This window comes from Mucilaginibacter flavidus, from assembly GCF_024055575.1.
GTDB lineage: Bacteria > Bacteroidota > Bacteroidia > Sphingobacteriales > Sphingobacteriaceae > Mucilaginibacter > Mucilaginibacter flavidus.
On record NZ_JAMXOE010000021.1, the window covers coordinates 1 to 57,671 of the forward strand.

The window sequence follows — 57,671 nt, forward strand, 5'->3', positions numbered from 1 at the left end:
CTTTTAAATAACTACTTTTAACACAACGCTTTTACAGCTCTCGCTGAACCCGTTCGCCAGGGAATTGCCTGGTCAGTTTGCCACGGAATGGAGTGGTCAGTTTCCCCGGAATAGTCAGCGATTGGTATAGAATCTTTAATTACCAGGCTACCCGTTAAGTTCCAAAAAAAGGCAGGGCTTTATTTCAATAATGATTACCAGCAATTTTCGCCAAAACTCGCTCAGCATATTTTCGAGGCTTTAAAAGCCTTAAAACCTGATCTGGCTTCGGAGATCGATGGCCTTTATGATTTGATGGTGCGGTCTGCACAACGGCTGGCGGGCAACCGGGAACAAGATGCAGCGGTCGAAAAGGATGCGCTGGGCTTAACATTAGATATATTCGGTGTAGACCGGGCGGCTGTTTTTCGCAGCTGGCAAGCTGGTGATGACGGCATTGGCCAATCGTTTTTAAGCGGCTTAAAGGAATTTGCTGTGTATGAAGATGATGTGATCAGCCATGACCTGCATGCTTTTCCCGGCTTCGAGCAAGTAAAAGGCAATCATATCACCGGCGTAGTAGAATTCGAGAGCCAAGACGGTGACAAACTGACCGTGATCAATGCTAACCGGAAACCGCTTGAAAAAGCGATGGGTGTTGACCTGATCTATTTTCACCGCAGGTATAAATCATTCGTGATGGTACAATATAAAATGATGGACCAGCGAAGCGAAGAAAATAATGACCTGTATTACAATCCTAACCAGGTTTCGCATAACGAAGAACTGAAAAGGCTGAAAGCGCTCCAAAAAACGATAGCAGCGCTTGGCAAAGGAACCGGGCTAAATGCCTATCGTTTTGCCGACTGCCCGCTGTTCTTCAAGCTTTGCAAGAAATTTGAAATGAAGTGGGACGATGATTCGGTGGCACCGGGCATGTATATTCCGCTAAATCAATGGGAACTTTTATTAAACGATGAATCGACTTTAGGAAGCAGAGGGGGCAGGCAATTGGGCTATCGTACCGTCAGAAAGCGGTTCCTGCACAAGGATACTTTTATAGATCTTGTTCAATCAGGCTTCATCGGCACCTGCGATGAGGCCACCGAAAAGATCGGGTTATTTATTGAAGATGCTTTAGCTATGGGGCATTCGGTGATGTATGCTGTTGATGAGCGCCTTGGGGATCGACTGTCAAGGAAACAGCAGCTCAGGAGAAAAAGAAATATAGCGGATGGCCTCCTCGGAGATGACTACTCCGATGATGATGAACCACCATTTTAATTTACGATGCCCGCTACTAAAACAGGCTTAATTGCACCATACCGATCAGTGCTTTATCAATATCCCGCAGGGTAGCCAGGATAACCGGCTGTTTATCGTTGGTGGTATCAGTGCTGCCGATCTTTTTTGTCATCATAAGTTTAAGTTCATTCAATGCGACAGCCAGCGCATCCTCGCGGCACCTGAATTGTTTGCCATATACCGATAAGCCGTAACAACCACCGGCCACCCCGTAGCTATAATTCATGCCATACGTCCAGATATGGTTTTTGCCCCGGCCAAGATAGATCAGGCTGTGGTTACCATAGCGGCTTGTATCGCCAAATGTTAATTCCTCCCTGTCTAAAAATACTGGTCTTGTAAACCAGCCATTTTTGTCAAAGCTAATTTCGGTGAACCCGAATTCCTGCCCTTTGCGATAGGCATGTATATTCATGGTTATTGACCGGAACGAGTCGCCAAAACTGCGGAACCAGTCCAATTGCGTTTGATCTCCCGTTTCAACGGCATTCAGCATTTCTTTAAAAATACCGGCTTCGTAGGGCATCAGGTGGTTGTTGGCGATATAATCGGTGATTTGATGTTTTGATTGAAGATTTAATACCAGGCTTTCCATTACAATACATTTTAGTTTTTTAATGCAAGGGTTAAAAAAGCACGGTGCGCTGTTGTCAAGGGCCCGGCCGGTGTGGGGTTTCATAAACCCTTGACGGCGGCGCAGCGGGCTTTACCTTTGCGGTTAAAAAACTGAAATGCTTGGAAGGCCTGTTCAATCGAATAATAAACCAACCGCTTATGAAGGGAGAAAAGCAACGGCCAGCCTGCCGGCGGGCGCGTAAAATCGGCTGGTATAGCGCAGCGGTACGGGCCGATTTGGCCAGTGTGGGCTCAACGGCAGGCTGGCGCTTGCTGAGCTGCCTGCGGTTTGGTCAGCGATAGCAGACCTGACCACGGGCGTGGCCGCATTAGCGATGGCAGCGGCATCCTTTTTTAGGAAAAAAAGATAGAGCGGACAGCGCGGGCCGGAGGCAATGCCCTGACCTGAATATTATGGAATGATGCCCAACTCAGCCAGGACATCCTTTTTTAATTTGCTTAGGGGCCTCTTATTCAATTGATCATCATCCAGGTACACGCCAAAAGCCAGTCGGTAGATCTCGTCTGTTGAAAGGGTTAATTTTAAGATAGAATTCAGGGAGGTGATATAGGACGCTGAATAAGCTTTTTTCAGATAGATCAATTCCCGGATCTCATTGAGGTGACCGGCATAGATCTCCTTCAGCTTCATAGCCCTGATACTGTTAGTTGTAAAATCATTACCGGAAACTATTTTGCTTTTTGCCTCCAGGTGATCTTCCAGTGTGTAGGAAAATTTAAAAGACATCAATTTAGCGGCTTCAGCATGTTTCAAATAGGGATGAAAGATATCCTTTAAGGCGTAAGAAGAAGCGCCTTTAACGCTGCTGTTACAGACATTACAGCTTGGAACTAAATTATAAAATGATAAAGCCAATAACGGATAGCTGCTTTTCGGGAACCAATGATCAAAGGTCGGCCGCGCTATAAATTCCCTGTTCTCTGTAATGATCGTATGGGTATATAAGCGGTTGCAATAGATACAAGTTTGAATCCCTAAATTTTCTGCGAGGTGGTAGCCGTTATAAAACCCAAAGGTTTTGTCAATGCTTTTATCGATAAATGCATCATACCTGATCAATGCCTTGATGCTGGCAACAGCTTTTTTGCCGGTAAACCTTCTTTTGAACTGATTGAGTATATCCGGCGTACCGATAAGCAGGTCTTTTAAATTTGTTTCATCATTTAAAAATGCAGCAATAGTGGAATGAATGCCGGTTACCTGATCTATTCTTTTATCAAGTCCTTTCGGATGGGCCTCAATAAACCTTTTACCCAAAAGCTTCTTTTTGATCACATACCGGATATTGGTATAGTGTTCATCCCTGGCCTGCAAAAACGATGGAGTTGTTTGATCGATATAAAACATCAGATAAGCCTCCTTCTTTCCTGGAGCCTTTGGATCTCATCATCGATCAGGCGTGCCTCAAAACTTTGGTCACCCAATGCCTCTGATAACATCTCGGCCAGCTTAAATTTCAGGATGGGTTCGTCAATACAATAGATGATCCTTTCTATGGCGATCTGTCTTTGTCCGGTTAAGTGACCGGCAGAGATATCCTCGATAATAAAATCGATCACCTGTGCAATATAAGCGCCGATCTGGCCGTCCTGCATAAAAAAAGAATCCTTCAATAAATCGGCGATATTGGCACCTAAAGTCCGTTTAAAGGCGGAATTGCCAATTTTCGTCACCTGGTCCATTTTCTCCAAAAACACTACGTTGTTTTTAGGCAGATCAGATAAAGTCAGCGGATCGTGGGAGGTAATGATGATCTGTAGCTGGTACCCTACAAATATAACGGGTATGATCTCCCGCAAATATTTTACATATTCCTTTTTCCACTGCGGGTGAAAGGCATTGTCCCCCTCGTCGAGTAATAACAGGATGTCCTTTCCAATACCTTCCAGCGAATTCGAAGAATATCTATCGATATCGACGCCGGCTTTAATGTTATCCGCATGATCGTAAAGGATACTGAATAAATTTAAAAAGGACTGTTCACCGGAACTGACATTAATTTCGGGCCTGAAGATAAACATCGGCTTGGTGTCGAAATTGAACCACTCATTTATAAAAGAAACATTGAATGCGTCGTATAATTGGATCACCCGTAATGCCTGTGTTTCGTTGATCAGGATACTTCTCCAATTGTCCGTTAAGGTATTTTCAAGTACGAGTGACCGCACATAATCTACCAGTTCAAGTAAATTCAAATGCTGCACGAACAGGTATTGTTCTTTGTCCGCATATACCCCGGTATTTTCAAGAAACCACTGCAAAGCTTCCCTGACGGTCAGTGTTGCAAGCACGTCTTCAAAGTCTTCGGGAATGATACCCTCATCCAGGTAGTCGTTACCGGCCCGTTCCAAAAGAGAAACAAATTTCCCCAAAGCCGTTTCATAAAGGTCATATTCAAACCGTATGAGAAATGATAAGCTCTTAGCTTCTTCGCCCCGGATATCGCCGGTGAAATTCTCGCCCATTTGCCTTTCCCGTTCCGATGCTTCCTGTTTGATCTTATCATAGATCAGGGTAATGGCTGGCCTTAGCTGATAGGAGGTATCGTGAAACTTGTCCGGCTTATGAATGCTGGTATCAAAATATCCCAGGCTTAAGGTTACTTCGTTAAAGACAGGCAAAGTTATCTTTGTAAACTCTCGGTTCTTGTAAAAGTGGTTGAATTTGATCCAGCGTTTGGTGTTTTCAGAATTATGGGCCGCTAAAAAATCATCCAGCAGGCCGCTGTCGCCGTGGTTATCCAGTTTCAGCAGCGTCAGTTTGGTCAGATCCTTATAGTTGTTCCGGGCCGCATCCAATGAACCGTAATTGAGGTAAGGCGTAAAATAAATGCGGTGTATCTTTTCGATATTCCGGGTCAGCTCATAAGTGCCATCTTGTTCTTCCAGCACATAGGTGCAGTAATATGCGTTAGCAATATATTGCAGCAAGGTAGTTTTTCCGCCGCCATTGTTGCCTACCACGCAGCTGAGCAGGGGAATGTCGCTGCTAAGCAGGTCGTCAATATAATACCGATTCAATTCAACAGTATCCAGTTTCCCGTCTTTGAATTGATACAGGTTGCGTCCACCAAGGTTAATAGTGAGTTCCTTATGTCCCTCGCCAAAGATTATCGGTAAATTGCCCTGCGGAATATAAATTGCTGCGATCTTCATTTTAATTTAGAAATTTAAAGATAGGAAAACCTTACGTACTGATATGACCGATGCCGCCAGCATTATAAACCATTATTTTACAGCCAGGCATGGGCTCGGCTACCTACAGTTATTTGCCGAAGAAAGGCTAAAAGACCCTGAACTGCAAGGCCCGGAACGGGAATTATTTGCTTGCCTGGAAGCTGTACTTAAATTGGGTTTATTAAACGGGAACAGCAAAGTTAAGGAGATCAATGAACACCGTCCGGGACAGGAAACGCTGGCCGAGTTAGCTGACACTACCCCCAAAATCATTAACCCTTATATCCAGGCCTATTTTTACGACATCTTACAGGTCAACAAGAAAGACAAATTTGTCAACGCGCAAAAGGCCATCGACACCTACTTATCGCTTATCGAAGAAGATAACACGCTCAGTACAAAAAGAGACCGGTACATCCGCATCTTTCGCATATTAGTTGGTTTAGGTAAAGGAAGACATGCCCTACTGGATAAATACGTGCTGCCTGTCCAACAGGAAATACTTGCCGCCGATATGCAGCATGATTGTTATTCGGTCACCAAACTAGTCGAAGAATTGATCCCCCTGCAACTGGAACCGACAACCTATCAGCTTTTCATTCAAAAGATAAATGGAGCGGTGCCACTATTCCTGGCTTCGCGTGAATTTGAACATTACCGGCAATGTAACCATGTGCTGGCCTTGCTGGTCCCGGCGGATGCCGTCGCCTATGGAACCGAAGTTGCCAGGGCCTATATTCTGGAAGCAGATGATTATGATCACCGCACAAATGCCCTTCAATATATGGTGGCTGACCTGTACAAAAAAGGTATCCGTCATTTTCAGCAGCTCGAAATTAAGAATGCCGAAACGGAAGCACTCAGAAAAAAGCTGGTTGAAATCCTGAAAAAGGCCGCTGTACAGCATCAGTTGATCGGCGCCTTACCCGCTATCCCATTGAAAAAGCCGGAATTTGATATGCCGGATTTTAACCACTTATTCCAGGCTGTCTACTGGCTGATCGACCGAGAATTCCCTTCAAAGCAGGAGTTTACCGATGAATTGAGGGGTAAGTCCGACGAATTCCTGCACCTGAAATTTATGGGCTCAAGCATGACCGATGAGGAAGGAAATACCGTAGCCATCAGTGCCGATAATGCCGACCTGATCTATAAAGACGCGGCAATGACCAGGGATATCCACTGCAAAATGTTGCTTCGCCCCGCCTATGATAAATTTTCCGATAAATATGCCATCAGCGAAGCCGAGGTATTCTGGCTGATTGAACACAGTAAATTCATACCACCGGGCCGACTGGACATTTATACCCATGGACTTTATCATGGCTTCTGCGGAAATTTCGCGGTGGCGGTTCACTTGCTGGTTCCGCAAATCGAGAACGGGCTTCGCCATGTGCTGCAAACCTACGGGGTCATCACGATAAAGCTAACTGAGGAAATCCAAACCGAAAACAGCCTGGCATTTTATTTCAATCACCTCAAAGGAATTTTACACGAGGACTTACTATTCGACCTGGAAGGCTTATTAAATGAATCTTTTGGCAATAATATCCGGAACCTGGTCGCCCATGGAAAATACGCCACCGGACAATTCTTTGCACCTGTAGGGTTTTACACCTGGTGGCTGGCCCTTAAGTTGGGCCTGCACCTTGACAGGTATCTTTTAAAAGAGATAAACCCGCTTTCCTAAAATTCGCTAATTTTACTATAACCAACAATTACACTTATGGGTTTCGGGCATTTATAAACAAGCCGCCCGGACTGGAACGAACCGGAGCTGTGGAAATACCGTAAGCCCTGAGCCTCAACCGGGCTCGTTTTTTACTCCCCGCTTTATTCACTTTAAGCTATCTTTGATACGAGACACCAGTTATGCCAGAAGAACCAAAACGATTAGCGCCAGCAAAAGAAACCCTTAACCGCTTGTTTGCAATTTCTGGTAATGAATGCGCATTTCAAGGGTGTACCCATTCGCTTTTTGACGAAGAATATGAGTTTATAGCAGAAATATGCCATATCGAAGCAGCCATGCCTGACGGGGAGCGTTTTAATCCGCTGCAAACGAACGAGGAGCGCCGTGCTTTGGCCAACCTCGTAGGCTTGTGCCACCAGCATCATGTAAAAACTGATAACGTAACGAAATATCCTGTTCCGGTTTTTCAGCAGTTAAAGCGTGACCACGAGGCCAGGTTCCTGGACCCAGCCCAAAGGTTCTCTGTGCCTGAAGAAGCTTTAAATGCTGCTTATGATAAGATCGAGCGCATTTATGAAGATGTCCAGGTCATTAAAAAGCGGACAGAAGATATCCTGGTAACAGTCGACGCCAGTAAAGTGCTGCTGGAGACCATGTCATCGATGATGAGCGTGAACTTCGATGGTTCAGAAAAACTGGAAAAGGAGTATCAAAGCCAGCTGGAAGAAATTACCAAACTGATCGATACGGGATTTGCCCGGAGGGCGGTCGATCAATTACTGACGCTAAAAAACCGGATCTGGAACAATATCAAAGCCCCTTTAAAATTTAAGATCCTGACCAATATTGGCGTAAGCTATCATTTATTGCAGGATCATGAAAAAACAGCGGAGGCATTAATAGCCGCGTACTCCCTAAATCCGGAAACTGAAATTTCACTCGGCAATATTATTAACGCTTACACAGCGATAAACGATCAAGCCAACGCCTTAAAATACCTGGCGATCTATAAAGAGAAGTTCCCGGAGTCCGTTCCGGCATACGGGCTGGAAATCAAATTAAAATCAGCCGGCCAGCAACTGGAGGCTATCGAAGCAGGATTGCCGGCGGAAATCCGGGAACTGCCGGAAATCATTGCTAACTTGGGAATGGCGGCCAAACGGCAGCAAAATCTGCCTGTCGCACTCAATTATTTTAAAAGAGCCGTCGCCCTGAAGCCGAAAGATCATTTTAATGGGCAGTTGTTGCTGCAAACCTATCTTGAAATATTTAGCAATGACTTCAAGTTGATCAATGTAAAAGTAATCAGCAATGAGGCAGAGGCGCAGATCAGTTATGCGCTTGGGCTGGCACGCCAGTTATTCGGTGATATAAAGGACAGTGAATTCGATAAGGAAAAAATCGCACTGTACATAGCCCAGGGATACCTGCTTGGCCTGTTAAAACAAGTGCCCGACGCATTGGCTGCCTATGATAAAGGCCTGGAAATTGAACCGGAAAATGTTTTCCTGAAAAAGAACAAGGCCATGTTACTATCCACGACCGGCAATAAGCCGGCTGCCCTGGAAGTACTGCTGAGTATCACCGATTATGATATATTTCCTGACCTTCCCGCTGTTATTGCAGAAACATTGCAGAGTACCGGGGAGGGAAAAAGGGGAATCCGGATCCTGGAGGACTTTTTAGCGGTAGCACCCGAATCCTATTACCAGGAGCAATCGAAGCACATCCTGCTTGACCTGAGTATCAATGAAGCACTGACCGAAAAAGTTAAATTATTGCGGGAACGCTATTTTCAGACGGATACCGTTGTGAACCATTTGAGCTTGTCAAGGGCGGCCAGGTTCCTTGGAGAAACCGATAATGCCAATGAACACCTGCAAAAAGCGTTTGACCTTATTACCGATGAATCGACGTTTAAAGAGAAATTCTTTTTAGCTGAAGAATTGTGCCGTTATAAATTTTATCCGGGGGCTATTCGTCTATACGAACAAATTGCAGTTACTGATAGTGATTCAGAACCCACAGTTAAGCTCTACCGGCTCTACCACCTTACCGGCGAAAATGGCAAAGCGCTGGCTATCCTGAAAAAACTCAGGGGAAAATACGGGCCAACAAGACCTGCCACCAACCTGGAGATCGACATTTATCAAATGCTGGGTGACTACAAAGAAGCGCAAATGGTCAGCGAGGAATATATCAACAAATTCCCTGAACATTGGGAGGCTGTGTTGGGGCTGAGCGGCATTTACCTCCGGAAAGGCCTGGAAGAAAAAAGCGCAGAATTAATTAAAAATGTTCCTTACCTGGATTTCAATGAAGTGCTGATGAAAATGTTCCTGGCGCAGTTAAATGCATTAAAACAGCGGAACATGTCCTATCTGGCTTTATATGAATACCGGCGGATAAAAGATGACCAGGTCGCCCATAACCTTTATTACCAGCACTTTTTCCAGTTTCCATTAAATAGAGACGCCCGGGAAAAGCCTGAAGAGATAACGCTTGATTGCGTAGTCACGCTTGCTGATGAATTCGATACGCCATTTTTGCTTTTCGCTGAGAACCGTAATGCTGCTGACGCCCGGGAAAACGAGATATTTCCTTCCCATCCATGGTTTATTACGCTTAATGGCAGCAAAGTAGGTGACATTATAAAATTAGCCGGTAAAGAGTGGACGGTGAAAGCAATTGAAGATAAATATTTTTACGCCTTCAAGGAAAGCCAGATCAAGTGTGAAACAATCTACAATGAAAGCAATCTTTTAAAGAGGTTTAAAATCAAAGACTTTACCGACATCATCGGCCAGCTTTCAACCGGGCAGGCCGATTGGTATAAACAGTTTTTGCTTGGCCTGGATGCCTATCAGGCCGGTATGTTATCCTTCGGTGCGCTGGCAATTACCTTTGACAAGGAACCAATAGCGTTTTGGCACGAAATGCGGGCACACCAAAAGGGGTTTTTTGCAGCCATCGGCTGCCGAAAGCCGGAAGTGATGGGAAAAATAAAGCCGTCGCTGCAGGACAAAGTGCTGTGTGCAGATATTACTGCGTTACTGACAATTTTTGAACTCGGGATTGGTAAAATAATCTGCAAGCGTTTTGGAAAACTGCAGATCGCAAGTTCAACCTATGATCTGGTGTACGATTTTCGTGAATCCACCCGGCGGTTCCGCGCTGATGGTAAAGCCAGCGAAAAGGCAGAAGCGCTCTTAGCCTTTATTGACGTTTATACTGAAAGTGTTTTACCCCAAAAAATACTAACGGTGAATGCCCTGGAAAAGGAAAGTTCGGACATGATCCTGGGCAAATCATTTACGGATACCTTACTGCTCATTCAAGAAGGCGGTAAGATGCTTTTTTCAGAGGACTACTGCTTCCGGGCGCCGGTTGAGGAAGTGCACCAGGTGAGCGGGATATGGACACAGGCCATCCTGATGATCCTGGAGGACGATGGTTTGGTAACTTCCGAATTGTACCAGGAAAAGGTGCTCCTGTTGATCGATATGTACACCGTTCATACCTCTATCGATTCTCATATTCTTCTTAAGGCCTTAAACGGGTTTACCGGTATGCCCGTTGATGTATTTCAAAAGGCAATGCAGGTTCTATCAGGGAAAAGAAGTACCGTAATCAGTGCAACCAATGTAGCTTATTGGTTCTGGGTGATGATGTGGGACAGTGAAAGCGTTACTGTTAAGCAAAAAAAGGGAATTATTTACGATATGCTTTTAATGCTGACCAGGGACCGGATAGTCAACGAATGTTTTGATCACATGCTTGCCTATTTGCAAAACCGGGAGCGTTCAACCATCGCGCCCGCGATCAGGCAAGTGCATGAGCAAATCCGTCTACAAATTGCCGAAATCAAGCGTTCCTTTGACCTTGACTGAACTTTTTTCTGTCACTCTGAAAAGTCGTTCAACTGTCAACCGGTGGACATTATAATTCTATTCCCATCGGCCTTGCCATCAATTATCTGCTTAAAGGCAGATAAGCTGATAATAAAAAAATCCCTAATTTTACATTAACCAATATTTACGCTTACGGGCTTCTTAACCTGGATAGCAAAACTGCTTGGCCTCGGTAGGCGCTGGGGCGGTACGCCGGAGCAATACCTGGCTATGGTGCAATACATGGCAAAAAAGAATAACCCGGAATACGGCAAGGAGGAACTGCTGCAATGGGGTGAAGTCATGCAAAAAGTGATGAACGTAGATCTTAAACCTCACCAGGATTTTAAAGACCTGGTAGAACATGGTACGGCTGATTATTCCATGGTGGAAAAGGTGGACGGCAAGGTGAAAGAGATGGAGCAGCAGCGTGACCTGAAGCAAGCTATCTATGGGCCCGATGCCGATCTTAGGGACGATGATGTGCTGAAAAGTAATGACCCCGGTGCGGTCTTTGCCCGCAAGATTGTGAAGGATTTATCGCAGCATGTCCAGTTTTCGGAAGAAGAACAGTGAAAATTGAATGATTTATAGCAAAATGCAAACGGTGACCCAATTTAAGACATCTTTAAATGATAGCGAACCTGATGCCGGGCTAACTGTGCAATTGAAAAGCCTTTGGTATGATGCTAAAGGCAACTGGGATCTGGCCCATGCGCAGGTCGATCACTTAAGTGACCCGGAATCAGCCTGGGTGCATGCTTACTTGCACCGTAAGGAGGGTGACACCGGCAATGCCGATTACTGGTACCGGAGGGCGGCCCAGCGGCGTCCGGCGGTTTCGCTACAGGAAGAATGGACAGCGCTTGTTGATCATTTTTTACATGGCTAACCATCATTACCTGCCGCAGTTTTACCTGAAGGGTTTTACCGGCGGGCGGGGGCAATTTTTGATCTGGTCGGTCAGGCAAAAGGCATTCAAAAAGAACGGTCAGTTCTTTTCACCCGCCAGCCATTTCTTTTTGCCGGATGACAACACGATCAACAACGACGGGGAACCGGATGACTATCTAGAGGAGCTTTACAGCGGGATGGAAAGTCGTTATGCCCGGATACTGGAGAAGATCAAGGCGGTCGACCAAGGTTTCGGACTGGACCAACAGGAGGTGGTCTTGCTGAATTACTTTGCGGGAGAATTGTTCTGGCGGGTACCTTCACAGCGGCCGGTGATTAACGCTGCTACCGATATCCATCAACTGAACCAGCTTGGCGTCGCCGTCATTGATAAAAAAACCATGCGGCCGCTCGATCCAGAGAAATTTGCAGACGCGGTCAAGGCCGATCCATCCTATTTCCAGCGGCTGCGGAATGTTTTACCGGCAACGACTTACTGGAACCTGGTGGATTGCACCTGGCCGGCTACGGTTAAAACTTTTCCGGGAACCTTTCCGCCTATCTGCGGGGACAACCCGGTAATTTTGCGCTACCCGGAAAAGGCCGACCCTTTCCTGGATAACCTTATCTTCCCACTGGCTCCGAACAAAGTGCTATTCCGCATCCGGGACATGACGGAAAAATTTGCGCCGAATATCAAATTCTATATTGATATGCTCCAGTTGATGCAGGCCAGGGAATATGTTTGCTGCGTGGATCAGGAATATCTGCTGGGACTAAAAGAGGCTTTTCAGCAAAACTTTAGTTCTGTAGCGGAACTCAGGAAATTTATTTTTGATCACCTGGACGCAGACAAGCCTTAAAGCCCGCTGGCGCAAATGGCGCTATAATTTATTCATTTGGCGCTACCCGCGCTTTGCCGGTTAGATGCCCGTCAGCTGTTGCAACAGGTGATGGACCTTCGTGCAGGGATTCATCTCATGGTACGGCACATCGGCCCCGAACGCGTTTTCGAGGGCCAAAGCCCGTTGTGCAGCGATGGCTGAGCGGCTTGGCAGCAAAGGCAGTACCTGCGTGATAAAACGTTCCCGCCTTTTCATGTTCTCTTTATAATTAAACAGGGGATGCACCGTGACCGCGTCGAGGTCCGCGTTGCGCGGAACAACGTGCTTAAAGATATGGGTTAACCGGTCGTAAACATAGCTCCGGTTTAAAGGCGTGCCAGTCGGCACGTCTTCAAAATGCAATAGCAGCCAAAGCTCGAAAACATCGTTGCTCCAGGCGACCTTGATGCCCGCGTTCTCGGCCACAATGATAGCCGTGTCGAAGTCGATATTGTCCTGCGGTAAATTATCGGCCCAGACCTCACTTTTCTGATCGCGGTCATACACACACCAGATATTCTCCGTCGTGCCCGGAATCACCTGGTAAGCGCCGCCAACGAATTCGATCAGGCCTTTTTCACGGCAGTTGCCGATCGTGGCGTTCAGGTTCAGTTTTTTGGACCGCTGGTTCGGTATCGCATTGACCTTCAGGTCTGCATAGACCGTCTCAAAGGACTTGAAATATAAGGGTTCGTGGTGCTCATCTTCACAAAAAATGATAAAGGTCCTGAGGGTATCGGGTACCCGCTTGTCATCTTTGTCCAGTTCCCATGGCTCATGATGGAGGTCATGCGTCATCCTGCGCGTCCTCCGTACGCTGTTCCAGGTAATCGCCGAGTATCGGCAATGCGCCGTACAAACCGGCCAGGTATTGCCTGGCGAAATCGGCATTATTACGGATACCCTTCAGATCGGCCAGCGAATATAAGCGGGTCGCATCGTACATCGTCTTTTCAGTGAAGTAGAATTGGTCCCTGCGCATGATCGCCGGATCCATCAGGTTCGTATCGTGGCTGGTGAACAGTAGCTGGGCATTGGCCGTATTGATCTCGGGGTTTTGAAAAAGCCTAATGATCTTTTGCAATAAAGCGGGGTGGAAATTACTGTCGATCTCATCGACGATATACAGTCCGCCGTCCTTGAACTTACGGTATAACCGTCCGATATAGTTGTAGAATTTCTGGGTGCCGTCGGATTCGTCCTGACTAAGGTCCATGCCGGCCAGGCCGGTAACCCGGCCCTCCTTGTCATAAATATGCTTAAAAAGAATGACCGCATTGCCGGGCCGTTCTTTCTCCGGCAATTCAATGCCATGATAGACCAGCCCGACCTCTTTCAGCCAGGTCAGCACCAGCTCGGTCTCGCCTGCTTCGACCAAACGGTTTGTCGGGTGATTTATGATCCCGAATACCCCGGAGCGCCTGCTCCCCCGGCGGTGTTTAATGTCCACCGTGATCTTGTTGGCGAGGTAACCACGGATCGCACGGGCAACTGGCCCATTATAGGAGGAACCAAAACTCAGGAACAGCGCATTGTCGCGCAGGTTTTCCAGCGGCAATTCCGCCGCTTCGGTAAACCATTCCCGGTTGATCTGGACTTCCGCTGCCGAGCGTTTAAAATAATAAGTCTCATTCTTACCCGCCGGCCCGAAAAGCCATTCCGACTCGATCTTGCCTTCGCCGGTCAACGTGAATCCATAGCGGTATTTTTTTTCTTCGAGCAGCAGGACGATCTGGAAATACGACGGCTGCATAAAGCCCTCGTCCGATTGACGGAAAGGATTGACGCCGCTCTGCGAAAGTTCTTCCGAAGCCATCGAATGAGCGACCAGCTCCCTGAAAAAGGATAACGAGCGCATCAGGTTCGATTTTCCGCTGGCGTTCGCGCCATAGATCCCGATCAACTTCAAGTAATTTTGGTCGCCGACGCTGATCAGGTTTCTTTGATCGACCTCGGGGCTGCAGGATTCCAGGGTCGTTGCTCGAAAATTGAGCTTTTGGATCTCATCGAAAGAGCCGTAATTGCCGACGCTGAATTGTATGATCATATACAAACTTAGTCATTTAATCGAACTTTTTCAAAATTCGTTAATTTTAAACATATAAGCGAAAACTTATCCGATGTCCTCATCTCGCAGCCATTGTTCGAGGCGTTCGAAAGCTATGAACTTTCCCCAGAGCATATCGCAGCTCGTCGAAAACGAAGGATCGAGGCCCATGCCCTCAGGTACACGGACATCCATTGGTTTTGCACCACGGACAAACAAGAAATGGTCGAGTTCTTTGAGGTCGAACTGGAAGCACGAATAAAAGAATTTATTTTGTTCGAGAAAAAGGTGTATGTATTTCAGCTCCTGTTCGTAAAATGTGTTTAAAGTCGCCGTATCATCGAGTGGGCGCGCCGTTTCGATGGTAAATATTTCAATGGCAAAGAAATGCTCGGCGGTAAACTTCGGCTTTTCGTATTTAAAGAATGCAATCTCATCGCCCTGGCTTTTGAATGGCGTATCTGCGATATGACGTTTCAATTTATCAAAAGTGGTTTGTATGCTGTAGATGGCACCGGTTACTTTCGCATTCAGTATTTAGTTCAATTTGAGTATCGGAAAATTATAGATATAGAGTAACAGCTTAGTAACAACTCGAAGCCGACGCTGTAGGGAATCAAACCCTGAAATCTTTCATCTTTTTGGACAATTACACTTTTTTTTATAGCTCGGACCTGTTAAGTAACGTGAACATTCTTTATATTTGTTCATCAGATTTAGCTGAATTTAATCGAATTTGAAAGGGTCTTAAAAGAGACCTATAAAATAAAAACTATCGTAGGAGCGAATAAAGGGTTTTTTTTAGCTTAAGTACAAATCCCTCCCTCTTACGTACCACAAAGTCATTTTACGTTAAAATAACTCAGATATTATTTTACTCAAAACATACATTTTGCTATATTTGAATATCAAACAAGCGGAGTACCAATCTGAGTACCAGCATTGAAGAGTCGCGATTATTGCATTGATAATCAACTAATTGATATACAAGGTTCGGGGACAGTAACTCCCACAAAATGGAAGATCACAACCTTCCGAAACCCTGTAAATTAGCTGATTTACAGGGTTTTTTGTTTTACTCCTATATCAATTCAAACCAATTCTTTTCAATGTTTATGGTACCAAAGTGAGTACCAAATTTTGGTTTGTACTTTTGTGGCACTCTAAAACGCTGCATATATTTGATTTACAATGGAATAACATCATAAAAGTCACTAAAACAGATAGGTTTTAGCAATGTTTGATACGGTATTTGGAGTACCCAAAATGCTTTAAATCCAACTGATAACAAGCCGCAATCAAAAAACAATAGAAGAAATGAAAGCCACAAACAACTTTAAAATCTTTTTCAAAATCAGAAGTGAGCGTATTAAGGACGGCCAATTACCTGTTTTAATGGGGATCGTAATTGATAGCAGGACTGTGTAAAAACAATTTTAACCAATTCAGGATCTGCCGGGCTAGAATAATAATCGCCGTTAATTTTAGACCTTATTTTGATCTGCAAAGCTTTTCAGGTCAGCTTTGGTCATAATAGTTTTCTTTTCGTAATGCTCCAGGTGGAAGGTTTCGAGCTTTTGTAAAAGGTATTGTAAGGTAAATTTTTCGGCGACTGTTAATTTACCGGTAATCATTTTACCCACATTGTTCATATCTACAAAAACCTTATAAAGTAATTCTTTGCCTTTTTCGGTAATGGCGATGTGTTTGCTCCTTTTATCTTTTATATCGTCCCATTGTGTAACCAACCCGGCTGCAATCAACCTCCTGATTACCTCGGTGCCAGAAGTTTTTTCCTGCAAATTATGGCTGATAAGTTCACTCTTGGATAAATGGTTATGCGTAAGTAAAATTGCCAGGGCTGTAAAGTCTTCCCCGGTTTGTAAAGGTGTCCCCTCCAAAGCCTTTTTGATGTAATGTTTTGCATAGCGGCTCATAAAGACAAATAGCCGTCCGATGTTGTTATCCAGTTGATAAGCTATTTCAAGCGCATTATTGTCACTATTTCCAAACCTTACTTCACTATTAACCAAATTAATAGCGGGGTCACCAACATTATTCAGCAGGAACCCCATGAAATCCTGGATAGATACCTCACGATCCTGGTTTTCTTCTTCCAATTGCGCTACTAGGTCAATCAATTGGTGAATAAGTTGGTATGATTTCATTTTTTTTAATTATACAGTCCTGAAAAATCTTGTAAATTTAGTTTCTTTTATTGAGTTCCGGGTTTTGCAATTTGAAAGCGGCGTATGCCTCGCGGTAATTTTGTTTACTATCCCCTTGCGGTTTAAATCCCTTTAAAAAATTAATTGTCCTGATCAGGCTAAGTTTATACGCTGGCAGTTCGGGGGCATTGATCGAAAGCATATCTGCTATTTCCGTTCCAAGCAGGTACCTCATGAGGCCTAATATATCATTAGCAGTAGCTTTACTTTTATTAACCTCCAAAATATGCCCAATTAAGGATGCTGTTAATTCTCTGCCGTGCGCCGAAACACGGAATTGGCGCTGTTTTATCGCGCTGTCAAGTTGTTGCGCCATTTTCATATTTGCCGGGATGAGGTCTTCATTTAAACCGCTTAAATAGCCAACCACCGCCCAGGTATGCAAAAAAGCTTCCTTGTCGGCCTGGCTTATGCTATAACCAAGCATGCGCAGTCCGCGCAATACGATGAATGAAAAAGACAAATTAGTCCCGGCCATATCTTCCTGGTTAATCGGGCTTCCCCACGAACTGTCCCATTTGTTGCTTTGAAGGGTATAATAACGTACCGCCGCATGCATAAGGCGAATTTTCAATATCTCTTCGTAAGCATTTCCTTCTTTGCCAAATGCGTCGGGGCCCATAACTTCCCATACAAATAGAGCCGTGTCAAAAAGCCTTTTCGTCGTCTGCTTCCGTATCAGTTCGGATAAATACAAAACCATAGCACCATTTGCCGCCGTATAGCAGTAGGGTAGCGATAACAGCCCAAGCAAGCTCATTATTATTTCGGAATGCCTGGCAAAAAAACTGGCACCTGTTTTAATCAGGCGTGGCTTGGCCCACAACGGTAAATCGCCGGAATGGTTGATGAAAGCAAAATCATGGTATGTATCTTTTAATAAGCCAAAATGCTTTTCCCCCGATTTACCGCTCATCCATTGCTGTAGTTGCTGCTTCCTGCCATTATCTGCAAAAACATGCTGTATAAATTCATCAGCAGCAGGATCGCCCGACAGCCTTTTAGCGTCCAAAAAAACGTCATTATAAACCTGGTGGCCGTTCATGGTCGCATCGTGTTTATAATAGCCTCGGCGGCCAGTCTTCCACTTTTCATAGCCGCATTAATTGAGCCATTCATCAAATGGTCTCCACACACAAAACATTGGGCATTTAGTCTCATCTTCTTATAGTCTTGTTCATTGTTCACATGGTCATCATCGGGTAAGGCGTAATTGATGTGATAAGTCTTCAAATGCTTCCAATCAACGGCCTCCGGAAACCAGAATTTTAATTCCGCTATAACCGATGCCTGAAGTTCTGTTTCATCTGCTTTGGAATGCTCACCAATTAGCGATAAAGATATCAAAGCCTTGCCGCTTTCGGAATAAGATGAAGAAATCCTGTCCATAACAGCAATGTTGTTAACAAGTCTTCCAGGTGAAGGGTTTAAAGCGATCAAAGGCATTTCAAACGGCTTCTTTCCCGATGCAAAATACATGTTGGTTACAGAATGGTATTTGCCCGGCGCTTTGTTACTGGGAATAGGTGAATTTAATTGGTCTGTGGCGATAAGTACAATATTGGCTCTGTAGGTCGATCCTTCTGTGGTTATTACAGAATCACCCTCTATTGCCAATACCTTTTGTTTAAACACTATTTCGCTGGAAGAAAGGGATGAAGCAAGCTGTAACGGGATCATTCCCATCCCTTTAGCCGGGATAGCCGCGTCGCCTTCACTAAACATTTTAAATACAAACTCAAACATCCGGCTTGAGGTGGTCAAGTGGTCTTCCAAAAATATACCTGTCATGAAGGGTTTGAAAAAATTATTCATGATGGTTTCGCTAAATCCTTCCTTTTCCAGGTAGCTTATGGTGGTTATTTCTTTTTCCGAAAAAATAGCATCAATGCTTTTCCGCGCCAGCTTAATTTTCAACCTCAGCATCCGTAATTTATCGGCCAATGTACCTGCCGAAGAAAGCAATGTGCTAACCAACGTTGCCGGTTGGCGCAAAGGGTCGCCAATCTTTGTAAAGCCGCCGTTCTTTAAAATAAGCGCACCCGGATCAAACTTGCAAAGCTCAAGTGCTTTATAGTCTAAAAACCTTTTCGCTTCGGGATAAGCGGTTAGGAATACCTGGAACCCCCGGTCGAACAGGAAACCATCGGCTTCATCTGTCCTCACTCTGCCACCCACCGCATCAGAGGCTTCAATTATCAGTACCGATTTCCCTGCTGCCTTCAACACTTTAGCCGCTGTTAAACCTGCTAAGCCCGCACCAACAATAATCACTTCTGCATCTTTATTCATGGCTTATATTCTATAATCCGCATTGTCTTTTAATAAATGAGGTTCTATGCCAGGCTTTGCATAAGCCAGCCTTCCGACAAGGCGTGGAAGATAGTAGGAATCCAACCCGGCCACCGTCATGGTTTCAGCTTTCGTATGATCAACAAAGCCATCTTCAGAAATAACACCATCACCGGTTAATATTTGAATTACCTCGCCGATGACGATAGTAGTGCCGTTAATTTCGATATCAATAATCTCACGAAGTTCGAGCCCTACACCAACGGTTGACTGGCCTACAAAGGGCGCTTTAAAACCGTCAATATATTTCTTTTTAAACCCACAGACGTCAAATTCCGACACACCGGATGGATAGCTGGCACTTGTTTGATGCGCCTGCGTATACCAACCAGGTAATACGTTATTTAAAGTGTATTGGCCGGTTGACCTTATATTACGCAGTGTATCGTTATGCTCACGCTCAGGCCGAATAATCATACCCAAAAGCGGCGGACTGGCACCCAGGTGAAAAGCGGAACTTATGATACATAGGTTCGTAACCCCGTCAGTACTGGCAGTACCTAAAAGGTTTAAGGATTTAAAACCAACCAGGCTATTAATCAGGTTTATTCTGTAATATTTCTCCATTCCGGAGATTTCGTCACCTTCAATACTTTTCATGCTAACTTGTTTTCAATTTACCTATGCCACCATCTACTCCTATCACCTGCCCTGTCATCCAGCTGCTGTTTTCTGATAGTAAAAAAGCGATAAGATGGCTACTGTCTTCCACTTGCCCTATTTTTCCAAGCGGATGCCGCTTTGCTGAGGTTTCCCTTTTTTCTGGCGAGTTTAACAGGTTTTGCGCCAAGGGCGTATCTGTTAATGATGGCGCCACCACATTCACGCGGATTTGTTGTACAGCTAATTCGGCAGCCAATGAAAGAGCCATTCCTTCAACCGCACCTTTCGCCGCGGCAATGCTGGCATGATAAGGCATCCCCATCCGGGCCGCCACAGAACTTATTAATACTACAGATGCGCCGCCAGCATTTTTTAGTGGCGTCAGTGCTTGTTGAATAATTCGTACTGCGCCCAAAACATTTAACCGGTAATCGTTCAAAAAATCAGTTTCGGTAAGCCGGCTAAATGGTTTCAGGTTTATACTTCCGACAGAATAAACCAGCCCGTGCAGTTTTTCAGGTAAAAACATCTTTACGTCATCAATATTCCCGGTAACATCCGCTTGAAAATATTGAACGCTACCCGGCCAATCCTCAGAACTGGATCTCGAAATGACAAATACATTTGCCTGTTGTTGATGCAGAAATTTCACCACTGATAATCCTATGCCGAAACTCCCCCCTACTACGAGAATATTCTTTCCATCAAAATTCATGATCCGATATATTTAAGGAATTCATTTTTTGTTTCTGCATTAAGGAATTGCCCGGAGTATTCGGCGGTCAGCGTGGTGCTGCCGGTGTCCCTTATGCCCCTGCTGGAAACACAATGATGATGAGCATCTATTATAACGGCCACATCTTCTGTACCCAAAGCCTCTTTCAGCATGTTAGCTATCTGGATAGTAAGCCGTTCCTGAACCTGAGGCCGTTGGGAACAGTACTGTACAATCCTGTTGAGCTTAGAAAGGCCGATAACCTGTCCGTTACTGATATAGGCTACATGCGCTTTACCTGTAATAGGAACAAAATGATGCTCACAATTACTATATACAGCAATGTTTCTTTCCACCAGCATCTGTTTATACTGAAATTGGTTCTTAAACAGTGTAGGTACGGGTTTGTTAGCAGGGTTAAGGCCGCTAAATATTTCTTTCACGTACATTTTTGCAACCCTTTTAGGTGTGTCTTTCAAACTGTCATCATCCAGGTCAAGGCCCAGCACCTGCATAATACCGGTAAAATGTTTGGCAATCAGTTCCATTTTTGTTTCATCATCCATCTCAAATGCGTCATCCCGAATTGGGGTATCAAATGCTGAACTGAATGGTTCCTGCGCTTTAAGTAAGTTTTCTATCGTATTGTTATTGATCATGAGATTATGCTTGGGTTTAAATGATTGAATATTTTGCCATTGCATGGGTTTTTCTGCGACTTTTGTTTCTTTGATATATCCGGGCACTTAGTAAGGAGTAAATAGTGATATTCAGCAGGATCAAATCCATACCATAAAACACATCTTCAACAGGGATACTTAAAATGCGAATATTGACAATTTGTTCCGGGTTGTACCAAACTACAGGAGCTTTGAGACCGGTACCTGTCAGCAAACCATTTACAATTAAAAAAGGCAGCAATAAATACAAATAAGTGATATAGAACTTTGAAAGCCAGCCGGCTTTTAAAAGATATTGCGCAACAAATATCAACACTGCCAATACGGCGAACGCAGAGCATGTGTAAGCCTGATTGTAAAACCTGAGGGCCATAAAAACCGATGCTACTATTAACAATGAACTAGCGATTAGCTGACTTCGCCGGGACATATCTTTTTTTATTATCAACTTAAAGCAAGCATAGGTAAACCCACACGAATAAGGGATACATAGAAAAAACAATATCTCTTCGAGGGGCAGGTTTCCTACATTAATACCTGTTAAGTAAGTGGCGTTAAAGCCCCAAATTTTCAGCCGGGTGAAATACATATCCCAGGCTATAAAGACAATTCCAGTTATCAGCATTGCCGGCAAAAGCGCTGGCCATTGCTTATAAAACCTAAGCCTGGGATGAAACGAAAATATAAATGGAACAATTACCGAAAAAATGTCGATAAGCAAATAAGTGAACCTCATGCCGCATTGTTTTTTTGATTATTGCGGAAATATTTCCAGGAAACCCATAACATACCAAAACTCTCTCCGTCATATTTTCCGATATGTTTATGATGCATTTTGTGGGCACGCCTGATGGCTTTTAAATACCGGTTGTCTGAATTGCGAAGCACTTTTATCCGTTGATGAATGAACAGGTCATGCACAAAAAAGTAACATGCACCGTAGAGTGTTATGCCTATACCTACGCTGGTGTAAGCAGGCAAATTGTAAAGTGTGCCCACAGCCAGGCAGGCAATACCCGGCAATGCAAATATCAGGAAGAACAGATCATTCCGTTCCAGGAAACCGTAGTGCTCTTTGAGGTGGTGGTCGCGATGCAAGTGCCAAAAAATGCCATGCATTACGTATTTGTGTGTTAGCCAGGCCACACCTTCCATACATGTAAATGCAGTTAATACAATAGTGATATTAATAAGCAGATTCATAAATTAATTAAATTGATAATAGCTTTCTAAAACTTTGTCGAGGCATAGCTTAAACCATGGCGTATACTGGTCAGGCCGCTCAGTCAATTCAAAAACCAGCCTGTCTGTATCCATATATCTAAAATCGGCTACTTCACTCAATAAGGGCACAGGTTTTTGGTTGCTTATTCCAATAAAAACGTGATCATATTCATGCTCAATCAAACCGTTCTCAAATTCATGGCGGTAGGTGAACTGGAACACTTCCGTCAGTTCACAATCAAATCCCATCTCCTCCATTAATCGACGATGAGCTGCACTTAGTGTCATTTCGCCCAAACGGGGATGGCTGCAACAGGTATTGGTCCATAGCCCGGCCGAATGATACTTATCAAGAGCCCGTTGTTGTAACAGCAGTTGGCCGTTACTATCAAATACAAAAACAGAAAATGCACGATGCAGCGCTCCTTTTCTGTGGGCAGCCATTTTATCCATAGTGCCAATCCCCTGACCAACGGGGTTGACCAACATTACGCTTTCCTTCAATTTTTTTAGTTTTAATTCTTCCGGTTTGTGCCCGGTTGAGTAGTTAAATAATTATAGATAATTTCTCTTAATTCCGGGTCTCTATTGTTTTTGGTATTATCAACCAGGAAACGTTTATCGGCATCCAGTTCGTCATTGTAGTTTAAAAACGCCGGCAGATTGCTTTGGATGGAATAACGGATGAAACGCATTTCGAGGTTAAGTGTGTCGCGCCCGATTGCTTTTATCAGCAATGCTTTCCCTTTATTGAATTTTGTAAGCTTTACGATGGGATTCAGTGCGTACTTTGCTTGTATCATCTCATTAGCGCCCTTGTAACAAACCAGTACCGGGGGTGCTGTGTTATCAACCCCAAGCATCAACTGATTAAGGTGAAGCGCATCCTGCTTAACGTTTGCCGCACTATGATAAAGTTTTCGGATCGTACCGATATCTAGTGTTTGTACCGCCTGGGTATTCATTTGCAGCAGGTAAATCAACAGTAATACTTTCATAATACATTCAATTTATATCTTATTAATGAATCGAACATCAACCAGAACTTATGACCATTAGAAACCCGTATTCTTTCGGACATAACCTTTTCGGCAGGAACTCTGGATATCTTGCGAAATAATTGACGGTAGTAGACATAAGCAAGATAAACTCCCTTCCGGCTTGACCGCGGTAGTTGCCTGATACCATTTAAGGCTTCATCTAATTCCGAAAGGATGTTAAGTTCGATAGCTTTTTTATTTTCATCAGAAAACGCAGAAAGGTTCACATCCGGAAAATAGGTACGGTTTAGTACCTGGTAATCCGCACTAACATCACGAAGAAAATTTACCTTTTGGAAAGCTGAACCTAATTTCATTGCCGGTATTTTTAACTTGTCGAATTCCCCCTGGTTGCCGTTGGTGAATACATGAAGGCACATCAGCCCTACAACCTGTGCAGAACCCATAATATATTCTTCATATTTTGTCGGGGTATAAGACTGATCAACAAGATCCATTTCCATACTTTTTAGGAATTGTGTAATCAGGCTATGTTCGATACCGAATTGATTAACTACCTGTTGAAACGAATTAATAACCGGGTTAATACTGATACCCCGTTCAATCGCCATAAAGCATTCCTCTTTTAACTCGGCAAGCATTGCTGACTTTGGGTAACCGTGAAAACTATCTACAATTTCGTCGGCTAATCTTACAAATCCATAGATTGCGTGTATGGGATGGCGGACCTCTTTATTGAAAAACAGTATACCCAGGGAAAAACTGGTACTGTATAGCCGTGTCGTTTCCCTGCTGCACGTAGCTGATAAGGTGTCAAACTTTTCTTTCATCTTTGATTCAGATATTTGATAAGCAATTGAGCCGATACTTTTCCCGAAATTATTGATGGCGGAACTCCCGGTCCCGGAACCGTAAGTTGCCCGGCATAAAAGAGGTTTTTCACTTTTTTATTTCTGATAGATGGCTTCAAATGGGCGGTTTGCATCAGCGTATTTGCTAAACCATAGGCATTACCTTTAAAAGAATTGTAATCCGCCTTAAAGTCCTTAACACAGTAACTTTTCTTGTAAGCCAGCGCCGCTCTGATACCCACCCCGGTGTAATCCTCCAGACGCTCCATAATCAGTTCGAAATATTTTTCTCTAAGTGCATCGTTATCTTCAATGCCGGGTGCCAACGGCATGAGTATAAATAAATTCTCGTGTCCTTCAGGTGCAACAGTAACATCGGACTTTGATGGACAACAAACATAAAAAAGCGGTTTTGTGGGCCATTTGGCGTCCTTATAAATCTCTTCAGCATGCAGTTTTAAATCAGCATCGAAAAACAATGTATGATGTTCCAATCTCTCAAGTTTACGGGTAATGCCCAGGTAAAAGATCAGGCTTGATGGCGCCATCACCCGTTTATCCCAATAGTTTTCGTCATAGTTTCTAAAAGATTGTTGCAGTAGTTTTTCTTCTACGTGATGGTAATCTGCGGAAGCGATCACACCATTGTAATTTGTATTACCCGAACTTGTGCTGACATTGTTAATTCGGCCATTAACTACATTTAAGCTCGTAACCGCCGAACCTGTGTGAAAAACAACGCCTTGCGCGTCGCAAACTTTTTGCATGCCTTCAATCACTTTACCAAAACCTCCTTTCGGGTACCACGTTCCAAGTTTCAGACCGGCATAATTCATCAAACTATACAGGGCAGGGGTTTCTTCGGGCATTGCGCCTAAAAAAAGCACCGGGAATTCCATCAATGTAATCAGCCGCTCATCCTTAAAAAAACGCCTTACATGTTTGCTGAACGATGTGAATACCTGTAGTTTAAATATCCCCCGGACCAAGTCCCAATCGGCGAATTCCATCAGGGAAAGACCTGGCTTATGAACGAGTTTTTTCATACCTGTATGGTATTTATAGGCCGCCTCTTCCAAAAACAATCCCAATTGCTTTGCACTTCCGGGTTCAATTGATTCAAAAAGGGCCTCTAGGGCCTGGTAATCCGCAGGTATGTTCAGTACATCCTGTTTTCCGAAAACGATGGTAAATCCGGGGTCAAGTTGAACCAGTTCATAAAAGTCTGAGGCTTTACAACCGAAATCATTGAAGAAATTTTCAAATACTTCGGGCATCCAGTACCAACTTGGGCCCATATCGAAAGTGTAGCCGTCGCTAACCAGTTTACGTGCGCGGCCGCCGATTCCATCATTTTTTTCGTAGACATCTACACTGCATCCTGCTTTGGCCAGGTATGCAGCCGCACTCAAACCGGAGAAACCGGAACCAATAACAGCTGTAGACGGCTTTTCACCATCGGGTAAATCAACATTAATATCAACGCGCGCCACAAATTAAGCGGTTATGAAATCAAGACATCTCAATTCAATTGCAAACATAATACAATATCGCATTATATTTTAATTATTAGAATAATATCGTACTAAATTACAAACAGATTACTGATCGGGCGACCATTTTTTTTACCGTTGTAGCATCAAAAAACCCAAGCGTGCCTCTGTTAATATATACCCATTCACTGCCACGGGTAAACATTTTTCAAAAATTAAAAAATAACGGTCAGCTGACTAAACATAACTGGTTGGATGCCCGTTAATTTAAAACATGATTCTTTAGGAAAACATTTTAATTCAGATTGCAATCATTGTCAAAGCATCACCATACTTTAGTAAAAAATTATCATGAAAAAAATTAGTAATGTTTTGTTTTTAGTGTCGGGTATTTTTATCTGCCACTTTGCAAAGGCACAAACATTGGCTGGTAAACCTTACCAGGAGGCCCATCGGCCACAGGTGCATTTCTCTCCAAGGGAACATTGGACTAACGACCCAAATGGTATGTTATATTATAAAGGCACCTACCATTTGTTCTTTCAATATTACCCAAAAGATATTATTTGGGGGCCGATGCATTGGGGGCATGCCATAAGCAAAGATTTGATGCATTGGAAGGAATTGCCAATTGCCCTATACCCCGATAGTTTGGGTTACATCTTTTCGGGCAGCGCAGTAGTCGATTCCAATAATACCAGCGGGTTCGGCAGGGATGGTAAAATTCCTTTAGTTGCCATTTTTACACACCACGACCCGAAAGGCGAGAAAGAAGGCAAAAATAATTTCCAAAACGAAAGTCTTGCCTATAGTTTAGACGAAGGCAATACCTGGACAAAATACAGCGGCAACCCGGTTTTGAAGAATCCCGGAATTAAGGACTTCCGCGACCCAAAAGTAACGTGGTATGCTAAAGAGAAAAAGTGGGTGATGACTTTGGCAACGCTCGACCATATCACATTCTACTCGTCTCCTAACCTGAAAGACTGGAAAAAAGAAAGTGAGTTTGGTAAAGAAATTGGTGCCCATGGCGGAGTATGGGAGTGCCCTGATTTGTTTCCGTTAAAATTAAATGGCAAAACTTATTGGGTATTGATAGTAAACCTTAATCCGGGCGGCCCTAATGGAGGGTCGGCTACACAATACTTTATCGGCGAATTTGATGGCAATAAGTTTACCACAATGGATAATGACATTCGCTGGGCTGATTACGGCCCCGATGAATATGCGGGCATTACATGGAGCAATACAGGCAGTCGTAAAATATTTTTAGGCTGGATGAGCAATTGGCAATATGCCAACCAGGTACCCACAGAAAAATGGCGTAATGCAATGACCATTCCCAAAGAGCTTGGGCTAAGACAGGCAGATGGTAAAATATTGTTAACATCTAATCCCGTGAGAGAGTTAGCGAACATTGAACGCGCGCCTATAGATATAAATAATAGCCTGTTAACAGGAAAGAGCGCTAAACGTATCCCGGATCAATTCATCCTGAAATTCAATATCAACAAGATCAATGATTATTCGGTAATACTTTCAAATGATGAGGGGGAGAAATTGATCATCGGCTACGATAACACTAAAAAACAATATTATATAGACAGGGCAAAATCAGGGAAAATTGATTTCAATGCGGAATTTGCCAAAAGAGCATTTGCACCACGGTTAACCAGCAATACATCGTCATCAAATATTGAATTGGTAATTGATGTATCATCAGTTGAATTGTTTGCAGACAATGGATTAACTGCAATGACGGGTATCTTTTTTCCGCACAAAACCTTTACGCAATTACAAATTCAAAATAGCAAAGGCGCGATTATTAGAAACCTGAAATTATTGCCATTAAAGTCAATTTGGCGAAGGACTGGGCATTAATTTACCGCCGACAAATGAGCATTATTTTACCTGCACCAATTGTTTCAGTGTTTGTAATTCTGCATCATTCCTGTTGGTCGTCGCCGGGTGTTGATTTTTTAATACTTCCTTACACCAAGCGATTATTTTATTGTCAGGGTATTGCGTAGCCTGGGCATTTAACCATTTAACGGCTTCTTTTTTTCCGCTGAGTTTTTCTATCGCCCAGGCAGTTACCAGGTCGTTACCAGGCAGAAAATTAGTAACACCGTTCTCCATTTCAGGTTTAAAATCAACGATCTTGTGCAAAAGCGCCGATGCCTCCTTGCTCTTTCCCGTTTGCAGATAACAGCTATAGGTCATCCAATCTTCCAGGCGTTCGTCTGTATTTACGTCATATGGTTTACCGGCCCCTAAATTCTGCGGCCATTTTCTTGCAGCATCAATATAATTTAACGCTGGAGTGTATTTTTTGGCAGCCATATTATCAACTGCCAGCATTAATTGGGCCTGGTGGTATAATTCGCGACCAATAGTTGCTCCCTCAAACGGCAGAATGTTAATATTAGCCAATAAATCTGCACATTCTTTATAGCGTTTATCCAGCAATAACACCTTCGCGTTAAGTATGCCTATTATATAATTATCCGGGTGACCGCGGTAAAAAGGTTGAATTACATTTAACGCATCCTGAACTTGCCGATGGGCTACATAGTATTCGCATAGTAGCTTGGTGTAACGCCATTCCACAGGCTCAAGGCTTACCGCCTTCTTGAGGTCGGTTAGTTCGGTAGCTCCCGTTACCGTAGCGGCGCGTGCAGCATAAAAGGGCGCGAATTGCGGTTCGTTTCCACATTCGGCAAATAGCTTCCTGCTTTCCTTAATTCGGTTCCTGTCGCGATATAAAAGCGCGAGGTAATATTTGGGTTTCCAGTTAGTACTTTGATTTTTAGCCCAAACCAACACGGCTTCGTCTTCAGATCTGAAAGGAAATACAAAAGCCGGTGATGCGTTATTCGCTTTATCTAAACCCGCCGAAAATGGTTTACCCTGTTTATCCTGTAAAAACGCCAGCCAACAGTCAACCAAAGCATTTTGCGGGGCCATCTGCAAAACTTTCTCGCATTCGTCATAGCATCCGGTATTGTAATAGCCCATGGCCAGTTCCAGGTAAGTTTCCACAGGAAGTTCGTCGCGGACCATTGAATTAAACCTGTTTTTGCTTTCTTCGGACGGATGCAGTAAATATTTTTCGAACTGTGCGAAATGGTTCAGCGGATCGAACGACATTATCGTATCCAGTACATTTTCTGCATCAGTCTTTTTGTTTTTATAACGATAAACAATCGCCTCGGTTTGCAAGGCTGCCACATCAAACCGGTTAAAATCAAGTGCTTTTGCGGCAAAATGGCTTGCCTTATCCCAGTTTTTTTCCTTTAGATACAACCTGGCTAAGCCGTTGCATGCGGCACTGCGGTAATCCGTTGATAAAGCGGCAATGTCAAACCCATCCTTTGCATCGATAGTGTTACCCAACTGCGCGTTTACAACTCCATAATAGTAATTGGCGGCACCATCGTAAGTATTGATGCTGAGCGCTTTTTTTGCCAGTTGCAATGCTTCCTGGTAATTCATATTACGATACTTCAGTTCGGCCATTTTTACAAGTGCAGGCAGAAAATCGGGATCTTTATCAAGGGCCGCCTTTAACTTAATTTCAGCCTGGGGATACATCTTTCCATCCGCAAGTTCCTGTCCCTGTACATATAAACCATAAGCAGAATTCCAGTTAAAATCTTTTGGCATATCAAGCGGGCGGCTCAAATTATATGCGTCCGGATCCGACTTATAAATTAGTTTATCACCGCCTAACGTAACGACCAGGTTACCCGGTGCTGCATCCATTTTAACAGAATCGATAAAAGTTTTAAGTGGCCTTAATTCAACTTTTTTAGAATAGACTACTCTATCACCTTGTTTTACTTCAAGTGTTTCGTCCAATTTTTGAACAGGGTTGAAATACACTTTTAACCACCCGTTTTCATATCTTACATTTAAAGCGCCATAGTTATTGGCTTCAACAAACCCTTTTGTGTTTAACACCGGGTACCAATATTCGGTCCATGTATCGGTGGCGCCGGGTACAAAGCTTTTATGTTTAAAGGGGGTAAAGGTGCTTTTTTCGGCTGTTTGGTTAAACAACCTGCCCGACTGTATCTCGGAATATTGTCCGTCGTTATCGGTTAGCAGCTTTTCCCATATCATTCCCTGTTGTGACAGTCCCCAAATCCATATTTTTTTGCCCGCTTTATCCTCATGACCACCATACCTGGCCATGCCAAAATTGTCGTCGTGCCAGTAGGCCCCAAAAAAATCGGTGTACTTCCCAAAAACGTGGTATGATTTATAGCCCCCGAAATCATTGTTTTTATACCACGAAACGTTTTTGCCATTTTGCTTATTGACAGGCCAATCGCCATGCTCTCCCTGGTGGCCCAGGAAGCCCGTTCCCGGGAAAATGTATTCTAAATTTCCATCTACCTTTATACCGGTGTTCATCCAATGATAATATGGTTCGGCTACCACGTTTGAATTATACCAGAATGATTTGGTGGTAAAATAAGCCTTATCCGCAGGCAGGTTTATTTCCATGGTCCAATTCGTCCGGGTAAGTAAATCAAGAACCTCAATAATGCAGCTTACGCTACCATCATCGTTTTTACGGGTCAGATAGTCCACGGGAGTAACAGTATTTGGCGTATGTCCAATTATGCCATAGTTTGGCTCAATTCCGCCGCTTGTCCATGGTCCGCGCATCGCTATGTCGCGAAATTTGATAACGTGATTGTAATATATGAGCGACTTGCCGGTAGATTTTTCGATAGCCGACCATATTTTACCCCCTATTTCGGGCGTTATCATCAATTTAAGATACTTATTCTCCAGCTCAACTACTTTCCATTCTTTCTGAACCGGCTTATCGGTAAAACCATCATACCTGAAATAAGGATAAATATTGGTATTTACCGGTATCGGGTTAGGGTCTGAAAAAGGATAGGTGGTAAAACTTTTGTTATACTCCTTTATCACCGCACCTACCTGCGCATAGGAATTTACCACAGCTATCACCACCAGGGAAATGATCAGAAATACTTTTTTCATGCTTAAGAAATATTTAAAACCTATGTTAAAAATTTTAGGCGAGCTTATTTGTTCTAAGGTTTGAACTCAATTTATGGTCCTAACTATTACGAAAATAAGCTATACTTAAGCTCATACCAATTAAAGCATTAGCATTTGACCGCACAAACGTTTGCGTTGTAACTATTTAACTGAAATGGGGGTTAAAAAACAGGTACAGGCGATTTATGCACCGGTACCCGTTTACTAACTGCCGGGAGTGGCTGTGCTGTAAATAAGCGGATTTTGCTCATCGTTATTCAGTAAATCGCCAACTTTTAACTTTTCAATGGCCTCGTCGCTAAGGATGTTTTGTATGCCATTAAATGTATTGCCATCGGGCATGTAAGCGCACGTCATGGCCCTGCGCGAGCCGGGCGTCATGTTTGCGTGGGCGCCGTGAATAGTGAGGCCGTTATGGAAAGAGCAACTTCCTGCTTTCATTGGTGCCGCAACCGATGGCGACGTTTTAAATGACGGATAAAAATTAAATATTGAATCCATATTTCTGCCAATACCCGGGTTTTCAAAACTGGTTTCTTTATGCGAACCGGGGATGAAGAAGAGGCAGCCATTCTCGAAAGTAGCATCATCCAGCGCCACCCATATCGACAGCGCCCGGCGGTCGGAAAACGACCAGAACGGGGTATCAAGGTGCCACGATGTGGGATTTGCCCATGGCTTTTTAAACAGGGCCTGGTCGTGCCAAATTCTTATCCCGTCAACCTGGGCCAGCGTAGCCGCCATCTCCCCTATTGCCGGGTTAAACATCAGTTCCTTAACTTTTTCGTTAGTCTGCCATAAGTTTATCAGCTGGTCAAAAACCTTGGCCAGGTATTCCGAATCCTTATTGATCCCATCATCCTCCCCTGTTTTGCCGGCCCTCCCGGGAATTTTCTGTCCGTTTCTTTCATCCACTGCAGTTGCAACCGCTTCGCGCCATAATTCAAGTTCGGCGCTGTTTAGGAAATCTTCAATAATTACATAGCCGTTTTCCTGGTAAAAATCAACCTGTGCCGGTGTTATCGCAGTATTCATAAATATATTGGGTTAGTATAAATAATTGGTTAAAACAAACCTAAACAACCAGCTCCACTTTTCACTTTAACAAAAACAGCAAATATTTATACTTTTTGATATTTGAGTTGATATATTTGACAGTATCATCGCAAATTTTGAAGCACATCTATAATTTGCAGCCAATTACCTTTAACCTATTTGACAAACCATTTTAAATTAATTACGCGTAAATGCAGAATTATCGCAAATACATTAATGTAGGCAATACCGAAAAGGAATGGGGCTTTTTTGTCACCACAGTTGGCTCTGCCAGGGTGCCTCCTAACAAAAACTATCCCAACAACCGTGAACACCCAATGGACCATTCTTTTACCTGGGACAAAGGAAGGATTTTGGACGGCTACTATATTGTATTTATCACCCGGGGCGAGGGCGTACTTGAATCAGCAAAAACCAAGGCCCGCACAATTAAGGCCGGCACCTGTTTTTTCCTGTTTCCCGGCGTTTGGCACCGGTATAAACCACACCCTCAATCGGGCTGGGAAGAATATTGGGTTGGCTTTAACGGTAGTTACCCCGACCAACTGATGAAAAACGGGACGTTTACTGCCGATAATCCGTTTATTGATGCAGGCATGAACGAGGAGTTGCTGCAACTGTTTCACACGCTTATAAAAACTGTTGCAGCAGCCGAACCGGGTTACCGGCAAATGATTACCGGTACTACCCTGCAGATATTGGGCCTGCTAAACGCGGTTTGTAAATACCATGCTTATGCCACTGACAACCAAAGCAAGCTGATTTCAAAAGCCAAGTTCCTGCTGCAGGAATCAATAGAAAAACCCGTTAACCTGGAAGAAATGGTAAAAGAACTGCCGATGGGCTATTCAAAATTCAGGAAAATCTTCAAACAAGTTACCGGTCTGTCACCCAATCAGTACCAGCTTGATTTACGGTTAGATAAAGCAAAAGAGTTACTTACATCAACCAACCTCACCATCAACGAAATTGCATGGCAAACCGGGTTTGACTCGATATTCTATTTTTCGCGTTTGTTTAAAAAGAAAAATGGTGTCCCTCCCAAAGAGTTCAGAAGCCTGAATACAACGTTTTTGTAAGAAACTATTTTGGCGGATCAAAAAATCCCGCTTAATACCAGCGAAAAACCTGCAACTACAGTACGTTATGCAATAAAAATTGGAGAAAGAATTTCATACTCTTATCTTTAAACATCATTGATACTTTGCGGGAGGCAGTAAATGACAAATTTCCGATTCATTCCTATCACGCCGCATCCGCTGCTAAGCCCATACGTTGCAAAAATACACGTATTTGAAAGCAGCGGCCGTCTTCCCGCGGAGGAAAGAAAACTGATCGTCCCAAATGCAAATTTCAAATTAACGCTTACTTATCGTAACGGTATCGTAGCCGGCATCGGCGACAAAATATTTATCCAGGGTGAAAATAAACTAAGCTTAACCGGACTGATCGATTCGCCTGTTATGCTTGACGCCCAGCAAGATGCGCAGACCGGCACAATCATCATCGAATTCAACCCGCTTGGGGCATATCGTTTTTTTCATTTATCGTACGCCGAGGTTAAAAATCAAATTGTTGAATTGCCGGACCTGATCGGTAAATACGCAGAAGAACTTCAATCGCGGCTTGTTGATGCAAATTCAATAACGCTGAAATTGCAGCTCCTGCAAAACTTCCTGATCAAGCAACTGGAGAAAACCGTGGCCGACCCGATTTATGATTATTGCATCGATAGGATATCGGGCACCGCCGGCGTTCTGAGCGTTGCACAACTTGAAAAAGAAACCGGTTACAGCTCGCGCTGGCTCCACGCAAAATTTTCGGAACACCTTGGCACCGGGCCAAAAAACCTTTCGGAAATAGTCCGGTTCAAACAATTTTACGGGGCATTCTCGGCCGGGGCCAATTATCAGCGCCTAAAGGAGCATATTTACCATCATTATCACGACCAGTCCCATTTCATCAGGGCATTTAAACGGTTCACCGGATCAACCCCAACCGATCTTCAAAATAGCATGAACGAACTCGCCACCAAACACTATACGAGCTGACTTCCGATTTGTACAATACCTGAAGATGCAATGGCCCCATCTTTGTTTAAAAAACAAACAAGATGGAAAAGAACGATTTTAAGAGCAGTATTTCTGCAAACATTAGTGCGGACGAGGCGACAAAAAAGATCAGCAATGTACCCGGCTGGTGGGGAATAACCTTTAGCGGAAGTTCCGAAAAACAAAATGATCAGTTTGTGGTAAAGATGGGCGGAGATTCATTCTTCGACTTTACCGTAAAAGAACTGGTTCCCGGTAAAAGGGTTGTTTGGCTAATTACCGATTGTAATATGCCCTGGTATGCCGACAAAAAAGAATGGGCCGACACTAAAATAATTTTTGATGTTACTGAAACTGATGGTGTAACCACTGTGGACTTTACGCACGAAGGCCTTACACCCGAAGTAGAGTGTTACAAAGACTGCGCACCAGGCTGGACCCACTGGATAAAAACAAGCTTATTGTCTTATTTTACTACAGGAGAAGGCGTTTTTCGTGCACCAACAATTTAATGCGAACAGAAAGGCTTAGCTCCGATAGCAGGCGACGGTAAGAACTTTGAAATTTTATAATACCTGCCCTTTTAAAATTTCAGGGTTGCCGGTAAATATTTAGCTACAATATCCTCATAATAGGGCCGCAGCTTATTCCAGTCGGGGATCTCGGGACTTTTTGAATATAGATCATAGGGATTAAACAGCGCGACCGATTTAAATAAACGGTGATCGTCTGCTGTCATCAGGTGGCTGTAAGCGTTTTCCCGGTGTTGCGGGTAAAATGAGTGATAACGGAGCATATAAAGCGCCTCTTCCGGAAGGTATGGCTTCATCATGTGATAAATATACTCATCGTGCCCCCAGGTCATGTGCACATTATCCAAACCACAATTGGGTTCGTATACGCCATATTTGGTATTGTAGCGCGGATCGTAATGATCTGCGTTATCTGTAAAGTATTCAGAGAAAACAATTTTATCAGAAAAAGCGCAGCCCACAGGATAGCTATCCCCTACTACCGCCCATTGAGGCTCACCAAACAGGCACAGCACTTTCCCGAGGTCGTGAAACAAGCCGGTAAGCACCATCCAGTCGGGGCGGCCATCAGCCCGGATAGCTTCGGAGGTTTGGAGCAGGTGTTGAAACTGATCCAGGTCGGTATCAGGATCTGAATCGTCAACTAACTGATTTAGGAAATCAAACGCATCCCACACCGACATTTCTTTTTTGTCGAATTTTAAATACTGCTCTTTTTTCTGCAGCACAAAATCATAGGTCTGGTTAATATGCTGTAAACGGTAAAATTCCCTAACGGTATCTTTAAGCGTAGCTTCATAATTGCGATATGCTGCTGTATCCCGGCCCGCCGCTATGGTGTCGGCATCAGGGTAACGAACTAACAGATCATCTTCCCATTCATCAACAGATGCCAACGGGTTTTGATCCTGTGCTTGTGTGATCTTGCTCATGATATTCAATAAAGGTAATTGGTTTCGTATTAAGCCTGTTATCAAATTTCTTAATAAAAAGGAGCGTTTCTCATGGGTTAGCCAGATTTATCTACGTAAACGTTTACATTTTAAACCAACAGGATTACGATATGCAGCATTGCTGTTAGACCAGGTGCAAATTAGAATGTCGCGCAATCACGAAACGTTCCGATGGAACGTAAAACCTCTTCGTGAATTTTCTACCGACGAAGTGCTCCTATGGAGCACGCTGCAGCATCGTCCCTTGAAAAAAATTAAACGCGGGCGAAGCTAAAGTCTCCCCAACCGGGGGAGATTTAGAGGGGGCTTTACGCTTTGGTTCCCTTAACTTAATGACATTGCCCTAAGGGACGATTGGTCGGTAGAAAAATATTAATGAATTGATAGTGTTCCGTTAGGAACACTTGGTGATATGCGACAATTTGATTTATGCCCGTTAGCCATTCCAGGCTGGTCACCTCAAACCTGTTGAATCCCTTATAATTAGTTTAGACGGCAAAACCAAATGCTGGTTTTCCAATTGGATGTATTTGTAGGTTAAGTATTCAATAAGCAGTTCCGCAGCCTTTTGGCCCATCTCAAACGCAGGTTGTTGGATAGTGGTCAATGCAGGATTGAGAATGCCGGCCGTAAGCTGGGTGGTAAAGCAGGCTATTTTAATATCAGCAGGAATTTTTAAGCCAATCAGCTGACAAGCTGTATAGGCGTCAGTCGAAAGGTGCTCAACCGTCAATAAAAGCCCATCAGGACGTGCCTTCAACAGGTGATCGCGGATCATAGCGATGTTATCGGCTGAATGTTCATTCGCGCAATGAATAATATCCGGTAATCCAGGTTTGCTATGATTATCAATCAAGGCTTGCCGATAGCCCTCTTCCCTTGCAGAAAAGATTGAGACACCTCCCCGCACTGTTATCAACGAGATCTTTTTACAGCCATTATCCAGTAAATGGCAGGTCGCGTTATACGCGCTTTCGAAATCATCAGTTTTTACGCTTGCAGCGTTAATTTCTTTAAAATCGCGGTCAAAAAAAACGATAGGAATACCTTTCCGTTTGAGGGCATTAAAATGATCGCCATTGCGCGTGTTACTTGCAACGGAAATTAAAACCCCATCAACACGGCCATTCGTCAATTCATTAATAACCGACATTTCACGTTCGTAGCTATCATGTGTCATGCAGATCAGTACCCGGTATTTTTTCTTGTCGGCCACACTTTCGATCCCATTGATAACCTGGGTAAAAAAACTGTCACCTATTTCAGGCACAACGATGGCCAGGGTGTATGTTTTATGACTCCTGAGACTGCTGGCCTGGGTATTAACCACATAGTTTAAACGGGCCGCGGCTTCCTTAACCCTGGCTTTGGTTTGATCGCTAACCTCATAACTATCTTTAAGCGCCCTCGACACCGTGGCAATCGACAAGTTCAGCTCCCTGGCGAGCATTTTCATATTGATCTTGCGATCATTTGACTCATCGTTCATGTTCATCTTTTGTGGACGTAACTAAATAGAAGTTTATTTCGAGTGAAGCATGTTATGTATACTCCCCGGTTCGAACAAATCTTGAATATTTATATAACTAAACCAAAAAATACCGGGCTTTTTTGTTGAACGCCTGTTTCTGCCAACGCGATTAGCTATTAATCATGCGTTTTAACAAAATCTCAAAATGTATCAAACGCCGTCCTAAGTTATTTATAAAACGGTTCGGTTTTTACCCGGCGGGAATCAAAAGCGAACAGCGGGCTGTTCGCTTTTATTACATAAATATTTATGACAATTATATAATTTACTAACAATCAGTTAAGTATGTAACTTGGAATGATAATTGAAATATTGAACATACTTGAGATCTTATTTTTTTCATATCAGCCTGTATGACCTGGCCTCGGTGGGAACCCTGTTCGCGGGACTGACGCTTGCGTTGCTTTTAGGATTCGCAAAAAGGGCTGGCCAAACAGCCAACTTGTTTTTGAGCCTGGCCCTGGTCGTAATCGCATTGAAGACCGGTGGGCTCACACCGTTTTTTTTACCAGCACTGGGACCGCTATTGTATTTTTATGTACGACAGCTAACATGCCACGACCGGCAATTCCGCCCGAAAGATATGTTGCATTTCTCCCTCCTGTTTATTGGATATTGGATGCCGGCCTGGCTGGTTATGATTTCGGTTATCATCTACCTGTACCTGTCGTACCGGCTTATAGAGAATTTTTATAACCGCCTGCGACCGGTACTGATGGACAGGCCGCGTTTTGCTTTCAGGCGTCTGGAAAGGGCGTTAGTTTTGCTCGGCATGCTTTGCGTGTTATCGCTGTTTAGTGATACTTTTAGTTTGGCTGTTGCTTTTGTACTGATTGAAATGGCTGCGGAAGCAATACTCAAATTGGATACCGGTGCACAACTGGCAATGCCAATAACCAACAGATCGGATGCGAGAGAAAAAAGCAGGAGACTAAAGGAAGCCGTGGCGGCAAACCGCCTCTACGAGGATGCCGAACTGACATTAACCACCCTGGCAGTGAAACTGCAAATTCATCCGCATGATTTGTCGCGGATCATTAATGCGGGGCTGGAAAAGAACTTCAGCGATTTTATTAATGAATTTCGGGTTCGTGAAATTGCCCGGAAAATGCAGGAACCGGGTTACGACCAGCTTACCCTGCTGGGTATCGCCTATGAATCGGGGTTTAATTCTAAAACCACTTTTAACAGGGTTTTTAAAGAGATGACCGGCAAAACCCCGGTGGAATATAAAAACAGCTTTAAAAAAGAGGTACCAATTGATAAGTTGGCACCCCGGTTACCAATACGGCCGGTAATATTGCGTTCGGAAAGCCCGCTAAATCGGGGCCCTGAAACATTAAAACGCAATATCATGATTAGAAATTACCTTAAGATCGCTTACCGCCAACTGCTCAGACAAAATATGTATGCAGCGATCAAGATCGGCGGATTTGCCCTGGGCATAGCTGCCTGTTTGCTGATAGGATTGTATATCCGCGATGAAACAAATTTCGATCGCACCTACCCTGATGCAGACCGAATTTACCGCATTGCAGGCGATGGCAACTGGGACAGAGGTTTCGACTGGCCGGCGCCAATGGCCAAAGCAATTAAGAACGATTTTCCGGAAGTAGAATACTCGGGGCGTATAAACGCCGCAGGCAACCTGGAACTGCGCCGCGCCGACCAGGCGCAAAACACTTTCGAGCAAGGCTTTGTTTATGCGGATCAGTCGTTCCTCGACGCTTTGCAATTGCCAATGGTATTTGGTAGCGGGAAAACGGCTTTAAAAGAGCCGTTAACCCTGGTGATCACCAAAACAATGGCCGACAAGTACTATCACGGCCAAAACCCGGTGGGCCAGGTGATGTACCTTGATAATGATAACGCTCACCCTCATCGTATCAGCGCAGTAATGGCCGACATTCCTACGACCTCGCATTTACACCAGTTCAATTTTTTCCTGACGCTGGCCGGGATGGAATTTGGCAGTGGCGAGCAAAATAACTGGGGCTGGTATAACTACCGGATATACGTTAAACTAAAAGCCGGCGTCAATGCGGCGGCATTTGAGAAAAAACTTACGGCTGACCTTGTAAAGAATTATTTGCTGCCGGAATCGCTCAGGGAGGGTAGAAAAGACGCCGAAAAAGAGGTTAAAGGAATTTCCCTGCACCTGCAACCGGTAACAGACGTTAATCTTTATTCGTACGATTTGCCGGATGGATTCCCGCACGGCGATATCCGTTTTATCTGGCTGTTTGGGGCAATCGCCCTATTTATTTTGGTAATTGCCTGTATCAATTTTATCAATCTCTCTACTGCCAAGTCGGCTAACCGGGCCAAAGAAGTCGGACTGAGAAAAGTGGTTGGTTCGTCCCGCGGCAGCCTTATTAACCAGTTTCTGACAGAATCCATGGTTTACAGCCTTATTTCGTTTGTACTGGGGTTGTTCATCGCCTGGCTCGTATTACCTTATTTCAATACGCTCGCCTCAAAATCGCTAATAATGCCCTGGGGCGAGTGGTGGCTGGTGCCTTGTGTCTTGGTTTCGGCTGTGATAGTTGGTACATTTGCCGGGATATATCCCGCAATTTATCTGTCGTCCTTCAGGCCGGCACAGGTTCTTAAAGGATCGATAGCAAATGGCAGCAAAAGCCCATTGCTGCGCAACGGCCTGGTAGTTTTCCAGTTTGCGACGTCTATTATATTGATCATCAGTACAATAGTTATTTACACCCAAACACACTTTATTCTGAACCGTAAACCAGGTTTTGACAAGGACCAGGTAATGGTGTTGCAAGGCACAAATACACTGGGCGATGCTAACATAAAAACGTTTAAAAACGAACTGTCTAAGATGGCGTCGATCAAAAGCGTTTCCATCAGCGACTATCTGCCGATAGAAAACAGCAAACGCAATCAGAATGCTTTCTTTAACGAGGGGCGTGAAAAACTGGATGCCAGTGTAGGCGGTCAAATATGGCAGGTTGACGACACCTACCTGAAAACTCTGGGCATCAAAATGGTTGAAGGCCGGAATTTTTCGTACGACCGGGCTGACGACACGGCGGGGAAAACAGTTGTCATTAATCAATTGATGGCCAAACAACTGAACCTGGTAAACCCGGTGGGCAAACGCATCAGCAATGGTAATACGTTTACAGTTATCGGGGTGGTGCAGGATTTCAACTTTAATTCCATGCGCGGCGATATCGATCCGCTGGTATTTCACTTTGGCATAAGCCCATCAATGATGACGGTAAAGTTCAGTGGGGCGAATGTGCAAAATACCGTTGCCGGCGTTTCGGCCGTTTGGAAAAAGCTCTCACCCAATCAACCGATACGTTACGATTTCCTGGATGAGCAGTTTGCTGGCATGTATGCCGATGTATTACGCACGGGAAACATCTTTACCACCTTCGCAGTGCTGGCCATAATTATTGCTTGTTTGGGACTTTTCGCGCTTTCAGCGTTCATGGCCGAGCAACGCAGCAAAGAGATCGGTATTCGCAAGGTATTAGGCGCCAGTGTGCAGGGCATAACCACATTGCTGTCGGTAGATTTTGTCAAGCTGGTGTTGCTGGCTATTTTGATTGCATCGCCCATTGCCTGGTGGGGCATGCAAAAGTGGCTCCAGGATTTCGCTTCTGCTTATAGAATTTCCATCAGTTGGTGGATGTTTGCAGCAGCCGGGCTGGGCGCTATTTTGATTGCATTGGTAACGGTAAGCTTTCAGTCGGTCAGGGCTGCGCTGGCCAACCCGGTTAAGAGCCTTCGGTCGGAGTAGTGTTTGAACCCGACGGCTTCAACGAAAAAAGCCTTCAGATTGATTTCTGGAGGCTTTATTTTTTTTAGTGTTCATACGACATGATCGTTCGAAGCTGGGAAACTTCGGACGGCGGAGAAAACATTTTTGAATTCAATTGGTTTAGTTTAACAACTACCTCATTAAAATGGATTTAAACCATCATGTTAAGTTTGTGATTGACCTTACAACTTGCCCGGTTCATAATCAAAAAGCGGTAATTGGGATTAGCGGTAATAATATAACATTCAAATGTTGTTGTGCTGACTTTGAAATTACTTGTTTACAAACCCTAATTAAGTTATTTGAATCGGACAGGGAACACATGAAGAAGTACGGTAAGAAGGGAAAATATCCTGTTTAGCAATATTTTGTTCCTTGTCTATTTCCCTTATTTATGTTTTCATCAATAAAAATTTCAGATGAAATGGCGGAATTCACCGAATTTGAAATATTTAATCCCACTGTTCCAGCTGTCTGTAGTTAGCACCTAAATAAAATCGAACAAACTGTCTATGTCGACATTCTGATTCCAGGCAGGCATAGTTGGCCGCGCTGGAATATCATAATCTTCGCCTAAGTAAACCAAACCAGCCACAACCGGATTTTGATGAATGTAATCGATCCGCAAAAACAGACTGCATCAGGGACATAAACAAATCAAAGAAAAGAGAGCTACGCATTATTTATGATATAGCCTCTTTTTGTTTAATATGCAATCTAACAGCAAAGCTGATATTACGCCTTATAGAAAGAAATATCAAACTAAATTTGTGTGTTTATACCCCTGATACATCACTTGATATATTTTATTTCCAGGTTCGCAAAGTCATTCGTCAGTGCATCTGAATACAAGCCGAATAGACCATCCTGCCGGTCGCTAAGCATGGTCACGGTTAACGACGGAGTTGCCGAGTGGTTTACATATACGGTCAACTGCTTTCCATTTATCGCTATGGTGGCATGGAACCAATCGTCCATTTCGGGCGCCGGGGTTACCTTGTTTTCATATACACCGGGATGTTCTTTCCGCAGGCGCGAAAAATCGTTGTCGGGTATATGCATATAAGCAACCGACCATTTATGCCTGCTGGTATCAGCGTGCTTAAAATTAAACGGTCGGAAGTAAAGTATGTCGCAGGTAGTAGTGTCGGTTCCATGGAAGGCTATACCCAGGAAGCTTTGCAGGAAAATATTTTTTCCGCGTAAGTCGATATCGATGGTACCTTGTTTGAAATCGATCCCTTTGATCCAAACAATCCCTTTAGTGGTGATGGCCCCCTTTTTATTATCCTCCAGTATTTTAGTTTGATGGGATGGGACGGTGACTATCCTGTCATCTTTTAATAGTTGTTGCAGGTTATATTTCTGTACCTGGGCATCTGCCGTTAATGCGCTAATGGAAGTAAGTACAAACAAAAGCGTTAAAAGTAATTGCGTCTGTCTTTTCATGCCGGTATTTTTAGACGAAAATACTTGTTACGATTTGTTTATGCTATTCAATCACATTCAAGTTCATTTCAAGTTGCAGATATAGGTAACAGATAGCCTATGATCAGGCATAAATTTTCAACTACGGCAGTAACTTTTCCAGTTTATCATCTAATTCTTTTCCACGCAGATTCCTGGCTATAATAATTCCGTTCTCATCAATCAGGAAATTGTTTGGTATCGCGTTGACGCCGTACATCAATGTGGCCTGGTTTTTATCACCACGCAGATCGCTGACATTTTCCCAAGTCAACTGATCGTTCTTTACAGCCGCTAACCATTGGCTTTTACTTTCATCCATTGACACACCAAGGATAGCAAAGCCTTTTGCTTTGAAGCGGGCATATGTTAGCGCCAGCTTGGGGTTTTCTTCACGGCAGGGTCCGCACCAGGAAGCCCAGAAATCGAGTAAAATATATTTGCCTTTAACCTGTGATAGCTTAACCGCTTTTCCTGCCGTATTCATTTGTTCGAAATCGGCGTAATGATCCCCAACTTTCAGATCCCTGTTTAACAGCAGGTAATCATTAATCTCGTAACCGTAGCGGGTGGCCTTCATTCCGGGTGTAAGGTTTTGATAAAGCGCCCGGGTTGTTTCCCTTCCCCAGGTGGTGGCATAAATGCTCAGTATGTTAACCGCAACAAGCGAATTCGGATTTTTTCGCACCCAGTTCTTTTCTACCTCTTTTCCCTGGTCTTCGAAAGACCTGATCTGTGACAGCAGGGTTTTTCTTACGATGCTGTCTTTTGTCTTAGCCAGGATCCGGTCAAGGCTGTCTGCCGCTTCGTTATAGGGCCTTCGCAACCTTTCGAGCCGAATATCTTCATCCTGGGTGGCAGAGCCGCTGATCTGCCCTTTTTTGAACTCGCCGGCCTTAAGAATCATACTTATGGCAGTGTTCTCCAGCCAAAAATGTACATAGTTGGTATATTTCGCAGTATGCAGGTATACAGGCACCGCTTTTTCTGCGATCCTGCCGCTCATGCTAAATTTCCCTCCCAATACCCGGCAGGAGTCAATTTGTTTATCCGGCGAAACCGTGCGCAGATAAAGCCAGGTGCTGTCGGGTAAGCCGGTAACCGTTCCGTTGATCCGGTAGCCGGGTTCAGGCAGGGTAAACGCAAAGGCAGATAAGATACAGGCTGCCAAAAGGAAGGTAAAGTGTTTCATTGTTTCGGGTGGATTATTTATTCCAAAATTACATAGCAGAACCATAGCATTTTAAACAATTAGACTGGGTGGCTTATATTTTCGACGGGGCATACATCGGGAGCTTTAGTCGAAAAAATAAGGGTCTTGGTCGAAAAAGGGAACGCGACCATTCCCGGCTTGGCGGATATTCCCTATTTTGCACCATGAAGGCGAGCCACTTTACTATTAACCGGAAATATTTCTGGATGGAATTCGGCTTTATTTTTTTCCTTTCGTTCGCCATAACCCTCATCAGCGACCTGGAATACAGCGCTTACGTACAACATAATATTTCCAAATTTAGTGACGACTTTGGCTACAGGGTGGTGACCGAATCCCTGGCGTTGATCTGTTACGGGATATATTACTGGGGGTTTTTAAAAGTTTATGTATTCAGGCGCAGCTTATTGGGAGTTATCCTGTGCAGCATCGCTTTTGTTATCCTCGACCATATATTTGATAAATACGTCACCAATTGGATACTGGCCCATACCGACTTCATATCAACGGCATTCCGTAAACGTGCGCTGGATGAATTGCGCGATCCACGGATTGTTTTTACTTTCAATTATGCGTTGATCTCGACCATTTTCCCACTCACCGGGCTGGCTTTCGTGGTGCGGTCCTTCAGCCAGGATAATGAGCTGAAAACGCTTAAGGAACAGCAACTGCTTTCGGAGCTTAATTACCTCAAGGCGCAGCTCCATCCGCATTTCTTTTTCAACACCATCAATAACATATATGGGCTGGCACTTAAACAATCCACTGACACCGCACCAATGGTGGCCCGCCTGGGTGAAATGATGAGATATATCCTGTACGAAGCCGACCAGGAAACGGTGCCCCTATCCCGCGAAATTGCTTTTTTATCGGGTTATATCGAAGTGGAGAAAATACGCCACCAGAAGGGCACAAATATCCAATTTGATGTGCAGGGCATCCTGCCGGAATATCGTATTGAGCCGTTGTTATTACTTCCATTTATTGAGAATGCATTTAAGCACGGCCTGGAAGAGGAAACCGGGAACGGATTTGTGCATATTGTGATCTGCCAGACTGACGAGGACCTTACGCTCCAAGTAAGCAACAGCATTCCGGAATCTGCAAAGGGAAAAGAAGTAGCGGGAATAGGGATTAAGAATGTGCGTAAACGACTGGATATTTTATACCCGGGCCGTTATCAGCTTGAAATGAACGAGGCGCCGGGTATTTATGAGGTAACTTTAATCCTGCCCAACGTATGATCAAATGTATCATTATTGATGACGAACCGCTGGCGCTGGAAATACTGGAGCATTTCATCAGCCGTACGCCACAATTGGAATTAGTGGCCAAATGCGGTAATGCCATTGACGCTTTTAAGCTACTGCATGAGCAGCAGGTTGACCTGATGTTCCTGGATATTAAAATGCCCGGCATTAGCGGACTGGATTTTGCCGCCTCTCTGAAAAACCCGCCCGCTATTATTTTCACAACCGCCTTTGCAGAACATGCCGTTAAAGGTTTCGAGCTGGATGCCGTTGATTACCTGCTTAAACCCATTACCTACGAACGGTTTGAGAAAAGCATTAATAAACTCGTGAAAGTATGGCAACCCGAAACCGAAGCGCCTAAAGACTACACTTACTTTAAAGTATCGGGGCGGTTGCTTAAAATTCAGCATGCAGAGCTATTCTATGCACAGTCGGTTAAGGATTATATTTTGATATGTACAAAAACCGGCAACCACCTGGTGCACATGACCATGAAATACCTGGTTGAATTGCTTCCTTCACCGGCATTTCTGCGGGTGCACCGCTCCTACCTGGTTAACCTGTCGCTGATTAACCTGGTGGATAAAAACAGCATCCAGGTTGGTAATAAACGTATTCCTGTTGGTGAAAACTATAGGGATAATTTGGAAAAGATTGGATGATTGTGCGGTTTGAATGGTGTAGGCAAAGACTATCATAGTCGTTCAAAGTTTGGGAACTTCGAACAGCGGGGAGCTATAGCTTAAATTGTTAATGTTTTTTGACGTGAATCGTGAGCGTGCCGCTCACAACCGTTCCTGTCAAGGCGTCTGCGCCTGGACAGGAACGGTATAATTTTAAAGGAACTCAATTGGCTATATTCAGCGTCTTGTTCTCTTTTTTTAATTCCTTTTTTATGCCGGCCATTAATTCCTGCTTCGTCGCTACCGAATCATTACGGCCGATGGCAGCCAACGCACAGAAACGTAATACGTTAATGATGGCCCCACCTGTCAGTTCGTATTCTTCGGCAATTTTTTCAATGTCGATATCAGGGTGCAAGGTGCATTTTCCTGAAAAAGCGCCTTGCCAAAGCAGGCGTCGTTCTTCTGTCGTTGGCATCGTAAAATGAATAATAGCCTGAAACCGGCGTATAAAAGCATCATCCATATTTGCCAGCAGGTTTGAGGCCAGGATCACAACGCCCGGAAAATCTTCAATCCTTTGTAGCAGATATGCGGTTTGTTGGTTGGCATGCCTGTCTCTTGATGAATTGGCGACCGTATGTTTCCCGAATAAAGCATCGCTCTCGTCAAAAAACAATATCCAGTCCTTATGCTGTGCTATATCAAATATCTTTGATAAATTCTTTTCAGTTTCATCTATATATTTTGATACAATTATTGACAGGTCCACTTTATAAACATCCCGCCCGGAAGCTTTTCCGATGAGGGTAGCGGTTAGGGTTTTGCCTGTACCGGGGGGGCCGTAAAACAAAGCCCTGTAACCTGGCTTTATTTGTTTAAAAAGCCCCCAGTCTTCCATCAATGTTGTGCCATGTTGCAACCATGCGTTAATCTCGGCTACCTGCTCCATCACTGAATCATCCAACACAATATCATCCCATTCCATGTTGGTGGTTATTTTTTGGGCCGGAAATGAAGCGCTGTTTTCTAGCCTGAAATGCTCGCCGGTAATAAAATAGTGTAGCCAGCGCTCACTTAAACCAAGCACCCCACTAAACTGCGGCACATGGGCCTCTGTTTTGCCCAGTATAAGCACTTCCTCTTTCATTAAAATGCTGTCCTCGCCAAGTGTGTTCATTACGCTGATCCGTAATCCAGGTTCAGTAGCTGTTACCAGGAAACAAAAAGTTTGGCCGGTTGGCAAAAACCCGCTGTAGCTTCTATCGGTTATCCCGCCAAATTCTGTAAAGCCCCGATCATAAATTTGGTTTTTCCCAAAAAAAACATCCAGCGCTTCGGGGCGTATGTGCGGCGCCATGGCAAGGGCAATGGCAAGCCTGGCGTATGTATCCAACCCCCATGTATTAACAATTTCTGCATAAGGGCAATCAAGCCCTGATAAATCGGGCACTGGGATTTCGGTCCAGTGTTTTTCGTGGCCTTCCTGCAACAGGTAAGTACTAATCACCTGGCTGATCACACTTTGCAGCCAGTCCAGTTCTTTATGTAGTATCAAGATGGCGCTTTCAGTTTCCATAGTTCAAAAATAATTTTTCGATATCTTCGGGGTCAGCCCCACTGTCCGGGCTGTGTCTGCGGACTACTATGTCTATAGCAGTTTACAACTACAGCAGGCTTTTCAAATTTCCTTACCGCCTATTACTTATTCTTAGCCAGCCAATCCGCATACTTCTGTTTTAGAAACTGGTAGCCGTCTTTTACATATTCGGGCGATGAAACTGTAAAGTGGTCGCCAGGGTAATATGCAAACTGGAATTTTGAATTTAGTTTCTTCATTTCACCGTCCAGCAGCACTACCGCATAGTTTAAAAGGAAATTGTCCTGTTTGCCTACCGAGATGCGCAGCTTGCCGTCCAGGTCGGGTTTTATTTGATCCCACTTGGTGCGCAGGTACAACGAGATGTCGTAATTTTTCCAGTACGAAACCACAGCGGTATCTATCTCGCCGGTTGCGTAGTTGCAAAGCTGCTGTGGCGCTCCGTCGGCCCCTTTTTTGCTGAAGACAAAGTTAAACGAGTGCATTTGTTCGCCGCGGTATACCGCGTTTTCAGCCAGGTAAATGTCCTTCATAGTAACCCATGGGAAAAATCCGGCAATCGTAGCAACTGAATTAAGCGTGCTGTCTTTACCATAAAACATATTTTTATCGGCGTAGAGGTTAATCTTTTGAAAGCTTCTGAAATCAACCGGGTCGGGCGAGCTTGACCAGGTACCATCAAAAACCTTTGGGTAATGTGTTTGCAGCCAGGCTACCGTCCAGCCGCCGCTGCTGTGGCCAGTCAGCAATTTCGCTCCATTGCAACGGAATTGTTTTTCGAGCGCGGGGATAAATTCTGTTGTTAACGCATCGCCCCAGGGGCCATTGTTATCGCTGTTGGCATAAACGCTGTGCCCGCCGGAGCAGTTACCATCAAGGTAAACCGTAATAACCGGGATAGTGTCAATGGGCGCGCCCGGCACAGTCGACCCCGAATAGCGGTGATAATCGCCGCCATAACCTGAGACCTTGAAAAGCACAGGGAATTTCCTATTTGGGTCCGAACTATATTCCTTCGGTAAAATAACGGCTGCATCAACTGTTACCGGCCTTCCCTGCGATTTGGTGAGCAATGCCGATGGCACCCTTAACTCTTTAACCACCGCTGTCTCCTTAAATTCAGGTGCGGGGATAACCTTGTCTGCTAATAAATGATATACCAATTTAGTGTTTTTGTCGATATCGACCTTTATCGGTTCGCTGTATATGTTCCCCGGACTTTCGGCTATGGCGCGACCGCCTAAGTTTTTGTCCCATACTACTTCAGCGTAATACGGCCCGCGCTGGATATCGGTAAGTGCTGCAGGGTAGCTGTTGGCGTCATCGTTTATTTTAACAGTGCCGCCGGGTTTTATATTTTTTACATATACCGAAAAGTAGGCCGTTTTGCCGAAACCCACCATGCCGCCTGTTGGAGCCTTGTCTTTCGACAGGTACAAAACAACATAGCCGGTAAACGGCTGGCTGGAACCGGGAGAAACGTAGCTTACCTCGAACTGTTGCGCAAACGCACCAGTAATAACTGACGAAACAAGTAAAAGGCTGAATAAGATTTTTTTCATTTTATATTGAATTTTTGATAGCACAAATAAAGGCGGAATTTTCGTTATTGAGCACATGTTGGACAAGCGCTTGAAGAAAAGGTCAGCAAAATCCACACAATTATTTGTATAAATAAATAAATTAGTTCGGTTTTAAAAAAGGAAAACGGAATTTTTCTGAATAAACGATTATAAAACATTACCAAAATAAAAATCAAAAAAATTAGTATTTCCAGCATGTTAATATAAAAAAAATACATATCCAGAAAGTGTACATTTTTTACAAAAAGGTAGTTAATTATCCAGCAAACACCAAAAAAAATAGCTGATCCGAATATAATTCTGAAAATAACCTTGAATACTCCCATATTTTAAATTTTTCGGACCTGTAAAATAAACTGTGTCACGCCCGGGCAGGCTCCGACACCATGGGTTGATTGGGTTAAATTTAGGAAAATATTGGAGGAACGGATTATGGGTATGATTTTTAAAATTAACTTAGCTACATGAAGGTGCTATATCGCTGGCGTTGCCAAATGGAAATCCCAATGCTTGATGAGGCGGAGTATGGGAAGGCTGCGCAACTTTACCGAAATGCATTTCACACCAGCGGTACTATCCAACAACGAATGCAACCGTTATTAGAATATTACAAAGAAGTTACCGGAATTGATGAAACCGTCCCAAATGCAGTTATGCATCATAGAATAAGCATATATGGCCCTCCCTGTGAAAGTTGCGGCAAAAATTACAGAACGCCTTTAGCCTCATTTTGTGCCGCTTGCGGGCATAGAAGAAATTAGTAAATAACTAATATACATCTAAGTAAATGTGCGCGGTTTTAAGTTAAATACCAAGGTTGAGCAAATCTAAATTTGTAAATGAATTGTAAAAACCGTGTACTCGTCTTCTTGGGAATCAACAATAAGCTCACCTCCATGCCCCTTCACAATTATATCATAAGACAGCGACAATCCCAAGCCAGTGCCCTGGCCGGTAGGTTTAGTTGTAAAAAACGGTTGCATTATTTTTTCCTTGATAGCGTCCGGAATACCCATGCCATTATCTTTTACTTGAATAACCAATTTCTTACGCTCAACATAAGTCGATACCCTAACTTCGGGTTTATAATTAACTAATTTCATTTGGTGTTTTTGATTTACAGCATAAAAAGCATTGTTGAACAGGTTTATTAATACTCTGCCAATATCCTGCGGTATCACGTTTATCTTAGGTTGGTTGGAATCAAAATCAGTAACCAATTCAACACTAAAGGTGTTATCTTTTGATCTTAGCCCTTGGTAAGCCAGCCGCAAATATTCGTCGACAAGTTGGTTAATATTAGTCAGCTCACTCGTACCGCTGGTAGTTTTGCTGTGCAATAGCATGCTTTTAACAATGGCATCAGCTCGTTTGCCATGGTAGTTTATTTTTTCAAGGTTCTGTTTAATATCTTGTGCTATAACTTTTGCTTCATTTGCATTGCCCTTTTCAAGTTCTTGCTCCATCTCATCTATAAGTTCGGTGCTTACTTCTGAAAAGTTGTTTACAAAATTTAATGGGTTTTGAATTTCGTGGGCTATACCTGCGGTAAGTTCGCCCAGTGTAGCCAATTTCTCTTTTTGGATCAGCTGCGACTGCGTCGACCTTAGTTCGATAAGCGATTGACTTAATTCGTTTGTTCTTTCATGTACCTGTATCTCCAAACGCTCGTTTTGAGCTTCCAAAATTTCCTGCTTTTCCTTCTCCTGGAGAATATTCTTAGCAGATAATTCCTCTATTTCGTGGAGCTTTTCATTTAACGAACGGTTGGTATAAGCGAAATCGAGACCGAGAAAAATTGAAACAGCTAAGGGAATGCTTAAAAATGAGAGAATATAAAAAACGATCCTGGTGATTGACAAATCAATCAGAAAAGAACTATTTGGCAAAAGTGCATAGGTAAAGAATATGGAAAAAAATATGAAATAACATATTGTCCCTGCCAAAATGATCCACGCGCCCCTGATCTTTACTTTGGTAGCCTGGTAGGCAATACGTGTTAAACCCATTCCAATAAAGATTTCCATTAGTGCACCGCCAAGTTTCCATCCAACATTATATGGCCATGTATTTAAAAATACACTAATAATGGAAAGAATCACCAACACCCAATATGCCTTATCTTTTTGCCTGGCGAGCAAATTATACAGCGCCGAAAGGAGGAAAACATTACATGCAAGCCGCAGGTCCATCGAAAAATTTGCAAGAAAAAATTTAGAGGCGACGAGGTTTGATCCGCTAAAGAAATAATGCTGCACAATATTGAACAACAGAAATCCCAGGGCATAAATACAGAACGACAGGTTTGCTTTTTGAGTGGGGTAAAACAAAAAAAAGGCGAAATGAAGAATAATTAATATCATACAGGCCCCCATGATAAAATAATGCATAAATAGCATTGAACCTGTGCCTGATTGAAACTGATCTATTGCACCATCTACCGTCAATAGCTGTATTTGCACAGCAAAATTTCGGGTTTCATACATGGTCGTGTATCTTACGCCGGGCTGTAAAACATACCGAACCGCCAATACATGTGTTGCCCTTTCAGAAATGGCAAAGGATAACGGTTTGTAAATAGGATCGTATGCTATTATTTTTTCGGGGTCGTTACTGATTACACCAAACCGGTGTATCAATCTTCCATCTACGTACAATTCTGAGGCACCCGAGATCTGCATTACTGCTGCCAGGTTTTTATCCTCCAAACTATCAAATGCAAAACGCAAACGGAACCAGCCAATAACTCCCGGTTTTAATAATGGCAATTGATGGATATCCTGCATCGGATTTACCAATGCCCATTTGGTATCATCAAAACCCGGATTTGCCCAATCAGGGTTATCGCCATTGGTATATCGCCATCCCTTATCAAGCATAATTCCTTTAGCCGATAATTTCCCAAGGTGCACAATTCCCGGGTTATCCTGCCCAAAACCATGGTTAATAATGCATGCCATGAGCGTGATAATACCGGAAATGATTTTAATAATTATTTTCATCGTGCGATTATCTTATAGGAATTGTGATAATAAACTCTGCCCCCTCGCCCTCAATACTATTAACCTTTATATTTCCTCCATGTCCTTTTACTATCATATCATACGCTAAAGATAAACCTAAACCAATGCCCTCGCCTGTAGGTTTCGTAGTAAAAAATGGCTGCATTATTTTTTCCTTAATAGCGTCAGCTACGCCAACACCATTATCTTTTACTTTAATTACAATCTGCTCATTTTCTGCAAGTGTGGTTACGGATACTTGCGACTGGTAATCAAATTCCACAGTTTTAGATTTTTGCCTTACACTATAAAATGCGTTATTAAATAAGTTGAGCAACACTCTGCCAATGTCCAGCGGTATTACATTAATTTGGGGCAAATCAAGATCAAGGTCGGTCGCCATTTCGGCATTAAAACTTTTGTCCTTTGATCTTAACCCATGGTAAGCCAAACGGAAATATTCATCGGCAAGGGCATTAATGTTAGTAAGCTGTTTACTACCGCTACCGGATTGGCTGTGCAACAGCATGCCTTTTACAATGGCATCAGCACGTTTGCCGTGATAGTTTATTTTTTCAAGGTTTTGTTTTACATCCTCCGCTATTGCTTTAGCTTCATCGGTATTCCCACCATCAAGCTCCTGTTTCATATCAGCAATAAGTTCGGTGCTTACTTCAGAAAAATTATTTACAAAATTCAATGGGTTTTGTATCTCGTGGGCAATGCCGGCAGTAAGTTCACCCAAAGAAGCCATTTTTTCGGCTTGAATAAGTTGCGTTTGCGTTTCTTGCAGATGAGTAAGCGATTGGTTAAGTTCTGAGGTTCTTTCCCTCACTTTCGTTTCCAATAATTCATTTTGAAAAGACAATAGTTCCTGTTTTTCTTGTTCCTGCGCAATTGTTTGCGCGGACAATTGCTCAACTTGATGTAGTTTTATTTGAAGAAGCCGGCTGTCTAACGCAAATTCACGACCTAAAAATATAGAAATACCTAATGGAGGCCCTAAAGTTGCCAAGTAAATAGAAGCAATATAAGGTACAAGACGTATCGTAGGAAAGTCGCCGGCAAAATATAAATTAATAATTGTACCGATAAGCCCGATCAGGAAACCAGCCGAAACAAGTATAGCGCCCCTTCTTTTATACCATATTGCTTTTAGAGCGAGTAATAGTTCGGTACCTGTAACAATCACTATCACTACAAAATATATGTTGAATTTTTGAAAACTGAAAACAAAGTCAGTTATGCCAACTACCGCTATGAAGATCAAAAGCTTATAATACCAACCCGAATTAAACTTAAAAAGTGTATTCAAAGCTTTTATCCCCAATAAAGCGCTGATAACATAAAATGGCGAACCGATCAAAACATTATAGATCCAAATTTTAATAAGTTGCGGCAAGGTACCAATGCATGAAGAAAATAGAAAAATAGCGAAACATAAAGCATAAGCGGCGAAATACAGATTGCCCTTGTTTTTAGTATTATAACGAAATAATATAATATGCAGGATACTTAATAAAACTAAAATACTGAATCCTACCAGCAATGCGGTTTGGATATCATTACCCTGGTTAATATTATTAATAATTTGTGGTCCGTTTACAAAACGTGCGTCTATGATCGGTGGGAACAGGTAGCCGTTGAAATATTTAAGATCAGACTCGTGAGCAAACCTAACAGCCAAAACTTGTACGTTGCTGTCCGTTAATGGCAATTCGATAGGGCTGAGATCAAAAACTCCGTTGCCTAACTTTGAACGGCTATCGATAACTCCTCTTTGGGCTATTAATTTGCCGTTCAAAAACACTTCCAAAGCCGGGCTCTGTGCAACTATAATTGCTGCATTTCTTCGTAAACCGGGCGCAATACTGAGTTTTATTCTTAACCAGCCAATACCCTGCTGTGCTGCTTTTGGTAAATTAGGTAAGCGCAAAGCGGGGTTTAAAAGCTGCCAATTATTATCATTATAATCGGTTTTGGCAAAGGCAGGATCATCGCCAGTTTGAAACTTCCATCCATGGTGAAGATAAAATCCATTACCGGATAATTTATCGATTACTATTACACCCGAAGTGTCATTTTTTATGGCAGCCGTAGCAATTGAAGAAAAAAGAAGAGAAAGGATAAATAAAAACTTATTCATTGCGTCGGTAGTTTGAAACAATCGTAATTTTTTGATCTTTAGTAGCGAAATGAATGATACCCGATTCTACCTCAACAATTAACTCACTTTAAACACAACCAAATTAAAAAATTAAAAGTAGGTTTTAAATTCAATATCAGTTCTTTTAATAAATAATATCCTAATTTTACGTTTACAACCAACCAAATTTTTCTATTAGCCTTTCCTTTTGATTGCGGGCAACAGGTATGTTTTTATCGTTCGAAAGGGTTAGGTAATTACCTTCGCCACGTACATACTTTTTAATGTGATCAAGGTTGACCAGGTATTGGCGGTGTACCCTTAAAAAATTCCGTTCTTCTAATACCTCCTGTATGTCGCCCAGGGTTTTGGCTACGGTATGCTGCTGGCCGCCAAGCATAGTAAAGCGGGTATAATTATTGTCCGACTCGCAATAGATCACATTTTTTATCTCTACAAAAGTTACCCCGTTTTGAAAAGGCAATGCAATTTTATCGGGAAACGCTTTTTCTCCGCCCTGCAATTGCTGTTTAAGCAGGCTAAGCTGCTGTTTATCGGGCCATTTGCGTTGCTCGGCCTTTTCTACAGCGGTTTTCAGGTCTTTTCCGTCAATAGGTTTAAGCAGGTAATCCAATGCACTAAAGCGAAATGCTTTAACTGCAAACTGATCATAAGCAGTTACAAAAACAAGGCTGAAATTAATTTGACCTATTTTTTCCAATAGCTGAAAGCCGTTCATTACCGGCATTTCGATATCAAGGAACACCAGGTCGGGCAGTAGCGCGGTTATTTTTAAAAGGCCTTCCTGGCTGTCGGTACATTCGGCTACTACCTGTATCTGCGGGCAATACATTTTTAGCTGCAAGGCCAATAGCTTTACGCAATCCGGTTCATCATCTATAATAATAGCTTTAAGCATTGTGGTATCTGTAAATTTTCTCTTTGATGTCGCGATATCTAAATTATTTAAGATGTAAGATCAACCTATGCCTAAAAGCCGCTCGGGCGCTGCGGCCTGTGCCTCGATTAAAGCCTGTGGCAAAGTATTAGCAAACTGCCTGAAATCCTTAACCAGGTGCTGGTAATCATGATAACCAGCTTGAATGGCAACGCTTAGCCAATTGCTTTCGGGCTCGCGGTCCTTAATTTGGTAAGCATGGTAAAAGCGGTTAATGCGGGCATATAGCTTTGGGGTAATGCCAGTTTGCTGCATAAACCTGCGCTCAAACTGGCTAACAGACAAGCACGACAGGCCGGCCATTCTCTTTATTTCAAAATCGCCTGGCTTTTCTGTAATTACCCGCATCACTTTATCGATAGGATAAAAATCGGCTTTTAAATTGCATATCCTTTGCCAAATATATTCCTCAACAATTTGCACTATCCCTTCGTAGCTGTCGGAGTTTGCCATGCGCTCATGCAACTGGTTTATTTTTGGCAGGATGGCTTCGGCATCAATGCGCTCGTCAATAAATTCGGTAAGCGGCAGGCGTAAAAACTTAGCTAAAGTGCCGGGCTGGAAATTAACCGCGAACATCAGGTAATGCGGCGAAAGATAAAAATCGAACCTTGACACCTGCGAACCATTGATGGCGGTTTTGGCAAACGTTTTTGAGGTGCCGGTTTTGGGATCAAATGCTTTTATCCCGCCTCGTAAGTAAAACACCAAACTATGTTGTGTATTTGCAGGAAATGGTTTTACGGGCGGTGGCGCATTATTGTCAAAAACGAAATGCAGCAGAAGGTAATCCTTTACAAATGTTTTTAAATGTGGTGCTGGTGGTATTACGCTGTGAATCATTTTTTATTTGATCGGTAAACGAGCCTTATTATAATTTAAACAGGTATTTGAATGGTTACTTTTGTCCCCGTGGCGTTGTTCATACTATCCTTCATATCAGTAATGGTAACATCTGCCTTCATCTCATACAATTGATTAATGATATCTATCCGTTCGGAAGTCATTTTTAATCCGAACGATTTTTGCCGGGTAGCCGATTTGCTTTTGTACGCTGCTGCCAATTCACGCCCGACACCGTCGTCCATAATTTCAATATGTAACAGGTGTTCTGATGGCTGCGTTACAGCTATCTTAATATTCCCGCCTTCTTTTTTATGCATTAAACCGTGCCATATAGCATTTTCTACATACGGCTGTAGTAAAAGGGGCGGGATATCGGTGTATTGCTGATCTATTGCCGGGTCTACATTAATTTCATACCGTACTTTGTTCTTAAAACGCATGGCCTCCAGCTCAATATACAGGCGCAGCGTTTCCAGTTCTTTTTGCAGGGTTACCTTTTCCGATTGTGAGTTTTCCAGTACCAGCCTGATGAGCTGCGAAAAAATGGTAAGATATTCGGATGCTGTTTGTGAATCATTTTCGAGTGTATAAAGCTTAATGGAGTTAAGGCAGTTGAATATAAAATGAGGGTTCATTTGCGCACGCAATGCCGTCATTTCGGTTTCTGCTATTTTTTGTTCAAACTCTGTTTGCACCTGTTTTATCTTTTGCGCTTCGCTGATATTGTTTTGTATCTGAAGCTCCCGGATCTTTTTATCCAGCGCACTTTCTAACTGCAGGGCATAGGTTTTTTGCAGGGCGTTTTTCTCTGTCAAAACCAGCTTGGCACGGTATGATAAAGCAAACGAAAAGCAAATGGCTTCGATGGTTAGGCCCAATATCAAAAATCCGGGAACAAAAACGAGTATGAGAAATAATTCGGTGTTTCGGGATGGCACCAAACCAAAAATACCTGTTATGGGGATACACCAAAGCAACAACAGGCTGAGCAAGCCACCAAACAGGAACCATTTTACGGGGTCTTTACTTAAGGCGGTTAGCGCCAGTAAAATAAGGTGCATGATGATTATCGGCAAGAGGGATAAAACCAATGAATAATAATTGGGATTAAACATGAACCACCCCCAATGTACTTGCAGAAATTCGATAACTATTTGTAAAACGGCAATGGTTAACAGCACTTTTACAGCTATCCATGTTTTTTTAAAATGTACAGGCAGTTTTAACATGCTCCCGATAAAAAGTGTGTAGAGTACCGGAATCAGAAAAAGGTAGCAGGAAAAAATGATGTCTCTTACCAGGGTAGGAAAGAACATCAGCTGCAGCCTGATATCAATCCAGAATAGTGAAGCAAGCAGGGCTGCAAACGTATAGCCAATATAGAAGATGAAGGAAGTGTCACGATATAAATAATACTGGTAGAGTGCATAAATACCGATGAAAAGCAGGCAGCCCGTTAATACGGCAAGCAGCAGGAACAGGTAACGGCTTAAGTAGTTGCCAACAGCAGCATCATTTGCCGACAGGTATGGCGTTTTAAGGTAAATGCCTGCGTTCATCAGTTGCTCTTTCCTGTCCTCGTTCCGTGCCCAATAGGTAACTGTGGAGTGCGGCAATATTTTTATCGGCAGCCCGAATTGATTGATGAGCGGAACATTTGCCTGGAAAGCGCCGCCAACCCCAATAAGCTGTTTATTGTTATATAAGCGCGAAAAATAATGGGCGCCTACATCCACCCGTAAATCAACAGTATCTGTTAATGAAGTATTACTGATGATAAACTTATGCCACTGGATGATAAGTGGCCTCGACGAGAATTTCTCCTGCCTGTACTCCGTTTTAAATGGGCCGAACACCTGCCTTTTTGCTTCAGTAAAGGTTAGTGGCTTATCTGACGTTTCCTCGAAAAACAAACTTTTGTCGGCAATATCCAGTGATTGTTTCCATTTGGGTTGCCCATTTAATACGATGGTATCCTGCGCCGCAAGCCGTGAACTGACAACAGTGAACAGGAATACGAAAAACAGGATTCGGCGCATACGGAAACTTATAGCATTTAAACTTACTTAAAGCAAACTGCATTACCTAAACCGACATGGTGATTAGCCGGAATTTTGAGGGAACGGCGAAAAACAGCGCCCGGTTGCCCATCCCTAACAGATAATACCGCTAACTCATCAAACCCGCCTTTCACCATAACGTATTTTTTAATTTATGCCGTATGGCTGAATTTTAACCCTGTAAACACCTAACACAACTTATAAAATGAAATTTGTAAACCTTAAAATCTTTATCGCCACAACAGGGCTTATGGTACTTGCGGCTGCTTATGCAAAAGCACAGCCGCCTGCAGGTAAGTACAACACTA

47 protein-coding genes (1 of these 47 running past the window's edge) are annotated in these 57,671 nt (G+C 43.4%); 16 read left to right on the forward strand and 31 right to left on the reverse strand.

Translation table 11 applies throughout. The features are described from left to right. The first annotated feature begins 294 nt into the window (after nt 1–294). A complete protein-coding gene (locus NAF19_RS23445; RefSeq protein WP_252792785.1) occupies nt 295–1,263 on the forward strand; it encodes a hypothetical protein in 969 nt (322 codons plus the stop codon). Between the two features lie 16 nt (nt 1,264–1,279). Here NAF19_RS23445 and NAF19_RS23450 read toward each other — a convergent pair whose 3' ends face one another. Next, nucleotides 1,280–1,879, reverse strand: a complete 600-nt coding sequence (locus tag NAF19_RS23450) for a hypothetical protein (RefSeq protein WP_252792786.1) — start codon at nt 1,877–1,879, stop codon at nt 1,280–1,282. 179 nt (nt 1,880–2,058) lie between these two features. On the opposite strand from NAF19_RS23450, the gene NAF19_RS23455 reads away from it, so the two are divergent. After that, the gene (locus NAF19_RS23455) at nt 2,059–2,202 is read left to right on the forward strand and encodes a hypothetical protein (RefSeq protein ID WP_252792787.1); all 144 of its coding nucleotides are present in this window, start codon (nt 2,059–2,061) and stop codon (nt 2,200–2,202) included. A gap of 109 nt (nt 2,203–2,311) precedes the next feature. On the opposite strand, the gene NAF19_RS23460 is transcribed toward NAF19_RS23455, so the two are convergent. Then, nucleotides 2,312–3,268 (reverse strand): hypothetical protein, encoded by a 957-nt coding sequence (locus tag NAF19_RS23460; RefSeq protein ID WP_252792788.1) that lies wholly within the window; start codon nt 3,266–3,268, stop codon nt 2,312–2,314. After that, nucleotides 3,268–5,076, reverse strand: a complete 1,809-nt coding sequence (locus NAF19_RS23465) for an AAA family ATPase (RefSeq protein WP_252792789.1) — start codon at nt 5,074–5,076, stop codon at nt 3,268–3,270. The genes NAF19_RS23460 and NAF19_RS23465 overlap by 1 nt, the downstream gene beginning before the upstream one ends. Nucleotides 5,077–5,119: 43 nt before the next feature. Here NAF19_RS23465 and NAF19_RS23470 point away from each other — a divergent pair, with 43 nt between their 5' ends. The 5 genes from NAF19_RS23470 (at nt 5,120) to NAF19_RS23490 (ending at nt 12,437) form a co-directional block, all read left to right on the forward strand. Next, nucleotides 5,120–6,787: a DUF4209 domain-containing protein gene (locus NAF19_RS23470; protein ID WP_252792790.1), complete on the forward strand. Its 1,668-nt coding sequence runs from the start codon at nt 5,120–5,122 to the stop codon at nt 6,785–6,787. Nucleotides 6,788–6,969: 182 nt separating this feature from the next. After that, nucleotides 6,970–10,680 carry a tetratricopeptide repeat protein gene (locus tag NAF19_RS23475; protein WP_252792791.1) on the forward strand — a complete coding sequence of 1,237 codons (3,711 nt, stop codon included), beginning with the start codon at nt 6,970–6,972 and terminating at the stop codon, nt 10,678–10,680. Between the two features lie 243 nt (nt 10,681–10,923). Then, on the forward strand, nt 10,924–11,256 hold the full coding sequence (locus NAF19_RS23480) for a hypothetical protein (protein WP_252792792.1): 333 nt from the start codon (nt 10,924–10,926) through the stop codon (nt 11,254–11,256). 22 nt (nt 11,257–11,278) lie between these two features. Then, nucleotides 11,279–11,572, forward strand: coding sequence for a hypothetical protein (locus tag NAF19_RS23485; RefSeq protein WP_252792793.1), 294 nt, complete (start codon nt 11,279–11,281; stop codon nt 11,570–11,572). Beyond that, nucleotides 11,565–12,437, forward strand: coding sequence for a DUF4238 domain-containing protein (locus NAF19_RS23490; RefSeq protein WP_252792794.1), 873 nt, complete (start codon nt 11,565–11,567; stop codon nt 12,435–12,437). Before NAF19_RS23485 ends, NAF19_RS23490 begins: the two co-directional genes overlap by 8 nt. Before the next feature lie 60 nt (nt 12,438–12,497). Here the strand turns inward: NAF19_RS23490 and NAF19_RS23495 are convergent, their stop codons facing one another. The 15 genes from NAF19_RS23495 to crtID all read right to left on the reverse strand — a co-directional run bounded on the left by NAF19_RS23495 (nt 12,498) and on the right by crtID (nt 25,652). Then, on the reverse strand, nt 12,498–13,256 hold the full coding sequence (locus tag NAF19_RS23495; protein WP_252792795.1) for an RloB family protein: 759 nt from the start codon (nt 13,254–13,256) through the stop codon (nt 12,498–12,500). After that, a complete protein-coding gene (locus NAF19_RS23500; RefSeq protein ID WP_252792796.1) occupies nt 13,246–14,505 on the reverse strand; it encodes an AAA family ATPase in 1,260 nt (419 codons plus the stop codon). The genes NAF19_RS23495 and NAF19_RS23500 overlap by 11 nt, the downstream gene beginning before the upstream one ends. Nucleotides 14,506–14,571: 66 nt before the next feature. Then, the gene (locus tag NAF19_RS23505; protein WP_252792797.1) at nt 14,572–14,985 is read right to left on the reverse strand and encodes an RteC domain-containing protein; all 414 of its coding nucleotides are present in this window, start codon (nt 14,983–14,985) and stop codon (nt 14,572–14,574) included. A 1,004-nt stretch (nt 14,986–15,989) separates the two neighbouring features. Then, a complete protein-coding gene (locus tag NAF19_RS23510) occupies nt 15,990–16,673 on the reverse strand; it encodes a MarR family winged helix-turn-helix transcriptional regulator (protein WP_252792798.1) in 684 nt (227 codons plus the stop codon). 37 nt (nt 16,674–16,710) lie between these two features. Then, nucleotides 16,711–17,778: an oxygenase MpaB family protein gene (locus NAF19_RS23515; RefSeq protein WP_252792799.1), complete on the reverse strand. Its 1,068-nt coding sequence runs from the start codon at nt 17,776–17,778 to the stop codon at nt 16,711–16,713. Continuing rightward, nucleotides 17,775–19,025, reverse strand: a complete 1,251-nt coding sequence (locus NAF19_RS23520) for an NAD(P)/FAD-dependent oxidoreductase (RefSeq protein WP_252792800.1) — start codon at nt 19,023–19,025, stop codon at nt 17,775–17,777. The genes NAF19_RS23515 and NAF19_RS23520 overlap by 4 nt, the downstream gene beginning before the upstream one ends. A 3-nt stretch (nt 19,026–19,028) precedes the next feature. Continuing rightward, nucleotides 19,029–19,685 carry a flavin reductase family protein gene (locus tag NAF19_RS23525; RefSeq protein WP_252792801.1) on the reverse strand — a complete coding sequence of 219 codons (657 nt, stop codon included), beginning with the start codon at nt 19,683–19,685 and terminating at the stop codon, nt 19,029–19,031. A 1-nt stretch (nt 19,686) separates the two neighbouring features. Next, nucleotides 19,687–20,403, reverse strand: coding sequence for an SDR family NAD(P)-dependent oxidoreductase (locus tag NAF19_RS23530; protein WP_252792802.1), 717 nt, complete (start codon nt 20,401–20,403; stop codon nt 19,687–19,689). Further along, the gene (gene folE / locus NAF19_RS23535) at nt 20,400–21,062 is read right to left on the reverse strand and encodes a GTP cyclohydrolase I FolE (protein ID WP_252792803.1); all 663 of its coding nucleotides are present in this window, start codon (nt 21,060–21,062) and stop codon (nt 20,400–20,402) included. The genes NAF19_RS23530 and folE overlap by 4 nt, the downstream gene beginning before the upstream one ends. Before the next feature lie 16 nt (nt 21,063–21,078). Beyond that, a complete protein-coding gene (locus NAF19_RS23540) occupies nt 21,079–21,819 on the reverse strand; it encodes a lycopene cyclase domain-containing protein (protein ID WP_252792804.1) in 741 nt (246 codons plus the stop codon). Beyond that, nucleotides 21,816–22,286: a sterol desaturase family protein gene (locus NAF19_RS23545; protein ID WP_252792805.1), complete on the reverse strand. Its 471-nt coding sequence runs from the start codon at nt 22,284–22,286 to the stop codon at nt 21,816–21,818. The genes NAF19_RS23540 and NAF19_RS23545 overlap by 4 nt, the downstream gene beginning before the upstream one ends. Nucleotides 22,287–22,289: 3 nt before the next feature. Next, on the reverse strand, nt 22,290–22,811 hold the full coding sequence (gene idi / locus NAF19_RS23550) for an isopentenyl-diphosphate Delta-isomerase (protein ID WP_252792806.1): 522 nt from the start codon (nt 22,809–22,811) through the stop codon (nt 22,290–22,292). An 11-nt stretch (nt 22,812–22,822) separates the two neighbouring features. Next, nucleotides 22,823–23,305: a hypothetical protein gene (locus NAF19_RS23555; RefSeq protein ID WP_252792807.1), complete on the reverse strand. Its 483-nt coding sequence runs from the start codon at nt 23,303–23,305 to the stop codon at nt 22,823–22,825. Further along, nucleotides 23,302–24,138 (reverse strand): phytoene/squalene synthase family protein, encoded by an 837-nt coding sequence (locus tag NAF19_RS23560; protein ID WP_252792808.1) that lies wholly within the window; start codon nt 24,136–24,138, stop codon nt 23,302–23,304. Before NAF19_RS23560 ends, NAF19_RS23555 begins: the two co-directional genes overlap by 4 nt. Next, entirely contained in the window at nt 24,135–25,652 is a 1,518-nt protein-coding gene (crtID, locus tag NAF19_RS23565; RefSeq protein ID WP_252792809.1) for a bifunctional phytoene desaturase/3,4-desaturase, read from the reverse strand. The genes NAF19_RS23560 and crtID overlap by 4 nt, the downstream gene beginning before the upstream one ends. 351 nt (nt 25,653–26,003) lie before the next feature. On the opposite strand from crtID, the gene NAF19_RS23570 reads away from it, so the two are divergent. Beyond that, nucleotides 26,004–27,533, forward strand: coding sequence for a glycoside hydrolase family 32 protein (locus NAF19_RS23570; RefSeq protein WP_252792810.1), 1,530 nt, complete (start codon nt 26,004–26,006; stop codon nt 27,531–27,533). A gap of 21 nt (nt 27,534–27,554) precedes the next feature. Here the strand turns inward: NAF19_RS23570 and NAF19_RS23575 are convergent, their stop codons facing one another. After that, on the reverse strand, nt 27,555–30,674 hold the full coding sequence (locus tag NAF19_RS23575) for a DUF5107 domain-containing protein (protein WP_252792811.1): 3,120 nt from the start codon (nt 30,672–30,674) through the stop codon (nt 27,555–27,557). 225 nt (nt 30,675–30,899) lie between these two features. After that, the gene (locus NAF19_RS23580) at nt 30,900–31,730 is read right to left on the reverse strand and encodes a phytanoyl-CoA dioxygenase family protein (RefSeq protein ID WP_252792812.1); all 831 of its coding nucleotides are present in this window, start codon (nt 31,728–31,730) and stop codon (nt 30,900–30,902) included. A gap of 212 nt (nt 31,731–31,942) precedes the next feature. Between NAF19_RS23580 and NAF19_RS23585 the strand changes: the two genes are divergently transcribed. From NAF19_RS23585 to NAF19_RS23595, 3 genes are all read left to right on the forward strand, one after another. Continuing rightward, nucleotides 31,943–32,830, forward strand: a complete 888-nt coding sequence (locus NAF19_RS23585) for an AraC family transcriptional regulator (RefSeq protein ID WP_252792813.1) — start codon at nt 31,943–31,945, stop codon at nt 32,828–32,830. 141 nt (nt 32,831–32,971) lie between these two features. Further along, the gene (locus NAF19_RS23590) at nt 32,972–33,802 is read left to right on the forward strand and encodes a helix-turn-helix domain-containing protein (RefSeq protein WP_252792814.1); all 831 of its coding nucleotides are present in this window, start codon (nt 32,972–32,974) and stop codon (nt 33,800–33,802) included. A 62-nt stretch (nt 33,803–33,864) separates the two neighbouring features. Beyond that, nucleotides 33,865–34,314, forward strand: coding sequence for an SRPBCC family protein (locus NAF19_RS23595; protein WP_252792815.1), 450 nt, complete (start codon nt 33,865–33,867; stop codon nt 34,312–34,314). Nucleotides 34,315–34,385: 71 nt separating this feature from the next. Here NAF19_RS23595 and NAF19_RS23600 read toward each other — a convergent pair whose 3' ends face one another. After that, on the reverse strand, nt 34,386–35,267 hold the full coding sequence (locus NAF19_RS23600; RefSeq protein ID WP_252792816.1) for an inositol oxygenase family protein: 882 nt from the start codon (nt 35,265–35,267) through the stop codon (nt 34,386–34,388). A gap of 475 nt (nt 35,268–35,742) precedes the next feature. Then, on the reverse strand, nt 35,743–36,783 hold the full coding sequence (locus NAF19_RS23605; RefSeq protein WP_252792817.1) for a LacI family DNA-binding transcriptional regulator: 1,041 nt from the start codon (nt 36,781–36,783) through the stop codon (nt 35,743–35,745). A gap of 358 nt (nt 36,784–37,141) precedes the next feature. Between NAF19_RS23605 and NAF19_RS23610 the strand changes: the two genes are divergently transcribed. Further along, nucleotides 37,142–40,591 carry an ABC transporter permease gene (locus NAF19_RS23610; RefSeq protein WP_252792818.1) on the forward strand — a complete coding sequence of 1,150 codons (3,450 nt, stop codon included), beginning with the start codon at nt 37,142–37,144 and terminating at the stop codon, nt 40,589–40,591. Between the two features lie 813 nt (nt 40,592–41,404). Here the strand turns inward: NAF19_RS23610 and NAF19_RS23615 are convergent. Then, nucleotides 41,405–42,061: a hypothetical protein gene (locus tag NAF19_RS23615; RefSeq protein WP_252792819.1), complete on the reverse strand. Its 657-nt coding sequence runs from the start codon at nt 42,059–42,061 to the stop codon at nt 41,405–41,407. 121 nt (nt 42,062–42,182) lie between these two features. Then, nucleotides 42,183–43,271, reverse strand: coding sequence for a TlpA disulfide reductase family protein (locus NAF19_RS30665; protein WP_305884795.1), 1,089 nt, complete (start codon nt 43,269–43,271; stop codon nt 42,183–42,185). 185 nt (nt 43,272–43,456) lie between these two features. Here NAF19_RS30665 and NAF19_RS23630 point away from each other — a divergent pair, with 185 nt between their 5' ends. Together NAF19_RS23630 and NAF19_RS23635 are read left to right on the forward strand one after the other, a co-directional pair. Continuing rightward, the gene (locus NAF19_RS23630) at nt 43,457–44,536 is read left to right on the forward strand and encodes a sensor histidine kinase (RefSeq protein ID WP_252792820.1); all 1,080 of its coding nucleotides are present in this window, start codon (nt 43,457–43,459) and stop codon (nt 44,534–44,536) included. After that, nucleotides 44,533–45,207, forward strand: a complete 675-nt coding sequence (locus NAF19_RS23635) for a LytR/AlgR family response regulator transcription factor (RefSeq protein WP_252792821.1) — start codon at nt 44,533–44,535, stop codon at nt 45,205–45,207. Before NAF19_RS23630 ends, NAF19_RS23635 begins: the two co-directional genes overlap by 4 nt. Nucleotides 45,208–45,391: 184 nt before the next feature. On the opposite strand, the gene NAF19_RS23640 is transcribed toward NAF19_RS23635, so the two are convergent. Continuing rightward, nucleotides 45,392–46,747 (reverse strand): ATP-binding protein, encoded by a 1,356-nt coding sequence (locus NAF19_RS23640; RefSeq protein WP_252792822.1) that lies wholly within the window; start codon nt 46,745–46,747, stop codon nt 45,392–45,394. Between the two features lie 122 nt (nt 46,748–46,869). Then, the gene (locus NAF19_RS23645; protein WP_252792823.1) at nt 46,870–48,330 is read right to left on the reverse strand and encodes an alpha/beta hydrolase-fold protein; all 1,461 of its coding nucleotides are present in this window, start codon (nt 48,328–48,330) and stop codon (nt 46,870–46,872) included. Nucleotides 48,331–48,815: 485 nt separating this feature from the next. Here NAF19_RS23645 and NAF19_RS23650 point away from each other — a divergent pair, with 485 nt between their 5' ends. Continuing rightward, on the forward strand, nt 48,816–49,112 hold the full coding sequence (locus tag NAF19_RS23650; protein ID WP_252792824.1) for a hypothetical protein: 297 nt from the start codon (nt 48,816–48,818) through the stop codon (nt 49,110–49,112). Nucleotides 49,113–49,178: 66 nt separating this feature from the next. Here the strand turns inward: NAF19_RS23650 and NAF19_RS23655 are convergent, their stop codons facing one another. The 5 genes from NAF19_RS23655 to NAF19_RS23675 all read right to left on the reverse strand — a co-directional run bounded on the left by NAF19_RS23655 (nt 49,179) and on the right by NAF19_RS23675 (nt 57,342). After that, the gene (locus NAF19_RS23655) at nt 49,179–51,353 is read right to left on the reverse strand and encodes an ATP-binding protein (RefSeq protein ID WP_252792825.1); all 2,175 of its coding nucleotides are present in this window, start codon (nt 51,351–51,353) and stop codon (nt 49,179–49,181) included. Nucleotides 51,354–51,360: 7 nt separating this feature from the next. Continuing rightward, nucleotides 51,361–53,499, reverse strand: coding sequence for a sensor histidine kinase (locus NAF19_RS23660; RefSeq protein ID WP_252792826.1), 2,139 nt, complete (start codon nt 53,497–53,499; stop codon nt 51,361–51,363). 172 nt (nt 53,500–53,671) lie between these two features. Continuing rightward, complete coding sequence (locus tag NAF19_RS23665) at nt 53,672–54,418, reverse strand: LytR/AlgR family response regulator transcription factor (protein ID WP_252792827.1); 747 nt, start codon at nt 54,416–54,418, stop codon at nt 53,672–53,674. Between the two features lie 60 nt (nt 54,419–54,478). Continuing rightward, the gene (locus NAF19_RS23670) at nt 54,479–55,300 is read right to left on the reverse strand and encodes a helix-turn-helix domain-containing protein (protein WP_252792828.1); all 822 of its coding nucleotides are present in this window, start codon (nt 55,298–55,300) and stop codon (nt 54,479–54,481) included. 35 nt (nt 55,301–55,335) lie between these two features. Further along, a complete protein-coding gene (locus NAF19_RS23675; RefSeq protein WP_252792829.1) occupies nt 55,336–57,342 on the reverse strand; it encodes a sensor histidine kinase in 2,007 nt (668 codons plus the stop codon). Nucleotides 57,343–57,568: 226 nt separating this feature from the next. On the opposite strand from NAF19_RS23675, the gene NAF19_RS23680 reads away from it, so the two are divergent. Beyond that, nucleotides 57,569–57,671, forward strand: partial view of a nuclear transport factor 2 family protein gene (locus NAF19_RS23680; protein WP_252792830.1) — the start only. The gene runs 407 nt beyond the window's last position; only the first 103 of its 510 coding nucleotides appear in the window; it begins with the start codon at nt 57,569–57,571; its stop codon lies off the right edge, out of view.

Coding starts and splice junctions, on each gene's coding strand:
- NAF19_RS23485 (WP_252792793.1), top strand. CDS start 11,279: ATGCAAACGGTGACCCAATTTAAGACATCTTTAAATGATAGCGAACCT.
- NAF19_RS23465 (WP_252792789.1), bottom strand. CDS start 5,076: ATGAAGATCGCAGCAATTTATATTCCGCAGGGCAATTTACCGATAATC.
- NAF19_RS23525 (WP_252792801.1), bottom strand. CDS start 19,685: ATGAAAAGTATTGAAGGTGACGAAATCTCCGGAATGGAGAAATATTAC.
- NAF19_RS23450 (WP_252792786.1), bottom strand. CDS start 1,879: ATGGAAAGCCTGGTATTAAATCTTCAATCAAAACATCAAATCACCGAT.
- NAF19_RS23445 (WP_252792785.1), top strand. CDS start 295: ATGGTGCGGTCTGCACAACGGCTGGCGGGCAACCGGGAACAAGATGCA.
- NAF19_RS23570 (WP_252792810.1), top strand. CDS start 26,004: ATGAAAAAAATTAGTAATGTTTTGTTTTTAGTGTCGGGTATTTTTATC.
- NAF19_RS23595 (WP_252792815.1), top strand. CDS start 33,865: ATGGAAAAGAACGATTTTAAGAGCAGTATTTCTGCAAACATTAGTGCG.
- NAF19_RS23605 (WP_252792817.1), bottom strand. CDS start 36,783: ATGAACATGAACGATGAGTCAAATGATCGCAAGATCAATATGAAAATG.
- NAF19_RS23555 (WP_252792807.1), bottom strand. CDS start 23,305: ATGAAAGTATTACTGTTGATTTACCTGCTGCAAATGAATACCCAGGCG.
- NAF19_RS23635 (WP_252792821.1), top strand. CDS start 44,533: ATGATCAAATGTATCATTATTGATGACGAACCGCTGGCGCTGGAAATA.
- NAF19_RS23530 (WP_252792802.1), bottom strand. CDS start 20,403: ATGAATTTTGATGGAAAGAATATTCTCGTAGTAGGGGGGAGTTTCGGC.
- NAF19_RS23560 (WP_252792808.1), bottom strand. CDS start 24,138: ATGAAAGAAAAGTTTGACACCTTATCAGCTACGTGCAGCAGGGAAACG.
- NAF19_RS23470 (WP_252792790.1), top strand. CDS start 5,120: ATGACCGATGCCGCCAGCATTATAAACCATTATTTTACAGCCAGGCAT.
- NAF19_RS23640 (WP_252792822.1), bottom strand. CDS start 46,747: ATGGAAACTGAAAGCGCCATCTTGATACTACATAAAGAACTGGACTGG.
- NAF19_RS23655 (WP_252792825.1), bottom strand. CDS start 51,353: ATGAAAATAATTATTAAAATCATTTCCGGTATTATCACGCTCATGGCA.
- NAF19_RS23480 (WP_252792792.1), top strand. CDS start 10,924: ATGGCAAAAAAGAATAACCCGGAATACGGCAAGGAGGAACTGCTGCAA.
- NAF19_RS23515 (WP_252792799.1), bottom strand. CDS start 17,778: ATGAACGGCCACCAGGTTTATAATGACGTTTTTTTGGACGCTAAAAGG.
- NAF19_RS30665 (WP_305884795.1), bottom strand. CDS start 43,271: ATGAAACACTTTACCTTCCTTTTGGCAGCCTGTATCTTATCTGCCTTT.
- NAF19_RS23660 (WP_252792826.1), bottom strand. CDS start 53,499: ATGAATAAGTTTTTATTTATCCTTTCTCTTCTTTTTTCTTCAATTGCT.
- NAF19_RS23645 (WP_252792823.1), bottom strand. CDS start 48,330: ATGAAAAAAATCTTATTCAGCCTTTTACTTGTTTCGTCAGTTATTACT.
- NAF19_RS23520 (WP_252792800.1), bottom strand. CDS start 19,025: ATGAATAAAGATGCAGAAGTGATTATTGTTGGTGCGGGCTTAGCAGGT.
- NAF19_RS23510 (WP_252792798.1), bottom strand. CDS start 16,673: ATGAAATCATACCAACTTATTCACCAATTGATTGACCTAGTAGCGCAA.
- NAF19_RS23490 (WP_252792794.1), top strand. CDS start 11,565: ATGGCTAACCATCATTACCTGCCGCAGTTTTACCTGAAGGGTTTTACC.
- NAF19_RS23630 (WP_252792820.1), top strand. CDS start 43,457: ATGAAGGCGAGCCACTTTACTATTAACCGGAAATATTTCTGGATGGAA.
- NAF19_RS23475 (WP_252792791.1), top strand. CDS start 6,970: ATGCCAGAAGAACCAAAACGATTAGCGCCAGCAAAAGAAACCCTTAAC.
- NAF19_RS23670 (WP_252792828.1), bottom strand. CDS start 55,300: ATGATTCACAGCGTAATACCACCAGCACCACATTTAAAAACATTTGTA.
- NAF19_RS23615 (WP_252792819.1), bottom strand. CDS start 42,061: ATGAAAAGACAGACGCAATTACTTTTAACGCTTTTGTTTGTACTTACT.
- NAF19_RS23650 (WP_252792824.1), top strand. CDS start 48,816: ATGAAGGTGCTATATCGCTGGCGTTGCCAAATGGAAATCCCAATGCTT.
- NAF19_RS23585 (WP_252792813.1), top strand. CDS start 31,943: ATGCAGAATTATCGCAAATACATTAATGTAGGCAATACCGAAAAGGAA.
- NAF19_RS23500 (WP_252792796.1), bottom strand. CDS start 14,505: ATGATCATACAATTCAGCGTCGGCAATTACGGCTCTTTCGATGAGATC.
- NAF19_RS23540 (WP_252792804.1), bottom strand. CDS start 21,819: ATGAGGTTCACTTATTTGCTTATCGACATTTTTTCGGTAATTGTTCCA.
- NAF19_RS23460 (WP_252792788.1), bottom strand. CDS start 3,268: ATGTTTTATATCGATCAAACAACTCCATCGTTTTTGCAGGCCAGGGAT.
- NAF19_RS23590 (WP_252792814.1), top strand. CDS start 32,972: ATGACAAATTTCCGATTCATTCCTATCACGCCGCATCCGCTGCTAAGC.
- NAF19_RS23455 (WP_252792787.1), top strand. CDS start 2,059: ATGAAGGGAGAAAAGCAACGGCCAGCCTGCCGGCGGGCGCGTAAAATC.
- NAF19_RS23575 (WP_252792811.1), bottom strand. CDS start 30,674: ATGAAAAAAGTATTTCTGATCATTTCCCTGGTGGTGATAGCTGTGGTA.
- NAF19_RS23580 (WP_252792812.1), bottom strand. CDS start 31,730: ATGAATACTGCGATAACACCGGCACAGGTTGATTTTTACCAGGAAAAC.
- NAF19_RS23675 (WP_252792829.1), bottom strand. CDS start 57,342: ATGCGCCGAATCCTGTTTTTCGTATTCCTGTTCACTGTTGTCAGTTCA.
- NAF19_RS23545 (WP_252792805.1), bottom strand. CDS start 22,286: ATGAATCTGCTTATTAATATCACTATTGTATTAACTGCATTTACATGT.
- folE (WP_252792803.1), bottom strand. CDS start 21,062: ATGATCAATAACAATACGATAGAAAACTTACTTAAAGCGCAGGAACCA.
- NAF19_RS23600 (WP_252792816.1), bottom strand. CDS start 35,267: ATGAGCAAGATCACACAAGCACAGGATCAAAACCCGTTGGCATCTGTT.
- NAF19_RS23495 (WP_252792795.1), bottom strand. CDS start 13,256: ATGACGCATGACCTCCATCATGAGCCATGGGAACTGGACAAAGATGAC.
- NAF19_RS23665 (WP_252792827.1), bottom strand. CDS start 54,418: ATGCTTAAAGCTATTATTATAGATGATGAACCGGATTGCGTAAAGCTA.